Origin of the sequence: Yersinia rochesterensis (assembly GCF_003600645.1) — a bacterium.
Taxonomy (GTDB): domain Bacteria; phylum Pseudomonadota; class Gammaproteobacteria; order Enterobacterales; family Enterobacteriaceae; genus Yersinia; species Yersinia rochesterensis.
On record NZ_CP032482.1, the window covers coordinates 1,381,502 to 1,439,172 of the forward strand.

Genomic DNA, 57,671 nt, shown 5'->3' on the forward strand with positions numbered 1-57,671 from the left:
TTAACCGCGCGTTCAGGTTCCGGTGTGAACCAATGTAATTGGCGCAGCGGCCACGGCAGTAATAACATGGCTACTGCAATAATTGCCGCAGTTATCCGGCGTTGATAACAGGCGTAAACCAGTAATCCGCTGATGGACATCAGCATGAAAGTGATGCCATCGACGCCAAGAATGGGGGCAATACCGCGTAGTGGGCCATTGATTTGGCTATAACCAAATTGTAGCCATGGGAAGCCAGTTAATACCCAACCGCGCAAGAATTCAGTCAACTGCCACACCACGGGGGCCGCAATCGCCAGTCTCCACCAAGTCGCCTTCGGGCATATGCGGGCTAATACACCGGCAAACAGCATGGTATAGAGCGAAAGATACGCCGCCAGCAATACCACCAGGAAGATATTGATGGCCGTCGGCATGCCGCCAAATTCAGAGATACTGACATAAACCCAGTTAACGCCAGTGCCAAACAGCCCCATACCCCAACAAAAGCCGATAAAAGCGGCTTGTTTGGTGCTGCGATTCAATGTCAGGCTGAGTAAACCAAACAGTGAAACAATGGCTGCGGGCCAACTATCAAATGGTGAATAGGCCAGCGTACCGCAGGCGCCAAAAAATAGCGCCAGTAGGGCGCGAACCCACTGGCGTTGACGGAGTGAAGCGATAGGCATCGAGGATTTATTCTTCCAGTTTTGGTTGCGGAGCATCATCCGGGATTTTCACATGAACCTGAATAATACGTCGGCTATCTGCCATGGCAACTTTAAATAAGTAACCTTCAATTTCAATGGTTTCACCGCGGGCAGGTAAATGACCAAACGCCTGCATCACCAAACCACCAATAGTGTCCACTTCATCGTCGCTGAAATGGGTGTTGAAGACTTCATTGAAATCTTCAATGGGTGTCAGCGCACGAATCGTGTATGTGTGCCGACTGAGTTGACGAACGTCTCTATCTTCTTCATCGTCATACTCATCTTCTATTTCGCCAACGATCAGCTCAAGAATATCTTCAATGGTCACCAGGCCTGAAACGCCACCAAACTCATCAATGACAATAGCCATATGATAGCGTTGGGAGCGGAACTCTTTCAGCATCCGATCGACACGCTTACTTTCCGGCACTACAACCGCCGTCCGTAAGACTTTATCAATACTGAATGGCTCGGAATCTGTACGCATAAACGGCAGCAAATCCTTGGCCATTAGGATACCTTCGATGTGATCTTTATCTTCACTGATCACCGGAAAGCGGGAGTGAGCAGATTCAATAATCACATCCAGACACTCATCCAGCGTTTGATTACGCTTTAGTGTGACCATCTGAGAGCGGGGGATCATGATGTCCCGTACGCGCTGTTCGGCGATATCCATCACGCCTTCCAGCATGTCGCGGGTATCGGGATCGATCAAATCGTTTTGCTCAGAATCACGGATAAGCTCTACCAGATCACCACGGTTCTTAGGTTCGCCGTGGAATAACTGGTTAAGAATGAGAGTAAAGAACCCTTTCTTGGGACTGGGGCTATCATTGTTTTGTGAGTGGTCGTCGCTCATGGCGTTTTAGTTAAGTTTACCTATGTTATACCCTTCGCATTTGAAGCCGCAGGGGTGTTCGCTGCGCTCTTTCACCCAAATCACTTACTTGTGTAAGCTCATTGGGATTCGTTCGCTTGCGGCCTACCTGCAACGTCAATTTCTTTGGGTAAAAATTATATTATCGGCAGCGGTAAATTCACACCGCCGACAGCTTTTGTTCATACTTACCAGATAATTCATACTTATCAGATAATTTACACCTGATAGGGTGAATTTACTCGGGGTCTTTCTCTGAAATATACGGGTCTGGGTAGCCCAAACTTTGCATTATTTCAGTCTCAATCGACTCCATTTCTTCTGCTTCATCGTCAACGATGTGGTCATACCCTAGCAGATGGAGACTGCCGTGAACAACCATATGCGCCCAATGAGCCAGTAGTGCTTTCTCTTGCTCAACTGCTTCTTGTTCAACTACCTGACGGCAAATGATTAAATCACCGAGTAATGGCAGTTCAATCTCAGGTGGGGCCTCAAAGGGAAAAGACAAGACATTGGTCGATTTATCTTTACCGCGATAGGTCAGATTCAGCTCATGGCTTTCTGCTTCATCAACCACACGGATAGTGACTTCGGAGACTTCCTGAAATTGCGGCAATACAGCTTCCAACCAATGTTGAAAATCGGCTTCGGTCGGTAAACCCTGGCTATCGGCACTGGCAATTTGTAAATCGAGAATAACTTGGCTCACGGAGCCTCCTGCTCAGACGGGGTATGGGTTTCCCGCTTACGTTGTTCGGCAATCGCATCTTTACGTTTTTGTTCTGCGGCTTCCCAAGCTTCATAGGCAATGACGACGCGAGCGACAACTGGGTGGCGCACCACATCTTCGCTATGGAAGAAATTAAAGCTCAACTCCTCTACCTCTGATAACACTTCAATGGCATGGCTTAAGCCGGATTTCTGGTGGCGTGGCAAATCAGTTTGCGTAACATCACCGGTAATCACCGCTTTGGAGTTGAAGCCCATGCGGGTCAGGAACATTTTCATCTGTTCAACTGTCGTGTTTTGGCTTTCATCCAGAATGATAAACGCGTCATTCAGTGTGCGGCCGCGCATATACGCCAGCGGAGCCACTTCAATTACATTGCGCTCAATCAGTTTTTCAACGCGCTCAAAGCCCAGCATTTCAAACAGAGCATCATAGAGCGGGCGTAGATAAGGGTCGACTTTTTGGCTGAGATCACCGGGTAAAAAACCCAGCTTTTCACCGGCTTCAACCGCTGGGCGGGTCAGCAAAATACGCCGTACATTTTGGCGCTCCAAAGCATCGACAGCTGCAGCAACAGCCAGGTAGGTTTTACCGGTACCGGCAGGGCCAATCCCGAAAGTAATATCATGGTCGAGAATATTGGCGATGTATTGTGCCTGATTTGGTGTGCGAGGCTTAACCATCCCGCGTTTGGTGCGGATGGTCACGGCTTTCCCGTAATCCGGCACACTCTCAGCGGTTTGCTCTAATACCCGGCTTTCCTTCACCGCGAGGTGAATATCTTCTGGTGTGATATCTGGGATAACACCACGAATCGGAGCGGTATCGACATACAGATGGCGCAGGATATCTGCCGCTGCAACAACGCAGATATTCTTACCGACTAATTTGAAACGGTTATCACGACGATTAATTTCAATACCTAACCGGCGTTCCAACTGCTTGATATTGTCATCAAAAGGGCCGCACAAACTCAGCAGGCGCTGATTATCGGCGGGTTCCAGCAAGATTTCTTGTGTCACTACGTGCAAACTGTTTCTCTGAGTCACTGCGTTCCTCTGGGTCACTTAGGGCCGGTTTATTTGAAACTTGGCTGTAACTCCCATTGCTGGGGGATATCATTCACAAAAATTGGTTGTGTGATATCACGGCTATACGTCAATCATACATGTCATTTGTGAATTATTCATGGTGCACGGTACTGACGCAAGTTTACTTATGAATCCGTGCCTTCGACCCCTATTGAAATAGCGGCTCATGAATGGCGCAACTTAAAAAATCCGAATCTGCGCAGCGCGCCGCTAAAATAAAATAGGCACTGACAATGCAGTGCCTGCTGGTGCGTGCTGGCTCGAAAAATCGAAATCAGGGCTGATAAAGGCCGACACCTATCTCATTTTCTTTGCGGGTTCGGGCAATGACTGATTGCGGTGACTCATGAGTCCGCAGATCCATTTGGTCCTCAGTACGCACCAACATGCCGCGGAGTGAACTGGCATAAACATCAACAATTTCAACATCAACGAATTTGCCGATCATCTCAGGAGTGCCTTCAAAGTTGACCACCCGGTTATTTTCGGTGCGGCCTGCCAATTCCATGAGGTTTTTACGGGATGTGCCTTCCACCAAAATGCGCTGCACAGTGCCCACCATCTCGCGGCTAATTTCCATTGCTTGCTGAATAATGCGCTCTTGTAGGATGTGTAATCGCTGTTTTTTCTCCTCGTCAGAAACATCATCCGGGAGTTCTGCCGCAGGTGTGCCGGGGCGTGAGGAGTAAATAAAGCTGTAACTGGTGTCAAAACGAATATCCGCGACCAGCTTCATGGTTTGCTCAAAATCTTGCTGAGTTTCACCGGGGAAACCAATGATAAAATCAGAGCTAATCTGGATATCAGGACGCGCCTGACGCAATTTGCGGATAATCGCTTTGTATTCCAGCGCGGTATGCGCCCGTTTCATCATGGTCAAAATGCGGTCAGAGCCACTTTGTACTGGCAGATGTAGGAAACTCACCAGCTCGGGCGTATCTCGATAAACATCAATGATATCATCAGTAAATTCAATCGGATGGCTGGTGGTGAAACGCACTCTATCAATACCATCAATAGCGGCAACTAGCCGCAATAGCTCGGCAAAACTACAGATATCGCCGTCATAAGTGGCACCACGATAAGCATTTACATTCTGCCCGAGTAAATTCACTTCCCGCACGCCTTGAGCTGCTAACTGTGCGATTTCAAACAAGATATCGTCACTTGGTCGGCTGACTTCTTCACCTCGGGTGTATGGTACAACACAGAATGTGCAGTATTTATTGCAACCTTCCATGATGGAGACAAAGGCCGTAGGGCCATCAGCGCGCGGCTCCGGCAAACGGTCAAATTTTTCAATTTCTGGAAAACTGATATCCACCACTGGGCTATGAGTACCTTTTACGTGGTTAATCATTTCCGGCAAGCGGTGCAGAGTTTGTGGCCCAAAAATCACATCAACACAAGGGGCGCGCTGGCGCAGATGCTCACCTTCTTGTGATGCGACACAACCGCCCACACCGATAATGAGTTCCGGATTTTTTTCTTTTAGCAGTTTCCAGTGGCCTAGCAAGCTAAACACTTTTTCTTGGGCTTTTTCGCGAATGGAGCAAGTGTTGAGCAGCAATAAATCCGCTTCTTCCGGGATATCTGTCAACTGGTAACCATGGGTACTGGCCAGTAAATCAGCCATTTTAGATGAATCATATTCGTTCATCTGGCAGCCCCAAGTTTTGATGTGTAGTTTTTTTGTCATTGTCTATCTACCGCCAAGAATTCATCTTAAAAGTCACATCGCGTTCGGCGCAGTGCTCTGGGTTGTGTGCCGTCATAGAATAGTGGGTAGCACAAAGGCTCCATGATTATGGGGCTATTGTAGTCATTTGCAGTTGCGATGACCACCGCATAACGGCTTACTTATTCTGTGGAGTGATGAAAAATCCGGTACACTGCATGCAGACAAAATGCAGGTATTATTTTAACTTTGAAGAATAGCCAAAATGGATAAATCGCAACCAAATTATGATGTTGTGGTCGTGGGTGGCGGTATGGTTGGGGCTGCCGCCGCACTTGGGTTAGCACAAACTGGCTGGTCAGTGGCGTTACTGGAGCATGAGGCTCCGCTGCCATTTGAAGCTGAAAGTGCTCCGGATTTGCGAGTTTCTGCGATTGGATGCACGTCGGTGTCTTTGCTTAAACAGCTTGGGGCCTGGTCACCGGTGCAGCAGATGCGCTATGCGCCTTATCGCCGGCTGGAGACATGGGAACAGCCGGGTTCTCAAGTCGTCTTTGATGCGGCCTCGCTGTCTTTACCTGAATTAGGTTTTATGGTCGAGAACCGGGTTTTACAGTTAGCGCTGTGGCAACAGATGACAGAATGCCCCAATTTGACGTTACTGTGCCCATCACGGCTGCAAACGATGGTCAGAGTAGAAGACTACTGGAAAATCACCTTAGATGCGCAGCAAGAGATACAGAGCCATTTAGTGATAGGCGCGGATGGAGCCAATTCTTTGGTACGCCGTTTAGCTGGAATTGGCACCAGTGGTTGGCAATATCGGCAGTCTTGTATGTTAATTACCGTCGAGACCGATACTGCCCAGCAAGACACTACCTGGCAGCAGTTTTTCCCTTCTGGCCCAAGAGCATTCCTACCTTTGTTTGATAACTGGGCATCATTGGTTTGGTACGACAGCCCGCAGCGCATTCGGCAGCTTCAAATGATGCCGATGGCACAATTGAATCAAGAAATTACCGCAGCTTTTCCGTCCCGTCTGGGGGCCGTTAAGGCCATTGCTGCAGGTTCTTTCCCCTTGGTTCGCCGCCATGCGCAGCAATATGTGCAGCCGGGGTTAGTATTATTGGGCGATGCAGCTCATACCATTAATCCGTTGGCCGGGCAGGGGGTTAATTTGGGATATCGGGATGTGGATGCTTTGCTGGAGGTATTGAATCAGGCCCGCGAACAGGCTGAATCTTGGCACAGTGAGCCGGTGTTATTACGTTATCAGCGCCGTCGCCGTACCGATAATCTGATTATGCAAAGTGGGATGGATGTGTTTTACACTGCATTTAGTAATGATTTACCCGCCGTGAAATTTGCGCGGAATTTGGCACTGATGGCAGCTCAACGCGCCGGCAAACTTAAAGAGCACGCGTTGAAGTATGCATTAGGGTTGTAGATATTTTAATGAATTGTCGCCAGAAAAATTGTTTCCTGGCGATTGTGGGCGCAGTTTTCAACATTTTGTTGAAAAACAAAACTCAAATGCTGAAAAGCAAAACTCAAATTTTATCGCAGTGAAAAAACAAAATGCAGAAAAGCAAAAAGCCCGCCGAAGCGCTGGTGAATCCCCAGAAAAAAGGACAGGCATAGAGAAAATATGATCTACTGATTGTGCAACCAATTCAGCGAGATCAACTCTATGCCTGCCCGTAAAGTATGCCAGAACTTTTTCCGGGGCGCTTTAGCCCCGTTTCATCAATATCGTCAAAATGCCCTGATTGATGCAACCGTTGCATTGACGCGTGGCGCTTCTCTGACCCTGACCAGTATCGGACGCCATCTGCCGGGAACCGCTCAGGTAAAACACAAGATAAAACGGGTTGACCGGCTGTTAGGTAATACGGCTCTTCACCATGACATCCCTCTGATATTTCGTAATATTACTTCGTTACTTACGCGCCGACTTCCCTGGTGTGTTATTGCTGTTGACTGGAGTGGTTATCCCTCACAGGCATTCCACGTCTTACGCGCCAGCCTGATTTGTGATGGTCGTTCCATCCCGTTAATGAGCCAAATTGTTCCCTCGCATAACCAACAGAATGCATTGATACAAAAAGAGTTCCTGAATTCTATCGCCACCGCTATTGCGCCTGATAAAAAGGTACTCATCGTCACTGACGCCGGTTTTCAAAATGCCTGGTTTCACCATATTAAATCATTGGGTTGGGATTTTATCGGGCGAGTCAGAGGCAATATCCAGCTCCGGCTGGATAAAAAAGGTGAGCACTGGTTCAGGCGGCAGGAATTATCGGCCAGTGGCCAACCTGAATATCTGGGGCCGGGGACACTCGCACGTGCAGAATATGCCCGCTGTGATGGTCACTTTTACCTGCATAAAAAGGAACCCAAAGGGCGGCAGAATAAACGTGCCCGTTGCCGGATATCTCGCTATTCGCAGGAGCGGGACGGACGCGCCGCAGCAAAAGAACCGTGGCTTATTTTTAGCAGTACAGAGGAGTTTAAACCACGTGAAGTCATGAAGTTATACAGTCGCAGGATGCAGATAGAGCAGAATTTTCGCGATGAGAAAAGTGAACGTTTTGGCTTTGGGCTTCGCGCCAGTCACAGCCGCACAGCGGGGCGTATACTGGTGTTAAGTCTTCTGGCAACGTTAAGCACGGCAGTATTATGGTTACTTGGCTATCATGCTGAAAATAAAGGGTTACATCTGAGGTATCAGGCTAACAGCCTTAAGTCACGACGGGTTATATCTTATCTGACATTAGCGGAGAATATCTTGCGACACTCTCCGCTAATTTTAACGCGAACAGCACTGGATGCAGTTCTTAATCACCTCGCCAAAACCTACCGAAGTATGGTGTTGGTTTATTAGCGCTGAATTAGTGGGGATCCCTCAGCGCCGAAGCGAGCTTTTCTAAATTTGGCTGGGGTACGAGGATTCGAACCTCGGAATGCTGGAATCAGAATCCAGTGCCTTACCGCTTGGCGATACCCCAAAAGATGGTGGCTACGACGGGAATCGAACCTGTGACCCCAGCATTATGAGTGCTGTGCTCTAACCAGCTGAGCTACGTAGCCATCTTAAAATCTTTAACCTTGAGAAATTGTATGGCTGGGATACCAGGATTCGAACCTGGGAATGCCAGGATCAAAACCTGGTGCCTTACCGCTTGGCGATATCCCAACTGAAATACAATTCTTTTACTGACTTAGTACAACTCGCGTCTAACAGTGTTTGTGTTTAACGACAAACCATTTCAGAGAAATGGCTGGGATACCAGGATTCGAACCTGGGAATGCCAGGATCAAAACCTGGTGCCTTACCGCTTGGCGATATCCCATCTACTGTGACAACCGATGAAAATGGTGCGGGAGGCGAGACTTGAACTCGCACACCTTGCGGCGCTAGAACCTAAATCTAGTGCGTCTACCAATTTCGCCACTCCCGCATACATAAAAAAAGATGGTGGCTACGACGGGAATCGAACCTGTGACCCCAGCATTATGAGTGCTGTGCTCTAACCAGCTGAGCTACGTAGCCATCTTTTTTCTGCACAACCTTCATCGGCGTTGCGGGGCGCATTATGCGTATATGGCCGAATTGCGTCAACTAATTTTTTCCCAAAAAAGCGCTGAAGGGGTTTGTTTGTTTGGCTTGTGAACAGTCTGGTGATTAAAGCAGCACTTATAGTGATTAATTGTTGAATTTGCCAACAAAAGACAAGGCCACCCGTGGGCGGCCTTGAAAGCAACATAGTCGAACAAGCAGAGTCACACCCCGCCATTGGGTTCAATTATTTATAGGCATCCTGATGCACACCTACAGCGCGCCCTGATGGGTCATCCATGCTTTTGAATGATTCATCCCACTCAATAGCTTTAGCTGATGAACATGCGACTGACGGGCCGCCAGGTACGCACTCAGCGGCGCTTGGTAGTGGGAATAACTCTTCAAAAATTTCGCGATACAAATAACCCTCTTTTGAAGACGGCGTATTGTATGGGAAACGGAAATGAGCAGTTTCCATCTGTTGATCAGTGACTTGCTCGGCTGCTTTCTCTTTTAATGTGTCAATCCAACTGTAACCCACACCATCGGAGAATTGTTCTTTCTGACGCCAGGCGACGCTATGTGGCAGATAGGATTCAAAACATTCACGCAGGACATGTTTTTCCATTTTCCCATTGCCGCACATTTTATCCTGCGGGTTAATCCGCATTGCGACATCAAGGAAGTTTTTATCCAGGAAAGGTACTCGGGCTTCAACACCCCAGGCAGACATGGCTTTGTTGGCACGGGCACAGTCATACATATGCAAGGCTAATAGTTTGCGCACAGTTTCTTCATGCAATTCTTTGGCGTTAGGTGCTTTGTGGAAATAGAGATAACCGCCAAAGACTTCATCAGAGCCTTCACCCGACAGCACCATTTTGATACCCATCGCCTTGATTTTACGTGACATCAAGTACATTGGTGTTGAGGCGCGGATGGTGGTGACATCATAGGTTTCAATGTGATAAATCACATCACGGATGGCATCCAGACCTTCCTGCACGGTGAAATGAATTTCATGGTGCACAGTCCCTAAATGGTTGGCAACTTCTTTTGCCGCACGCAAATCGGGCGAGCCAATCAGGCCAACAGCAAAGGAGTGCAGTTGTGGCCACCAAGCTTCACTGCGCTCATCGTCTTCGACACGGCGAGCGGCAAACTTTTTGGTGATGGCAGAAATCACAGAGGAATCCAGCCCACCGGACAGCAGCACGCCGTAAGGTACGTCAGACATCAAATGACTTTTTACCGCGTCTTCTAATGCGTTCGCCAGTTCAACTTTGTCAGTTACGTTGTTTTTGACATTATCGAAATCAAACCAGTCACGATGATAATATTCGCGAATTTCGCCATCCTGGCTCCACAGATAGCTCCCAGCAGGGAATTCTTTGATGGTGCGGCAAATCGGCACCAAGGCTTTCATTTCGGAAGCAACGAACATATTACCGTGTTCATCATGGCCCATATACAGCGGGATAATACCCAAATGATCACGGCCAATCAGATAGGCATCTTTTTCTGTATCGTATAAAACGAAAGCGAACATGCCTTGCAAATCATCAAGGAATTCAGGCCCTTTCTCCTGGTACAGTGCCAGAATAACTTCGCAGTCAGACCCGGTTTGGAATTCATAGCAGTCAGCGTATTGCTGGCGCAATGCTTGATGATTATAGATTTCACCATTGACTGCCAGAATGTGCGTGTGAGCAGCATTATACAGCGGCTGAGCACCTGTATTGACGTCAACAATAGATAAGCGTTCATGGGCGAGTATGGCTTTATCATTTGCCCACACACCAGACCAGTCTGGGCCGCGGTGGCGCATTAAACGTGACATTTCCAGCGCTTTTTTGCGTAATTCAATGGGGTCGGTTTTAAGGTCGAGGACCCCGAAAATAGAACACATAATAATCTCCCTAACTTTTCTGCTTTGGCGGTGAGGATGTTGAATTTTAGTCAGTCATCGCTGGAACTGTTTTCTCATACTTGCCTGTGATTGATGCAAGCTATGCCCAATGACGATGCATTCATCCGATTAGTTTGTAGAAAACATGCAAAAAATACGCCAATTTATGATGCTGCGGGGAAGTGCGCGCAGCTAACAACCCTGCAGCTTTAAGGACTAAGGGTATAAAAAGAAAATGCGCCAAAAGAGGGCGTAATGGCAAGAAACTTTGGTGCGTTGCACTAAAAAAGGGCGCAACTTGGAAAAGGATAGCGGCGAAAAGGGGAGTATGGCGGCCATGACCGCCAACTGAAATTAGATGATGTCAATTTCTGCAACGGAGGGGTAAACATAGCTTGGGCGGAATGGCATCGCTTCAATATCCGTTAATGTCGAGACACCGGATAGCACCAAAATAGTCTCAAGACCCGCCTGGAAGCCCGCCAAAATATCAGTACGCAGGTTATCCCCCACAATGACGGTGCTTTCTGAATGCGCCTGCATTTTATTCAGTGCAGCACGGATAATCCATGGGCTAGGTTTGCCGACATAAAATGGCTTACGGCCAGAAATTTTCTCGATAGGTGCACACAATGCGCCACAGGCCGGTGAAAAACCGTGACCATGGCTATCGGGGTTGGTGGCAATAAAACGCGCCCCATTGGCGACGAAATAGGCCGCTTTATGCATCATATCCCAGTTGTATGAGCGGGTTTCACCCACAATCACAAAATCAGGATTGATATCAGTAATGGTAAAACCTGCTTTATACAATTCGTGAACTAATGCGCCTTCACCCACCACATAGGCTTTTTTACCATCTTGACGGCGCAGAAAATCGGCCGTTGCCATTGCTGAGGTATAAAAAGCACTTTCCGGCACTTCCAGCCCCGCAGAATGAAAACGGTTAGCCAGATCCTGAGCCGTTTGTGAGGGATAGTTGGTCAAAATAACCAGCGGCATTCCGGCTTCTTGAATTCGGGCCAGAAATACATCAGCACCGGGTACTGGGTGATTATCATGCAACAACACACCATCGATATCGCAAATAACGCTTTTAATTGTCATTGTTTAAATTACTCTTTTAGCCGCAGCAATGAGCCACTATAACATGGCCGATGGTGAAGTTGACCCTGCCAAAGTCTTATCTATAAGGGATTAATTTTCTAACAAGCGTTGCAGTAATACGCCGTTCAACATGGCGCGCTTGGCCAAGGCAAAAGCCCCAATGGCTGATTGATGGTCAAGCTGAGAAGTGACCACGGGGAGATTTTGGCGGAAGTTTTTCAGCACTTGTGTATTTATGCAACCTTGAATGGCGGGGAGCAGGATTTTATGGGCTTCAATAATTTCCCCGGCAATCACGACTTTTTGCGGGTTAAACAAGTTGATCGCAATGGAGATGGCTTTCCCCAAGTAGCGGCCGACGTGTTCAATCACCTCACTTGCCAGCAAATCGCCTTTGTTCGCGGCCTTGCAGATGGCACTAATATGGCAATCATCCAAGGTTAACTTGCTCGGATAGCCCTGCGTGAGCAAGTGGCGTACGCGGTTTTCAATAGCCGCATTAGATGCCACGGTTTCCAGGCAACCAAAATTACCGCAATAGCAGCGCTCGCCAAGGGGATCAATTTGAATATGGCCTATCTCACCTACGTTGCCATTGCTGCCTAAAAATATTTGGCTGTTAACAATGATACCGGCGCCAGTACCGCGGTGCAGACGAACCAAAATGGAGTCTTCGCAGTCACGGGTTGCACCAAAATAGTGCTCAGCCAGTGCCAAACTACGAATATCGTGGCCGACGAAGCTGGCGACATTAAACCGATTTTGCAGATTTTCGACTAACGGCCAGTTGCTAATATTGATATGTGGCATATAGCGCACGATACCTTTGCTCGGCTCAACTAATCCGGGGAGAATGACGGCGATGGCGATCAGTTCACGTAATTTGCGCTGATAAGCTTCAATAAACTGACTGATTATATTAAATAATGCGTGTTCGAGAGTTTCTTGTGTGCGCTCAGGTAGGGGATAGTGCTCTTCACCCAGCGACTTACCGCTCATATCAAACAGTGTGATAGTGGCATCATGGCGGCCCAAACGGACAGCGATGGTATGGAATTGGCGATTTTCGGTCACGATAGAAATCGCCCGGCGACCACCGGTGGAGGCTTGCTGATCGACTTCTTTGATCAGCCCGCGCTCCAACAGTTGACGAGTAATTTTGGTGACACTGGCGGGAGCTAGCTGGCTGAGATCGGCAATTTGAATGCGCGAAATCGGGCCTTGCTGATCAATAAGCCGATAAACAACGGCGCCATTGAGTTGTTTCACAAGATCCACATTACCAATTTGTGACTGTACGCCGGTGCTCATCAATAAAATTACTCGCTTATTTTAAAACCTCGTTGCCGTTAACGATGGTTTTAGTGATTTTATAATCGCGGGTAAAGGCAGTCAGGTTGGCCACTTTGCCAGCTTCAATACTCCCTAACTGCTTATCCACGCCAATCGCGCGGGCCGCATAAAGTGTCGCCATGCGCAATGCTTCGTCCAGTGCAATGCCAACATGCTCAACACTATTTTGTACCGCTTCTATCATGGTCAGTGCTGAACCGCTTAGTGTGCCATTCTCATCCACACATAAACCATTGCGATAGTATATTGTTTTACCAGCAAAAATAAATTGATCAATTTCAGCACCCGCGCCAGCCGGAGCAGTTGCATCAGTGACCAGCACCAACTTTTCGCCTTTCAGCTTCTTCGCATTACGAATGTTGGCCCAATCTACATGTAACCCATCAGCAATGACGCCAGTGTACACTTCTGGCGTGTCGAAAATTGCCCCAATAAGGCCCGGTTCGCGCCCAGAGATGTAAGGCATTGCATTATAAAGATGCGTGGCAAAGCGGATACCGGCGGCAAAACCTTGACGAGCTTGCGGATATGTCGCATTTGAATGACCGGCAGAAACCAAAATACCGGCTTCTGTCAGCTGACGAATATATTTGGTGTCAACCATTTCTGGAGCCAAAGTCACTTTGGTAATGACATCAGCATTGGCACACAGATAATCAATCATTTCAGCGCTAGGTTTACGGATAAACGCCGGGTTATGAGTGCCTTTTTTCTGTGGGCTAATATAAGGCCCCTCCAGATGCAGGCCTAAAGCCTGATGCTGGTTTTTTTGCAGATATGCACGCATGACATCAATGCCGTGCTTCATATATTCATCACTGCAAGTAATCAGTGTTGGCAGGAAGCTGGTGCATCCTGACTTTTCATTCGCGCGCTGCATGATTTCCAGCGTCTTTTCGGAGATGGCCTCAAGCGAATCATTGAATTGCACACCACCACAGCCATTAAGCTGAACATCAATAAAACCGGGGGCCAGAATGGCACCACCTAAGTCGCGTACCTCAATGCCAGCCGGAAGTTCACCGGCAGGACAGATACGTTCGATCAATCCGTTAGCCACGACAACAGCGTGATTATCCAGTACTTCATGGCTGGTATAAATACGGCCGTGAGTTAAAGCGTACATCTTAGCCCCCTAATAATTTTTACAGATTCTTGATGTTTTCAGCTTCTAACTCACTGAAATATTTTACAGTTTTAACCTTCAATTCCATCGTCGATGGTTCATCGCACACCACGATGGCTTTAGCATGCAGTTGCAGGCAACTGATGGTCCACATGTGGTTGATGCTGCCTTCGACTGCGGCTTGCAAGGCTTGCGCTTTACCGCGACCGGTCACCAGAATCATCACTTCTTCAGCATCTAACAATGTGCCTACACCGACGGTAAGTGCATATTTCGGCACGAGGTTTGCATCACCACCAAAGAAGCGTGAGTTCGCGATGCGAGTTTCTTCGGTCAGGGTTTTGATGCGGGTGCGAGAGGCTAAAGAAGAGGCCGGTTCATTAAAGGCAATGTGGCCATCAACACCCACGCCACCCATGAACAGGTTAATTTTGCCGTAAGACTTCATTTTTTCTTCGTAACGACGACATTCTTCATCGATATCAGGCGCGTTACCATTCAGCAGATTGATATTTTCAGCAGGGATATCGACATGATCAAAGAAGTTTGTGTGCATGAAGGTGTAGTAGCTTTCTGGGTGCGCTTGCGGCAACCCAACATATTCATCCATGTTGAAAGTGACCACATTCTTGAAGCTAACTTCGCCTGCTTTATACAGCGCAACCAAGTGCTTATACGCTTCCATCGGTGTGCCGCCAGTGGGCAGACCCAGTACAAATGGACGCTCGGCGGTTGGTTTAAATGCATTGATGCGGTTAACGATATAACGTGCGGCCCATTTACCAACTTCTGTGGTGTTTTTCAGTGGGATAAGTCTCATCTTGCACCTCTTTGATTACTAATAGTGGCTATACTCTACGCGGATTGAATCATTCAGATAAGCGTAACTCAGATTTTGACTCATGCGCTGGTACAATGCTTCGTTCATTTTTCGAATGATAAAATAAGTTTTGTGTCATGGCTAGTGCATTGGTGCTTTTTGACTGGTTTTTGGTGACATTTATCACAAAATAGGGGGTTTTAATTTGCGTTACGAAATAAATTTTTTACACTCCGCAATGAGTAATACGTGCCGTGAATAAATAGAAAGTGTGCCATGCGTTTTTCTAAAAGGTAGTGAGTCAAATAAATAAACTACTTAAAGGGTCCGATATCGGACGAATAGGGGGAAAGGTGAATATTCTTAGTTACTTGCAAAAAGTGGGTCGGGCTCTGATGGTCCCAGTGGCCACACTGCCTGCAGCCGCGATACTGATGGGTGTGGGCTACTGGATAGACCCGGTCAGCTGGGGTGGTGATAATGCGCTAGCGGCATTGTTTATCAAGTCCGGTGCCGCCATCATCGATAATATGTCCGTGCTGTTTGCCATTGGTGTGGCTTATGGTATGTCAAAAGATAAAGACGGTGCTGCTGCACTGACCGGCTTTGTAGGCTTCCTGGTATTGACGACTCTGTGTTCGCCAGCCGCGGTTTCGATGATTCAAAAGATTCCGGTTGATCAGGTTCCTGCTGCTTTCGGCAAAATCAACAACCAGTTCGTGGGTATCCTGGTGGGTATCATCTCAGCTGAGTTGTACAACCGCTTCAGCAGCGTTGAATTGCCAAAAGCACTCTCTTTCTTCAGCGGTCGCCGTCTGGTTCCGATTCTGACGTCTTTCCTGATGATCGTGGTTGCCTTCATTCTGATGTACGTTTGGCCACTGATTTATAACGCATTGGTGACTTTCGGCGAATACATCAAAGATATGGGTTCTGTGGGCGCGGGTATCTATGCTTTCTTCAACCGCTTGCTTATCCCTGTCGGTCTGCATCATGCCCTGAACTCTGTGTTCTGGTTTGACGTTGCTGGTATTAACGATATTCCTAACTTCCTGGGTGGCCAACAGTCCATCGATAGTGGTAAAGCTGTTGTCGGTATCACTGGTCGTTATCAGGCTGGTTTCTTCCCAATCATGATGTTTGGTTTACCGGGTGCTGCGCTGGCGATTTATCACTGTGCCCGTCCGGAAAACAGAGCGAAAGTGGCGGGTATCATGTTGGCGGGGGCATTTGCTGCCTTCTTCACCGGTATCACTGAGCCGCTTGAATTCTCCTTCATGTTCGTGGCTCCAGTGTTGTACTTCATCCACGCCGTGCTGACCGGTATTTCTGTGTTCATTGCAGCCAGTATGCACTGGATTGCAGGTTTTGGTTTCAGCGCCGGTCTGGTGGATATGGTGTTGTCTTCGCGTAACCCGCTGGCGACACATTGGTACATGTTGATCCCGCAAGGTCTGGTGTTCTTCGCTATTTACTACGTGGTATTCCGTTTCACCATCAAGAAATTCAACTTGCTGACTCCAGGCCGTGAACTGGCTGTTGAAGGCAGTGAAGAAGATGGTTATGACGTCAATGTTGATAAGACACCTGAAGTTAACGAAAGCGAAATTAATGGCTTAGCGCGTCGTTACATTAGTGCCATTGGCGGTTCAGATAACCTGACAGGTATTGATGCTTGCATCACCCGTCTGCGTTTGAACGTGAAAGATTCTGCATTGGTCAATGACAGTGTCGCCAAGCGTTTAGGCGCTTCAGGTGTTATTCGTCTGAACAAACAAAGTGTGCAAGTGATTGTGGGGACCCGTGCGGAACTGATTGCTTCGGCAATGCGTACGGTATTGGCTGGTGGCCCGGTTCCTGCGGCAAGTAGCTCCGCTGCTCCTGCTGCGGCCAAGCCTCAGGCGGTCATTAACACCACGAAAACAGCTTCCCTGATATTGGTTTCTCCAATTACTGGTGATGTTGTTGCTTTGGAAGAAGTTCCTGACGAAGCCTTTGCCAGCAAAGCGGTAGGTGAGGGTATTGCTATTCGTCCGACGGATAAAATAGTGGTTTCTCCGGCGAACGGCACCATCGTAAAAATCTTCAATACTAACCATGCCTTCTGCCTGGAAACTGAAACCGGCGCTGAAATTGTGGTTCATATCGGGATTGATACGGTGAAACTGAACGGCCAGGGCTTTGCACGTCTGGTTGAAGAAGGTGCCACTGTGGTTGCTGGGCAACCGGTATTGGAGCTGGACTTGGCTTATCTGAATGCTAATGCGCGCTCAATGATTAGCCCAGTTGTCGTCAGTAATATTGATGATTATGCCGGTATCTCGGTATTGGCAGGGGGTTCTGTGGTTGCCGGCCAAAGCCAGTTGTTTGAGATCCAAGGCAAATAACTTGAGATCCAAGGTAAATAATGAGTTTAAGATTCGCAGTGAAAAAGTGCTGATGTACTGAGTCACTGGCCTGAGTTTTAATCAAAGCAGCGGGAAGAGAGCGATCTCTTCCCGTTTTTTTGTTTTATTTCCTGTAACAAACGGTTGTTTCCAAGTCGGGCTTGTTGGATTATACCTGTCATCTTTCAAGTTGCAGGTGTGTTGGCTGCTCTCATTCACCCGAATCACTTACTTGTGTAAGCTCATCGGGACTCTCTCGTTTGCCGCCTTCCTGCATGCTTGAAATCTATTAGGTAAATATGCGGTTATATTTGTTGCGTTTGCATTGAGGAATAGAACAATGAGTGAGGCAGAAGCCCGCCCGAGTAATTTTATCCGTCAGATCATTGACGAAGATTTAGCCAGCGGCAAACACACGTCGGTTCATACCCGCTTTCCGCCTGAGCCAAACGGCTACTTGCATATTGGTCATGCGAAGTCTATTTGCCTGAATTTTGGTATTGCACAAGACTATCAGGGCCAATGCAACCTGCGTTTTGATGACACCAACCCGGTGAAAGAAGATGTCGAGTTCGTCGAGTCGATTAAACGCGATGTCGAGTGGCTAGGCTTCACCTGGAGCGGTGATGTCCGTTACTCCTCAGACTATTTTGATCAATTGTTCCAGTACGCTGTAGAGCTGATTAACAAGGGCTTGGCGTATGTGGATGAACTGACTGCCGAGCAGATGCGCGAATATCGCGGCACGCTGACCGCACCGGGTAAAAATAGCCCTTATCGCGATCGCAGTGTGGAAGAAAACCTGGCACTGTTTGAGAAGATGCGTGCCGGTGGTTTTGCTGAAGGCACCGCTTGCTTGCGCGCTAAAATCGACATGGCCTCACCCTTTATGGTCATGCGTGATCCGGTGTTGTATCGCATTAAGTTTGCTGAGCATCACCAGTCAGGTAACAAGTGGTGCATCTACCCGATGTATGACTTTACCCATTGTATTTCTGATGCGATCGAAGGAATTACCCATTCACTCTGTACTTTAGAGTTCCAGGATAACCGTCGCTTGTATGATTGGGTGCTGGATAATATCTCCATTGAATGTCATCCGCGTCAGTATGAGTTTTCTCGCCTGAATCTCGAATACTCCATTATGTCGAAGCGTAAGCTGAACCAATTGGTGACCGAGAAAGTGGTAGAGGGTTGGGATGACCCCCGTATGCCGACCATCTCTGGCTTACGTCGTCGTGGCTACACCGCAGCATCAATCCGTGAATTCTGCCGCCGTATTGGTGTCACCAAGCAGGATAACAACGTTGAGATGATGGCGCTGGAATCCTGTATCCGTGATGATCTGAACGAAAATGCGCCACGGGCTATGGCCGTTCTTGACCCCATCAAGGTGGTTATCGAGAACCGTGCGCTAGGGGAAGAGTGGCTGACCATGCCAAATCACCCGAATAACCCGGATATGGGCACCCGCCAGGTACCTTTCGACAGTGAGATTTATATTGATCGCGCTGATTTCCGTGAAGAAGCTAATAAGCAATACAAGCGCTTGGTTCTGGGTAAAGAAGTGCGCCTGCGTAATGCTTATGTGCTCAAAGCTGAGCGTGTTGAAAAAGACGCAGAAGGCAATGTCACGACACTTTATTGCAGCTATGACGCAGAGACTTTAAACAAAGACCCTGCTGATGGTCGTAAAGTGAAAGGTGTTATTCATTGGGTTTCAGTCAAGCATGCATTGCCAGCGGAAATCCGTTTATATGACCGTTTGTTTAGTGTGCCAAACCCAGCGGCGGCGGAAGATTTCTTGTCCACCATCAACCCTGAGTCTTTGATTATCCGTCAGGGCTTTGTTGAACCAAGCTTGGCTGATGCGACGCCAGAAAGAACCTATCAGTTTGAAAGAGAAGGCTATTTCTGTGCGGATAGCCGTTATTCACGGCCAGAAGCCTTGGTGTTTAACCGCACTGTAGGTCTGCGTGATACTTGGGCTGCTAAGGTGACTAACTAATCTAGTCCCCAGATTCACCTCAATTGGCGTGGCTTAGTCCACGCCTTTTTTATGCCCACCATAAGGTTATTGTTAGTTTTACTAAACACGACGCTCTCCTTTCAATTTCTTCTTTTTCCCCATCCTATTCTTTGGTCAATCTCGACTGATTGTATTCTTTTCTCTCCTTTGAGTGGCTGTCTGTAAGTCTTTCTTAAATATTCGCTTTACGAATTAACTAAGTAAATAACACCATTTTAATCGGATAAATCTTATGTTTTATTGGTTAAGCTGAAACCATTCAAGATGTCAATATAAGACGATTTTGCTTTATAAATATCCTCTTATTCATTGTTTTTTAAGCTTTTGTGAACTATGTAATATTTTTTCACAGTTATGTGCTCATTGTCATACTTTGAATAATTAGCTCCTTTTTTGATTGATAATTCGCGTCGCGAAAAATAGTCTATCTTCCAGCAACAAGCTTCGTGAGTGTGTATTTCGACAGCGAAGTTTGTTTTTTATGAGCAACTGCTGGTGGAGGTTTCTTCCCAGCAAAACTTTACCCACTAGGGTTTTTTGAGGCTAAACCTGTGAGCTGTGGTGGACACAGGGACGGCACTTTAAATGTGATGTCAAAGAGGAATTTTTTCATATGGTTACGCACGGTGCTAAACGTAAAACATTAGCGCTCGCAGTCGCGGGTGCATTGTTAGGAACGGGGTTTATGGCAGCCCCTGAAGCCAAGGCAGAAGGCTTTGTTGATGATTCATCACTGACGGGTGGTATTTACTATTGGCAGCGTCAGCGTGACCGTAAGGATTTAACGCCGGGTAGCGCAGAGTATGGCAAGTATGTCGCTAACCTGCATCACTCCACCTTTAACGCCAATCTCGATTTCTCATCCGGCTATGCCGCAGATATCTTCGGTATTGATTTAGCGGCTTTCGGCGCAGTTGAAATGACTAACAGCGGCCCAGCGGCCCCAAACGAAATTGGCTTCAGTGATGCCAAAACCCGTTGGGATGAAAAATGGACCGGCGATAAGAGTGGCGTCAGTATTTACAAAGCAGCAGCCAAATTTAAATTAGGTGATTTCTGGGCGCGTGGTGGTTATATCCAACCGACTGGCCAGACACTGTTAGCTCCACACTGGAGCTTTATGCCAGGCACCTATCGTGGTGCTGAAGGCGGCGCGAAATTTGATTTTGATACAGCGGGCGCACTGTCCATGTCTTACATGTGGACTGATGAATATAAAGCGCCTTGGTATCAGAATATGTACAACTTCCGTCAAGCTGATGGTAAGACCGGCATAAGTTACCTGCACTCAATTGGTGCCAAATACGACTTTAAAAACAAGCTGGTACTGGAAACCGCATTCGGTCAAGCCAAAGATTACATGGACCAATACTTTGCTAAAGCCTCTTATGCTTTCCCAGTTGCGGGTAATGATCTACGGACTTCTTATCAATTCTACGGTGCGAAAGACAAAGTCGATGGCGGTTTCAAAGATGTTAATGACGTCTATGACGGCCTTGCCTGGCTGCAAGCATTGACTCTCGGCTATACCACTGGGCCATTTGATTTACGCCTGGAGGGGACTTGGGCCAAAGCTGACGGTAACCAAGGCTATTTCCTGCAACGTATGACCCCAGGCTACGCAACCTCCAATGGTCGCTTGGACGTGTGGTGGGATTCCCGCTCTGACTTCAACGCCAACGGCGAAAAAGCGCTGTTTGGTGGCGTGATGTATGACCTGAAAAACTGGAATATGGCCGGTTGGTCAGTCGGGACTTCTTATGCTTATGGTTGGGATGCCAAACCAAGCACCAATCCAATTTATGACCAGAATGTGCGTTTGAAAGAATCTGCATGGAACTTTGACGTGCTGTATACCCTGCAAGAAGGCCGGGCGAAAGGCACATTATTCAAACTGCATTACACCATGTATGACAACCACACCAATATCCCAAGCTATGGTGGCGGTTTCGGCAACGTATTCCAGGATGAAAAAGACGTCAAATTCATCGTGATCGCGCCATTTACTATCTTCTGATTTTACCCCGTTTGATTGCCATCCCCGGCCACCGTGCCGGGGACATAATGGAGTGCCACCATGAAAAAAGTCCTTTTTATCATTGCCGCAGTAATGGGATTAAGTGCTTGCGCCACACAAGGCCCAGTCCAGCCGGAAGACAGCAAACTTAAGCAAGCTTACAGTGCTTGTATTAATGCCAGCGAAGGTCAACCAGAAAGATTGATCCCGTGTCAGGCGGTGCTGAACGTCTTGAAACAAGAAAAAGCACATCAAGCTTTTACGGACAAAGAGACTGTCCGGGTATTGGATTATCAGCGTTGTATTGATGCAGCCCATACCGGCAATGGTCAAGCCTATGACGCGCAGTGTGGCAAGTTGTGGCAAGAAATTCGCAAAAAAAATTAATTAGATTATAAAAAACAAGTAATTAAGTTCGCGACAGAAATTTAACTAACAATAATGACTGCCAGTAGCGATTTTGGCAGTGATTATTCATTACGGATGAGGTTAGTGATGAACAAATTCAGATTGAACGCGTTAGCGGCAATAACCGCAACCTTTGGCTTGATGGGGTACGCGCATGCGGACACCACTAACCAACAGCTGGTGGATCAACTCAGCACGTTGAAAGTTAACTATAAAATACTAGATAACCGCGCTGCTGAAAATGGCGTGGATTGTGCCAGGTTGGGGGCTGACTGGGCATCATGTAATAAGGTCTTGATTACTTTGACCAACACCGGGGATGAGATCAAAGGCCAAGATTGGGCCATTTACTTCCACAGCATCCGTCGGATTCTGACTACCGATGACGACCAATTCAAGATTACTCACCTGACTGGCGACCTGCATAAAATTGAACCTACCGCTAAATTCGCCGGCTTCCCCGTCAATCAGGCGGTTGAAATCCCGATCACCGGCGAATACTGGCAGTTATTTGCCACTGACTTTATGCCGCGTTGGTATGCCACTTCAGGTGATGCGCAGCCAAAAGTGCTGAAAAGCACCGATACTGAGGATATTAATGAATATCTGACTCAGTTTACGGGCGATCAGTGGAAGCGCACTAAAGACGACAATAACGTGCTGATGACGCCGGCATCCCGTTTTGTTAAAAACGAAGCAGTGAAAAGGTTGGCAGCAGCTAACCTGCGCGGGCAGATTATCCCGACGCCGATGGAAGTGAAGATTCACCAACAAGATGCTGATTTGAGTCAAGGCGTTGCTCTTGACCTGAGCGCTTTACCAAAACCAGCCGCTGATGCTGCACAACAGCGTTTTGAATTACTGGGTTTGAAGTCGGATTCCGCTGGCTTCCCGATTAAAACGCTGATTCAACCATCTGCTTTTAAAGGTGATTTAGCCGTTTCTGGTGCCTATGAGCTGAAAATCGGCGAAAAAGGGGCGCAAGTCATAGGTTTTGACCCTGCTGGGGTGTTCTACGGTTTGCAATCGATTCTTTCTTTAGTGCCAGTTGATGGTAGCAAGAAGATTGCAACATTGGAGGCCAAAGATGCGCCGCGCTTTGAATATCGTGGTGTCTTCCTGGATGTCGGGCGTAACTTCAAAACCAAAGATGCGGTGCTGCGTTTACTCGATCAAATGGCCGCTTACAAGCTGAACAAATTCCATTTCCACCTCAGTGATGATGAAGGCTGGCGTATTGAGATCCCAGGTTTGCCAGAACTGACGGATGTCGGTAGCAAACGTTGCCACGATTTAACGGAAACCACCTGTTTATTGCCACAATTGGGTTCTGGCCCGGATAGTAATAATCTGGGTTCCGGCCATTTTACCCGCGCTGATTACATCGATATTCTCAAATACGCCAAGGCGCGTCAGATTGATGTCATTCCTGAAATTGATATGCCAGCCCATGCTCGTGCGGCTGTGGTATCAATGGAGGCCCGCTACAACAATTTGATGAAGCAGGGCAAAGAAAAAGAAGCCAACGAATTCCGTCTGGTCGACCCGACAGATGATTCTCAAACGACTTCAGTTCAGTTGTATGAGCGCAAAAGTTATCTCAACCCATGTCTGGATTCTTCTAAGCGCTTTGTCGACAAAGTGATCGGCGAAATGGCTCAGATGCATAAAGAAGCCGGTATGCCGCTAAACACTTGGCATTTTGGCGGCGATGAGGCCAAGAACATCCGTCTGGGGGCCGGGTTCCAGGACAAAAATAGCCCGATTGAGCCGGGCAAAGGCATCATTGATAAGAGTGTTGAAGATAAGCCGTGGGCCAAATCACAGGTTTGTCAGGACATGGTCAAGCAAGGAAAAATTCAGGATGTTGAGCATCTTTCCAGCCACTTCGCCATTGAAGTCAGCAAGCTGGTGAATGCCCATGGCATCGAAAAAATGCAAGCCTGGCAAGATGGCCTTAAAGATGCCAAAGATTCGAAAGATTTTGCGACCAAACGTGTGGGCGTTAACTTCTGGGATACCCTCTATTGGGGCGGGGCCGATTCAGTCAATGATTGGGCCAATAAAGGCTATGAAGTGGTCGCGTCCAACCCGGACTATGTCTATTTCGACATGCCGTATGAAGTTAACCCAAATGAACGCGGTTATTACTGGGCAACTCGCTTCAACGACGAAGCCAAAGTCTTCAGTTTCGCGCCGGATAACATGCCGCAAAATGCTGAAACCTCGGTCGACCGCGACGGTAATCACTTCAGCGCCAAGAGTGACAAACCTTGGCCGGGTGTGCAGGGTATTTCAGGCCAATCATGGAATGAAACTGTTCGGACTGACGAACAGATGGAATACATGATTTTCCCACGGGTATTGCCGCTGGCCGAACGTGCCTGGCATCGTGCGCCATGGGAGCAAGATTACCAAGCAGGTCGCGAGTACAAAGGTGGCGAAACCCATAGGGTCGATACTAAGGCGTTGAACTCAGATTGGCAGCGTTTTGCCAATATTATGGGACAACGTGAATTGGCGAAACTGGATAAAGCCGGTGTTGCTTACCGCTTACCGGTTCCGGGGGCGCGTGTCGTTGCAGGGGAGTTGGAAGCTAACATTTCCTTGCCGGGGCTGATTATCGAGTATTCCACTGATGGCGGTAAGCAATGGCAGAAATATGATGTCAAAGCCCAACCTAAAGTCAGCGGTGACGTGTTGATTCGCTCGACAAGTCCGGATGGTAAACGTAGTAGCCGGGCAGAGCCGGTTAAAGTCTGATTATTGCTGTCAAAGTGCTGTGTCTGATGTTAACTCCTGTTTGCCAGGCTTTTATACCCGTTATACTTCAAGCTGCATGTGCGTTGGCTGTCTTTGTTCGCCCCAGTCACTGACTTGTGTCAGCTCCTAGGGATTCGCTCAATTGCCGCCTTCCTGCAACTCGAATTATTTAGGGTATAGGTAAACAACATTATGTGAAGTTGAGTTGATGGTTTTTTCCCCGGCGAGTCCGGGGTTTTTTTGTTTCAAATTCATGTGAATGGCCATTAAATGAGTAATGAAAAAATGAATTTGTCACGAAGAGAGGGATGCAGGAGATCAGTAACAAAAATGACCACCTGACTCCCAACTGAAATAACTTGTGGGAAAGGCGGCCATCTTGCGAATTGCTTATTTCAGCATTATGTGAAAATCTTTATATGATCAATGAGATAAAACCATATTATTTTGGATCGTGCGCAGACTCGTCTTCACGGCAATTGCCAGTGGCACAGTGGCCATAGAGATACAGGCTATGATTGGTCAGCTTGATGCCATGCTTTTCAGCAATATCACGTTGCTGTTTTTCAATCTCTTCATTGCTAAATTCAATCACTTTGCCGCAATCCAAGCAAATCAGATGATCGTGATGATGCTGTTGCGTCAATTCAAAGACTGATTTACCGCCTTCGAAATTGTGGCGGGTCACAATACCGGCATCATCAAACTGGTTCAGTACGCGGTAAACCGTCGCCAGACCAATTTCTTCACCGATATCGATCAGCTTTTTATAAAGATCTTCCGCGCTGACGTGATGGTTAACCGGATCTTGTAACACTTCCAGAATCTTAAGCCGGGGCAGCGTTACTTTAAGGCCTGCATTTTTTAAGGCTTTGTTGTTGTCAGTCATGCGGATTCAGTCCTATTACTATCGATTCAAATTAAGGCCGTTCAGCCTATGACATCCGTGGCGCAATATTCTCAATTGCGTCTCATTATAGAACTGCTAGCCCCAAATGAAAACCGTGGTTGTTAACAAAGATATAATTGCACACTTTGCCCCATTAATCATGCAATGTATTGATGGGTGGGATTGTTGCATCATTTAAGTATATGGTTGCTGGGTGTAACGTTACAAATTTGTAGCGGTTTATTTTCATTTTGCACGGATGAATATGCGGATCTGTGGGCGGCTTAACAAGTCTATTCGTCATCCTTCAAGCTGCATGTGCGTTGGCTGCTCTCGTTACTCGGCCAGTCAATGATTCGGGCCTCACTCACTTGCCGCTTTCCTGCAACTCGAATTATTTAGGGTATATAGCGAGAGGCGTTAGAGGTAACGGAAACGCGGTTTGATGTTTAACATCACCCTCGCGTTTCCGACACGGCAAGTTAACCGGTAATTTCAGCGAGATTCAGTTCTTCACTGATCTGTTTTACCCAAGCGCTAACACGTTCATTCGTCAATTCTGGCTGGCGATCTTCATCAATAGCTAAACCGACAAAGTGATCATCATCCGCCAAGCCTTTGGAGGCTTCGAAGTGGTAGCCTGCGGTTGGCCAGTGGCCGACAATAGCAGCACCGCGTGGTTCGATGATATCGCGCACAGTCCCCATCGCATCACAGAAATATTCTGCGTAATCTTCTTGGTCGCCGCAACCGAACAACGCGACCAGCTTGCCGTTGAAATCGATCTCTTCCAGTGTCGGGAAGAAATCATCCCAATCACACTGGGCTTCACCGTAATACCAGGTTGGGATACCGATCAGCAGAATATCGAAGCCTTCTAAATCTTCTTTGCTGCTTTTGGCAATGTCATGAACCTCAGCAACATCTTTGCCCAGTTGCTTTTGGATCATCTTGGCAATGTTTTCGGTATTGCCAGTATCGCTGCCAAAGAAAATGCCTACAGTTGCCATATAACTTAATACCCTTAAATTCAAATAGTTATGCAAATTACTGAGCGCTCTGCCCAATAATATAACACATGTATAGGGCCATATAATGCCAGAAAATCTCGCCAGGCCGATATCAAGTTTATGCGATATAAAATTTTTGTGAGTCGCTCAACCTTATAACGTCATTGCCGATAACCTTCATGTAACCGAAAGGTTGCAATTTGCGGTGCCAAGGGGGAAACCGTCAAATGAAAATTTGCCGGGAAAGGAGTTGTCGTTAGCTGTATGGAACGTCCTTTATTGCTTTTCGGTCATCAAATAACACCAGGTTTTTAACGGTAACTATCCGATATATAAGGGGAACTAACATGCAGTTTTTAAGAAATATTACCATCAGAGCCGCACTACTTTGGGTGCTTGGGGCTTTTTGCCTGCTATGGGGCGGAGTATCGGGTTATACATTGTTATCACTGAATCAACTAACACAATCCACTAATGCCAGCAGTGTGTTGGTTGAAAATATGAATTTGGTCAATCAGGGGACGGATCAATATTTTCGGATGGTTACACGCCTGGCCCGTTCAGTAGATTATCGACAGGGCGGTAATATTGCGGATGCCGATAAAGAACTCAAATCATCCAATGTTGCACTTGAGAATCTGAAAAAAAAGTTGGCGCAGTTTAAAGCCATCGACCATGCACAAATTGACCCCGCATTGGTGAATGGGGTGATTGATGGGTGGAGCGGATTAATTGATCAGGGTGTGACGCCGCTGTATCAGGCGGCAATGGATAACAATAGCGCAGTCTATGAGGACTTAGCCAAAAAAACAGTGCCAGCGCTAAGTCGCCAATATGGATCTGTTGTGGAGGATTTTAATCATGCCGCCTCTAAAGCCATCGGTGTGGCTAAAGAGCAATTTGCTCGTCTGACCAAAATCAGTAGCATGATATTAATCTCTGCTTTGGTGGCGGGATTAGTGATTTTGCTAGTAACGGATCGCTACCTGGTCATCAACATGGTGCGCCCGCTGGATGATATTCGCGCACATTTTCGGGTGATTGCTTCAGGCCAGCTTGGGCAGCCCATCGCGGATTTTGGTCGTAACTGTGTCGGGCAATTGTTTCCACTGCTACGTGATGTGCAGGCCAGTTTAGCTAACACGGTAAAAGCTATCCGCAGCAGCACGGATGGGATTTATCACGGGGCGGCAGAAATTTCTGCCGGTAATACGGATTTATCATCGCGCACTGAGCAGCAGGCGGCGGCGTTGGAAGAGACAGCCGCGAGTATGGAGCAGTTGACGGCAACGGTAAAACATAATGCAGATAATGCACATCACGCTAGTCAACTGGCGGCAAATGCTTCTATCACCGCCAAAAAAGGGGGGGCGCTGGTGGCCGATGTGGTGCATACCATGGATGATATCTCCGCTAGTTCACGCAAAATAGCCGAAATTACCACGGTAATTAACAGTATTGCTTTCCAGACCAATATTCTGGCACTAAATGCCGCCGTTGAAGCGGCCAGAGCCGGAGAGCAAGGTCGGGGGTTCGCCGTGGTCGCCAGTGAAGTCCGCAATCTTGCTCAGCGCAGTGCACAGGCGGCGAAAGAGATTGATAGCTTAATAACCGAATCAGTAAGCCGTGTTAGCAGCGGTTCGGCATTGGTAGAAAGTGCCGGGATAACCATGGATGAAATTGTTCGTTCCATCACCAATGTCACAGATTTAATGGGCGAGATAGCCTCGGCGTCTGATGAGCAAAGTAAAGGCATCACTCAGGTCGGGCAGGCGGTGGCGGAGATGGACAGTGTGACTCAGCAAAATGCTGCGCTGGTGCAGCAAGCTTCCCGAGCGGCGGCTTCGCTGGAGGAACAGGCGGCTCAGTTAAACCAAGCGGTAGCCGTGTTTAAATTGCGGTCAGATGATGAGCGAGCCAAACCGGTAACCAAACCTCGGGCTACGGTTTTAGCGGCGACGCCGACGAGTAAGGTGGATAACAACACAAACTGGGAAACTTTCTAGCTCTATTTTTCAAAGACTGTTTTTCAAAAACGACTGTAAGGATATTGGCGTGGCGTAATCACTTACGCCACGCCGTCGTGATAACCGATGGGGGTAAAACCAATGGGGTTGAAACCAATGGGGGCTAAAACCGACAGGATTAAAACCCTTTTTGTGAGTGTTCTAATTGAGCCAGTAACATCTGTTCAATCAGTTCACTACGGCTGATGTTACGCTGCTCAGCAAGGCTATTGAGAGCATCGACGGCATCGGCATTAATCTTCAGTTCCACGCGTCGTAAGCCACGTACTTTATCGCGCCGTAGTTGATTTCGCTTATTAATTCTAAGCTGTTCATCACGGGATAATGGGTTTGTTTTCGGGCGCCCCGGACGGCGTTCATCTGCGAACAGATCCAGCGTCGTGCGATCCGTTTGTTCTTTTGCCATAGGTAGCGGTACTACAAGGGATTTACATCAGAAATTTCTGATGATTCGTTTTACACGTTTCAGGCCGATACCTTCATTAGTTGACATCGCTCATAACCCTGCAATGTCAACTAATTTCAGTATGAACTAACAGCCTGAATTTGCATTTGCCACCAAACTCCGCAGCAAATTTATAGCGCGCCATAATACCCTAGCCAACCGAGCAACGACAATGCTTTACTGTGATTAGATTGGTCTAATTCATTCTTTTTCGCACAATTTTTCCACAGGAAATACATTTCTTTTCCCCAGGGTATGATTTTTAATCAACATCCATTGCGCGCGGTTCATTTTTTGTTCAGCACTATTTTTCGCCACGGCTGTTTTCAGTGATAAAACAGCTTTAATCTATAAATCGGTGAATTGCGCGTAACACAGAATCCGGTTTTTCCGCATGAACCCAGTGGCCGGTTCCGGCAACGACATGAGCTCGGGCTTGCGGAAACTGGCGCGCAATCTCATCGCGATAACTGTCTTGAATATAGGGCGACAGTTCACCGCGAATAAACAAAATAGGGTGTGAGCTAGGGGGGATCGGCTGCCAGCCAACAATATTTCCGTATTGATCCCACAATGCGGGCACGTTAAACCGCCATTCTCCATTGTGGAATGATTTCAATAAGAACTGAATAACGCCGTCTTCTTTTATGAATTCGCGCATCAACTGAGCGGCTTCCTGGCGTTGCGTCACACCCGCGGCACTGACCGCATTAAGGGCGGCGAAAATGGTTTCATGGCGGCGCACTTGATAACTGATCGGCGCGATATCTATCGCGACCAGTTTTTCAATGCGCTCGGGTGCGATTGGCGTCATGGCCATTGCCACTTTACCGCCCATGGAATGGCCGATAATAATCGCTTTTTCTATCCTGAGGTTATCCATCAACTCCAGCACATCCTGCGCCATGCAAGGGTAATTCACTGTTGGTGAGCGAGGGGATAAACCGTGGTCGCGCAAATCGACCTGAATCACGTCATGGTCTTGATGTAAGTCACGGGCCAGTACCCCGAGGTTATCCAAGTTACCAAATAGCCCATGGATCAGAATAATGGGTAGGGAAGGGCTAGGAGAAAGTGCATTTTGTAAGCGGAAGTTTAATTTCATGGCGATGTTCATACAGAGAGACATTCTGCTTAGGTTAGCATGACTGAATGTACTTGAAACCAAAAGTGAGAATGAATGTTATCTGCCATTATCCGGGCAGATAAATCAATCAATCCTTTCTGTGGTTAGTATTTCTACAGCATCTTCATCCTATGAGGTTCTCCAATTTAAGTATTGGTCACTGCTGCTCTTGGATGCTGATAAATAACCCTCTGCTGCTTAATTACCTATCTAATCATGCTGTTTAGTGATCCAATCATATTGGCGGCAATCCAAAGTCATTGAGGGGAAAGTTGGATGCCCCCCTAGAGTCTGTTAATCTAACGGAAAGTGGCGAAGTATCGTGAAACCAGATGGTTGAAAAATGTAGATCAAAATTAAATTTTTCATGAACTGTCATAAAGAATATATAAAAATCAATTGAATTATTGTTTTGGATAAAGATGAAAACTATTGAACTCGACGAAGAGCTTTATCGCTATATCGCCAGCCATACGCAACACATTGGTGAGAGCGCGTCCGATATTTTGCGGCGCATGTTGAAGTTTACGGCCGGTCAGCCGATACCCAGCTTATCTACTCATAACTTATCAGCTAATAATGAAGTAGCCAAAATAGCGCCAGCTTCGGCGCCACGGGATCGCGTACGCGCAGTCCGTGAGTTGCTGCTGTCCGATGAGTATGCTGAGCAAAATAGGGCGGTTAACCGCTTTATGTTGGTGTTATCAACACTTTATACCCTAGATGCGCAGGCATTTGCCGAGGCGACCGAATCTTTACATGGCCGTACTCGGGTTTATTTTGCCGGTGACCAACAGACTTTGTTGCAAAACGGGACACACACCAAGCCCAAACATGTCCCCGGTACGCCATACTGGGTGATTACTAATACCAATACCGAGCGTAAACGCAGTATGGTGCAACATATCATGCTGACAATGCAGTTCCCGCCAGACTTGACCGATAAAGTGTGCGGGACTATCTAATTTCGTTGAAACAATACCCAAACAACTTGGAGTTGCAGCTAACAATCCTGCGATTTCAAGTGTGAAGGGGAGATAGGGAGTAGTGACTGTGGCTAATCACCCTCGTGCTGGGCAAGCTGCTCAGCAAAGCGATTTGATTAATGTTGCTCAGTTGACGTCGCAATATTATGTATTGCAACCTGATGCTGAAAATCAGGACCATGCAGTCAGGTTTGGGACGTCGGGCCATCGTGGCAGCTCATTGCGCCACAGTTTTAATGAAGCGCATATTCTGGCCATCGCGCAGGCGATTGCTGAAGTTCGCCATCAGCACGGCATTACTGGCCCATGTTATGTGGGTAAAGATACCCATGCGCTGTCTGAACCGGCCTTTATTTCGGTGCTGGAAGTGCTGACGGCGAATGGTGTCGATGTTGTGGTGCAGCAAGATAATGGCTTCACTCCTACCCCGGCTATTTCTCATGCCATTCTTTGCTATAACGCGCAGGGTAAAAATTTGGCCGATGGCATTGTCATCACGCCATCCCATAACCCCCCTGAAGATGGCGGTATCAAGTACAACCCACCGAATGGCGGCCCGGCTGATACCAATCTGACCTCGGTGATAGAAAAACGCGCCAATCAGTTACTCAGTCTGAAGTTAGAGGGTGTCAAACGTCAAACGTTGGCTAAGGCCTGGCGCGGCAACCATCTGCGTGAGCAGGATTTGATTCAGCCGTATGTTGAAGGTTTGGTCGATGTCGTTGATATCCCTGCTATTCAGCAGGCTGGTCTGAAATTGGGTGTTGACCCACTAGGTGGTTCAGGTATTGCCTACTGGCAGCGTATTGGCGAACATTATAAGTTAGATCTGACGTTAGTTAATGATTCTATCGATCAGACTTTCCGCTTTATGCATCTGGATCATGATGGTGTGATCCGCATGGATTGCTCATCAGAATGCGCGATGGCGGGCTTGCTGGCTTTACGTGATAAATTCGATTTAGCCTTTGCTAATGATCCCGATTACGACCGCCACGGTATTGTGACGCCAGTCGGTTTGATGAACCCGAACCATTATTTAGCGGTATCAATCAATTATCTGTTCCAGCACCGTCCACAATGGGGTGCAGATGTGGCGGTGGGTAAGACGCTGGTATCCAGCGCGATGATTGATAGAGTGGTGGCTGATTTAGGCCGTAAATTGGTGGAAGTTCCGGTCGGTTTCAAATGGTTTGTTGAGGGTTTGCACGACGGCAGCTTTGGATTTGGTGGTGAAGAGAGCGCTGGGGCATCTTTCCTGCGCTTTAATGGCAAACCTTGGTCGACGGATAAAGACGGCATTATTATGTGTTTGCTAGCGGCTGAAATCACCGCGGTTACCGGTAAAAATCCACAGCACCATTATGACGATTTAGCGAAACGCTTTGGCGCACCAAGTTATAACCGTATTCAAGCGCCAGCAACCCAAGCACAGAAAAACGCACTGTCCAAGTTGTCACCAGAAATGGTGACAGCCAGTACGCTGGCTGGTGACCCAATCACTGCCCGTCTGACGGCTGCCCCAGGTAATGGCGCATCCATTGGAGGGTTGAAAGTGATGACCGACAACGGCTGGTTTGCTGCGCGTCCATCGGGTACCGAAGACGCCTACAAGATTTATTGTGAAAGCTTCTTAGGCGCGGAGCATCGCGAAAAGATAGAGCAGGAAGCCGTCGATATTGTCAGTGCAGTATTAGCCGGTAAATAGTCATTACAGGTAAGAAATAGCGCCGGTTGGCGCTATTTCGCCAACACCCATATAAGCAAAAAAACAACGGCGATACTCGCTGTTGTTAATATTCGACAGTGACCAAACCGCCAGAGAAACTATCCATCGGTATTGAGGATTTTAAATATTTTATATTGGATTGATAGGCTTCTTTGGGAGCAAAAGAAGAGAGCGCCTGAGTAATATAGGTTATGTCAGGCAAGTTATCACCAAAATAGATAGCATTCTCTTCATACATTTCTCGCAATGTATTATTCTTCTCAATAAGTACATTAGTCAGGTTTCCCCTTGTTATTTGTTCAAAATCAGGTGTTTTTTCACAAAAAACATCAGAGAGTTCAGTTTGATAAGAATCACCAAAATCTTTTATCTTGCTCAATGCAGCCATTAATTTTTCAGAATCTCCATTGTATTTTTTCACTATATTATTAATCATTACTGCATGATTTTTTTTATCATACTCACTGCCATGACTAAGATACGATTTCGTCTGTAAGTTTTTAACTTTATAGCCATCTTCAGAATATTGGTCTTTGATGACAATGACCAGGTTATTAGGATGTTCTTCGGTACTCGATATCATCAAGTGATTGCCATAACGATTAAGCTTTAGTTGGTGAAAGAAATAATCGTCAATGCTAATTGTATTTTCTTCACCACTGTATTCAACTATCATATTAATGCCATCATAAGCAGAAAAGACATATAAATCATTGCCGGTTCCACCAGCTAAATAGTCATTGTTTTTTTGTCCCTCTATTCTATCGTTACCTTTTCCACCAAATATTATATCATTGCCGCGCCAACTGCTTTCACTGGCAAAACAGGCAAAGGCATCCGCATCGCCATGTAACTCATCATCACCCTCACCACCATCAAGAAAGTCATCACCCGCGCCGCCCGCCAGCCCATCATTACCTTCACCGCCAATCAAAACATCATTTCCACCTTGACCAAACAGCGAATCAAAAGAGTCATAACCCATAATAAGATCGTTGCCATCCCCACCTGCTAAGTTGTCATTTTTATCACCACCTGTAATAGTATTATTCCCCTCACCACCGGTGACCTCATTCCTTATATATTTATGCCCTGCGAAATTGTCATTTCCAGTTAGGTGAAATCTATTTGATGGCAGAGTATTAGTGATTAGATGGTATGCGGAGTTATATTTTAGATCTTTTCTAATGAGTAAGATATCTTTGTTGGGGCCATCGTAAAAATCTTTTCTTTTCTTGGTTTCTTTTAGCGTTAAGAATAACTCATTTTTTATTCCATTTTTGTCACGAAAAATGACAGATTTAACAATTAAATTTCCATTTTCAATTACGTAGTAAGTTTTGCTGAAAAAATAATTATTATCGGCAATTATAATGACTTTAAGTTTTGAGTCTGCATATTGGAAAAATACTTTGTCAGGTGATATATCGTCTAAAAAAATAGATTTCATTTCTCCATTAACTATCAATATACCTGTAATCGGAGTTATTCTTGTTTTTTTGTTACTTTTTTTAGTACTCAAAATAGTTTCCTTTTTTATATGTTATTGATCATCCTTCTATTGGATTCTAAAAAATAAATAATTTCAAATGAAGTCAAATAACATTATTGTTTATTATTGGTTATTTAATTAAACAGGATAATGAACTTGATTTTTTATGCAAATTACCCCAATGCTACCATCAATGCACCCGCAGTAATGAGTGCCACACCTAGCCCTGCAATTAATGAAATCTTTTCGCCAAACAGGATAAAGGCCAGAATCACGGCGAAGACCACACTGAGTTTATCAATGGGCGCAACTTGTGAGATATTACCATTCTTGATGGCTATAAAATAGAATAGCCAGGATAACGCCCCTGCGACACCACTAAGTACCACAAAAAGTAGCGCTTTTTTATCGGCTAATACGGTGCCGACCAGATTGAATTTTCCCTGAACCACCACCACGCCGACCAAAAATAGCGCCATCACCACAGCCCGCACGGCGGTTGCGGTATTGGCATCCAAATGTTGCAGGCCGATTTTACCGAAGATGGCGACTAAAGATGCTGAAACAGCGGACAGTAGGGCATAAATCAACCAAGTGCTCATAATAAATAAGACCTATTATCATTAAAAACCTGATGCTACGCCGTTAAGTTTATTTTTCATAGCCTTGAGAGGGATTTTATAGTGAATAAACCGTTACGGAATAAAGCGATAACCCACCCCCGTTTCTGTTAATAAATGTTTAGGGCGGGTAGGGTCGGTTTCTAATTTTTGACGCAAGTGGCCCATATAAATGCGCAGATAATGACTGTGTTCGACATAATTTGGCCCCCAAACTTGGTTGAGTAATTGGCGTTGGGTAATGACCTTACCCGCATTTGTCAATAATGCTGAAAGTAACCGAAATTCAATCGGGGTCAGGTGGAGGTCAACACCGGCACGGGTGACTTGGCGGTTAATCAAATCTACGCTGATATCTGAAAAGTTTATCAGCGGGCTTTCCTGGCTGCCCCCACTGTGACGGCGCAAAGCAACTCGCACTCGTGCCAGTAATTCACTGATACCAAAGGGTTTACTGAGATAATCATCAGCGCCAGCATCCAGCGCGGCCACTTTGTCTTCTTCATTGTTACGGGCCGATAACACAATAATCGGGATGGCGCTCCACTGACGTAAATCCTGAATATAGGTCAAACCGTCACCATCCGGCAGACCCAAATCTAAAATAATGAGGTCGGGTTTACGGGTTCCGGCCTCAATCAGGCCGCGTTGTAGGGTTTCACTTTCAAATACGCGCCAGCCTTCACCCTCCAGCGCAATTCGAACAAAGCGCCGGATCTCTTTTTCATCTTCAACAATTAGGATGTTAGTCGGGGATATCGTCACGTTTCCTCAGTATCAATATTTTCACTGTCAATTTCCGGGGCTTTCTCCAGTGGCAAGGTAAAGTGGAAGCTCGCGCCGCCATCTTGACTTTTTTCCACCCAGATACGCCCACCGTGTACATCAATAATGGCACGGCAAATGGCTAAACCCAAGCCCACCCCCGGAATAGCTGACTCTTTGTTACCACGGGAGAATTTATCAAAAATCAGTTGTTCCTGCCCAGTTGTGACTCCGGGGCCATTGTCCCAGACTTCGACATTCAGCCACTCGCCTTGCACCTTGGCTCTAATCCCCAATAATGCTGCGTAACCGGCGTATTTATGGGCGTTTTCAAGTAGGTTAATAAACACCCGCTCCAACAAGCTGCCATCACAGTTGATTAACACCATTTCATCCGGTAATTCGACCTTAATTTGATGATGGCTTAATGTGGTTTCCAGCATATGCAGGGCGCTGCCGACGATTTCTTCCAGTGACTGCCACTCTTTGCGCAGGTTAAAACCGCCCGATTGAATGCGGGCCATATCCAGTAAATTGTTGACCAGCCGGGTGGTGCTCAGCACTTGTTGGCGGATTTGATTGGCCTGCGGCGCATGCCGTGAACCTTCGGCAGCCAGATCCAGTGTCAGGATTTCCGCCTGACCGAATAACACGGTTAGCGGCGTACGCAAATCATGGGAAAGTGCCGCCAGTAGGGAGTTGCGCAGTTGCTCGCGTTCCGCATCCAGTTTGGCCAATTCGGCGCTGCGAGCCAGATGCAACCTTTCCAGCGCGTTGGCAATCAAGCTGGTGAAAGTCTGTAGCAAGCGCTGCTGCTCCGGAACCATAAGCTGGCGCAGGTTGGCCGGTTCAATCGCCAGTACCCCGTAAGTTTGTTTTGATGCCGTCAGCGGCAGCAATTGGTAAGGTACACCCGGCAAGGTATCGGTACCCGCGCCAGCTGGCGCACCTTTGTCAAAGCTCCAGCGGGCAATGGCCTCATCGACGGAAAGCGCGCCTCCTTCATCGGTAGTAATTTGTTGTAAGCGCCCATCTTCTTGTGGCAGCAGCAGGTCAGTTTTGGCCTGAAAACTGCTGGAAAGAAAATGACGGCTGGTTTTGGCAATATCTGCTGGGGTGAGGGCGCGGCTTAATCCGCGTGACATTTCATACAGATGTCTGGCGCGTTGCTCGCGGTAGCGGGCAATTCTGGCTTGATAACGCACCCCGGCTGTTAGGTTCCCCACCACGATGCCAACAATTAGCATGACGCCAAAAGTCAGTAAATACTGCACATCAGTAACTGCCAGTGACCAGTGCGGTTGGACAAAAAATAGATCGAAACTAACGACATTGATAAATGCGGCCAAGACGGAAGGCCAGCGGCCATAAAACAGCGCAATAATCACTACGCCGAGCAAGTAAACCATCACCAGGTTGGCTTGGTCGAACCCCGGTATTAGCCATTGTGATAATACCGTGATCAGCGCACACAGGCCGATGGCCGCGACACAGCCGCGTAATTGCATCCGCCATTTTTCAGTGAAAGTTCGCGAGTCGGTCTCTTTCACGACATTGGCGGGGGTATCCCCCTCCAGTGCGATAATGACCAAGTCTAAATCCGGCCCGAGTTTGCCCAGCCGGTCGGCAAAGCTGCCACGCAGTTTCCAATGTTGTTCAGTGCGGCGGCCAATAATGATTTTGCCCAAATTATGTTCGCGGGCGTAACGTAATATCGCCCGCTCTTCACTGGGTTCCGATAAAGTTGCGGTTTCAGCCCCTAACTCTTGCGCCAGTTTTAGGGCGCGCAAAATGGCGCGACGTTTGGCTTCCGGCAGGCCGTGCAGCCGTGGGGTTTCAACATAAACTGCATGCCAAATGCAGCCTAATCGCGCCGCCAGCCGGGCTGCGGTCCGCACCAGTTTTTCATTGCCGCTGTTGTGGCCGATACACAATAAAATAGCATCGCGGGTATGCCAAACACGCTCGCGCCCCTGAGTGTCGCGAAAGGCGCGCATCTGGTCGTCAACCCGATCCGCTGTGCGGCGCAGAGCCAGCTCGCGCAGTGCAATCAAATTACCCTTGCGGAAAAAATGCTCAATAGCGCGTTCGGCCTGCCCTGGAATATAGACTTTCCCCTCATTGAGCCGTTGGCGGAGGTCATCAGGGGGAAGATCGACTAAGACCACTTCCGTGGCCTCGTCAAACATATGGTCGGGTACTGTTTCCCGCACCCGAATACCGGTGACGCCACCGACCACATCATTCAGACTTTCCAAATGCTGCACATTGACGGTGGTCAGTACATCAATGCCCGCATCCAGCAGCTCTTCAACATCCTGCCAGCGTTTGGGATGGCGGGAGCCATGGGCATTGCTGTGGGCCAGTTCATCCATGAGGATAAGGGCGGGGTGGCGGGCGAGGGCGGCATCCAAGTCAAATTCACGAACCTGCCGATTACGGTGATGAATCCGCTTTGGTGGCAGGATTGTCAGCCCTTCCAGCAAGGCGGCGGTTTCACTGCGCCCGTGAGTTTCGACAACGCCGACTAACACATCCAGTCCCTGCGCCCGCAGGCGCTGGGCTTCTTGTAGCATGGCATAGGTTTTGCCCACTCCGGCGCAAGCCCCAAAAAAGACTTTTAGTCGGCCACGCGATTTTTCATTCGCGGCCGCAAGCAGACTGTCGGGGTTTGGGCGGGTTGGTTCTGCATCCACCATGTTATGTCCTTAAGATTTTACCGGAGTAGCTGGGATTTTCACGTGACTTTGGGCATCCAGTGCCATGTTCAGGTTTAGCACGTTGACAACGGATTCACCGAAGAAATTTGGCGTTGCTTTCTGTACATTGCCATCAATCAATTGTTTGACCTCAGACAGCGGCATTTGACGAATGCTGGCAATGCGTGGAGCTTGATAATAGGCTGCTTCCAGTGAAATTTGCGGGTCGAGACCACTGGCGGAAGCGGTCACCAAATCAACTGGCACCGGCCCTGTTTGTGTTGGGTTTGCCTGGCGCAGTAATTTAACGCGCTCACTGATGGCTTTATCCAAATCCGGGTTGCTGGCAGCCAAGTTGCTGCCGCCGGATGACATTGGATTATAAGGCATATCGGCGGTTGCCGATGGGCGGCCGGCAAAATAACCCGGTTGAGTAAAGTTTTGGCCGATCAAGCGAGAGCCGACCACCTCATCACCCAGCATCACCAGTGAACCATTCGCTTGCTGTGGAAATATCAGTTTTGCCAGCCCAGTGGTCAACAGAGGATAAGCTATTCCGGTGATAAGTGTCAGTAATATCAGCAAAACCAATGCAGGGCGCAGGTAGGACATGCGGCTTGTGGATGACATATTCGTGGTCGATGACATCTTTTATTACCTCAATTTGGGTCTTAAAACCGGCCACCCAAGGTGGCAGTGGTCGTGACGAAATACATTATTGTCTTAGTTTACATTAAGCGGCCTTAGGCCAGATTTAACGCCGTCAGCACCAGGTCGATGAGTTTGATTCCGACAAACGGCACCAGTAACCCGCCCAGGCCATAAACCCACAGATTGCGGCGCAGTAAGGCGGCGGCGCTCATCGCCTTGTAACTGACTCCTTTTAGCGCCAGCGGGATCAGGAACACAATCACCAGCGCATTAAAGATAACCGCCGACAATATTGCCGAAGCCGGTGAATGTAATTGCATTATATTCAAAGCGTTAAGTTGCGGATAAGTGGCCGCGAACGCCGCCGGAATGATGGCGAAATATTTGGCGACGTCGTTGGCGATACTGAAAGTGGTCAGCGAGCCACGGGTCATCAGCATTTGTTTGCCGATATGCACCACTTCAATCAACTTGGTCGGATTAGAGTCCAAATCCACCATATTGCCCGCCTCTTTGGCGGCTTGAGTCCCGGAGTTCATCGCCACCGCCACATCTGCCTGTGCCAGTGCCGGGGCGTCGTTGGTGCCGTCGCCGGTCATGGCCACCAGTCGGCCCTCTGCTTGATATTGGCGAATCAAGGCCAGCTTAGCCTCCGGTGTGGCTTCGGCCAGAAAATCATCGACTCCAGCTTCAGCCGCAATAGCCGCCGCAGTCAGACGGTTGTCACCGGTGATCATCACGGTTTTAATGCCCATTTTGCGCAGCTCAGCAAAACGTTCTTTAATGCCGCCTTTGACGATATCTTTCAGCGCCACCACCCCCAGCACCCGAGGGCCATCAGCCACTACCAGAGGGGTGCCGCCGGTGCGCGCCACACTTTCCACCGCATCTTCTACCGCGCGTGGGAAGTGACCCTGATTGGATTCCACATGGCGGCGAATTGCATCGACCGCACCTTTGCGAATCATTCTGTCTTGTACATTCACGCCGCTCATGCGGGTTTGTGCTGAGAAGGGCACAAAGGTGGCATTCAAGCTGTGCAAGTCGCGTTCGCGCAGGTTAAAGCGCTGTTTAGCCAGCACCACAATACTGCGGCCTTCCGGGGTTTCGTCGGCCAGCGATGAGAGTTGCGCGGCATCCGCCAGTTGTTGCTCGGTCACTCCCGGTGCGGGTAAGAATTCTGATGCCTGGCGGTTACCCAGCGTGATGGTGCCGGTTTTATCCAACAGCAGCACATCGACATCACCGGCAGCTTCGACAGCGCGCCCGCTGGTGGCTATCACATTGGCCCCTAACATGCGGCTCATCCCGGCCACACCAATGGCGGATAACAACCCGCCGATGGTGGTGGGGATCAAGCAAACCAGCAGCGCCACCAACACGGTGATGGTGACCGGTGAACCGGCATGGTTGGCTTCAACACTGAAGACCGAAAATGGATATAAAGTCGCGGTCGCCAGTAAAAAGACGATGGTCAGTGCCACCAACAAAATGGTCAGCGCCACTTCATTGGGGGTTTTGCGTCGTTTGGCCCCTTCCACCATGGCTATCATGCGGTCGAGGAAAGTCTCGCCGGGGTTAACACTGCACTGAACCACCAGCCAGTCTGACAGCACCCGAGTCCCGCCGGTTACCGAGGAGAAGTCGCCGCCGGATTCACGGATAACCGGCGCAGATTCACCGGTAATGGCGCTTTCATCCACCGAGGCTCCGCCCTCCAGCACTTCACCGTCGCAGGGCACGGTGTCACCGGCTTCAATCAGCACCACATCACCTTTGCGCAGACTGTCAGCGGAGACTTTTTGTTGCGGCGCATCAAAGCGGGCTTCGGTCAGTTTTTTCGCCCAACTGGTTTTTTTCACTCCGCGCAGACTTTCCGCCTGCGCTTTGCTGCGCCCCTCGGCCAATGCTTCGGCAAAGTTGGCGAACAGCACGGTAAACCATAGCCACAGGGCAACACTGCCGGTAAACATGGCGCTGCCGGTGGTCTGGCCGCTTAAGATGGCCAGCCAAATCAGGGTGGTCAGCCCACTGCCCAGATACACCACGAACATCACCGGATTGCGCCACTGGACGCGCGGATCCAGTTTCTTCACGGCATCAAGCAGCGCAGTGCGAACCAGTGCTGGCTCAAAAATTGCGCGTTGTTTGCGGGTCATAGTTATTCTCTTCTTTGGGTAGTAAAATTAAAGTGTTAACGAAACTTGTAGATGTTCGGCGACCGGGCCTAAAGCCAGAGCTGGGATAAAGGTCAATGCGCCCACCAATAATACGGTGCCCACCAGCAAGCCGATAAACAGTGGCCCGGCAGTAGGGAGGGTGCCGTTGCCAGCCGGTTGCCGTTTCTTCGCCACCAATGAACTGGCAATCGCCAGCACCGGCAGAATCACCCCGAAGCGACCCAAGAACATCGCCGCAGCCAGTAGCAGGTTATAAAACGGTGTATTGACACTGAGGCCAGCAAAGGCGCTGCCGTTGTTATTGGCCGCTGAGGAAAGGGCGTAAAGCACTTCACTAAAACCATGCGCACCGGGGTTAAGAATCCCTGCGCGACCAGCATCAGTACAGAGCGCCAGTGCGGTGCCTAACAGCACGAGCGTTGGCGTGACCAAAATCGCCAGCGCGGTCATTTTCATATCAAATACGTCAATTTTCTTGCCGAGGTATTCAGGGGTACGGCCAATCATCAGCCCGGCAATAAACACGGTCAGCAGCACGAATAACAGCATGCCGTACAAACCAGAACCGACGCCGCCAAACACCACTTCACCAATTTGCATCAACCACATGGGCACCATGCCACCCAGCGCGGTAAAGGAGTCATGCATGGCGTTAACCGCACCGCAAGATGCCGCAGTGGTGACCACGGCATACATGCTGGTCGCCAGGATACCGAAGCGGGATTCCTTACCCTCCATATTGATATTGCTGTCGGCACCCAACAGCATCAAATGCGGGTTCCCGGCCAGCTCGGCGTACATCACTACCACCACCGCCACCACAAAAATCAGTGACATGGCCCAGAGCAGTGCATGGCCCTGACGGTTATCCCCGACCACTTGGCCGAAAGAAAAACACAATGAGCAGGGGATCAGGAAAATCGCCAGCATTTGCACAAAGTTGCTAAACGCCGTCGGGTTCTCAAACGGATGTGCGGAGTTAGCACCAAAGAAACCGCCGCCATTGGTACCCAGCATTTTGATGGCTTCTTGCGAGGCCACCGGCCCCATCGGCAAGGTCTGTTTTACCCCCTCGAGGGTGGTGATATGCAGGTAACCGTCCAAATTCTGTAAGACGCCTTGACTGACAAGAACCAGCGCAATGAGCAGTGAAATTGGCAATAAGACATATAAAGTGATGCGAACCAAATCGACCCAAGCATTGCCCAGTGTGCTGGCTGAATGGCGGGCAAATGCGCGGATCAGCGCAAAAGCCACCGCAATACCGGTAGCCGCTGACAGGAAGTTTTGTACTGTCAGACCGGCCATTTGGCTCAGATAACTGAGTGTATTCTCCCCGCTATAGGCTTGCCAGTTGGTGTTAGTGACAAAACTCACCGCAGTATTCAGCGCCAAATGCCATGATAGCCCCGGCATATTTTCCGGATTCAGTGGTAACGAGCCTTGCATCATTAATAGTGCGAACAGCAGCACCACGCCCAGCAGGTTAAAACTGAGAATGGCCAGCGCATATTGCCAGCCGTTCATTTCCTGGTTTTTTACCCCACTACAGCACCATAAACCGGCCTCGATTTTTTGTAATGGCGCGAAAGGTTCACCCTCAATAAGACGCGCCAAGAAACTTCCCAATGGACGGGACAGCACCAACAACACCAACATAAAGCTGGCAATAAGCAGAAATCCTGATGCCGCCATTTAAAAGTCCTCCGCATTAAATAAGGCATAAACCAGATAGCCCAGTAGCAGCAGAACCAGCAGCGCACCACAAATGATGCTGACACTCACGATATACCTCCACAGGTCTTATTTTTTGATAACCCAGTTTTTTGATGATCAAGTTTTGATAACCAAGTTTTGATAACAGCAGCTTAGGAAGTTGTAAGAAAAGTTCTTGATAAAAAAGCGGTGAGAGGTGTAAAAAAAGTATAAAAACGGTCAATAAATAACCAATGAGTGAGTGTAAATCACTCATTGCCGATGTAATCTAGTCAATCGAGTTATCTGGATCGATATTTTTTTGGTGAATGTGTTCGGCTTTCTAATTCACAGGGTTATTAGCCTACGTGAAACAAATTATAAAATTAACTTACCTGTAACAAAATTACAGAATTGGTGGTTTTTTTGTGCTTTTTACATGATTCAGTGGTCGGATGAGTGGTAAGCTTTCAATCAATGCGGTAAAATTTTGTCCAGTTACCAATTTTGTTTATTTTACTTTCAACGCCACGCGGTAATCGGCCCTCTGCGAATTAGGGCTAGCGGTTACATAAAGGCGTTTTAAAGGAGGGTTATTATGTCCATGTACAACGCATACCCATTGCATCAGGTTATCTTGCGTCGTATCGCAGTGATTCTGATGGGGTTATTGGCGCTGCCAGTGATGCTTTTCCGCAAAGACCGCGCCCGCTTCTATAGCTATCTGCACCGTGTCTGGCTCAAAACCAGTGATAAACCCGTCTGGCTGGCACAGTCTGAAATGGCGCCGCAAGATTTTTATTGATTGCTAAACTATCAGGTTTGCAACGGTAAATTGCAGTAAAGTAAAAGGCCCGTGGGTGAATGCTCATGGGCTTTTTTATTGGGTGATGGAGAATAAAATGCCGCAAAACAGTCAGATGTCGCAAACACCGAGTATTGTATATTGCCATGCGCGCGATGAACTCGATGCCCTCTGTGAGGCGGGTATTACCCGTGGCAAATTAATGGAGTTTCATAGCCGATATAAATTAGTGTTATTAGCGCATTCACAACCGGAATACCGTGAAATTGGACCTTTTATTGCGGCAATGGATAAATGGCCATCATTGATTGAGTTTACTGCTGAGTATCGCCAGCGTTTACTGCATTTACTGTCCCATTCTCCGACGGTGGCTAACCACACTAATGTGCTGATGCATGTGCAGGGCTATTTTCGGCCTTATCTCACCTCAGCGCAGCGTCAGGCTTTGGCACAGCTTATTGATCAATATCGTTTAGGTAAATTGCCTCTCAGCACGCCGATTGCGCAGATAGCGACCTATCAGGTTGAATTTCCAAATGATTATCTGGCTGGGCAGCACTATTTTACGTTTTATTCAGCGCAAGGCTAAAGCATGGCTATACATCTTATTTGGTTCCGTAATGATTTACGTCTAACTGATAATCTGGCGCTACACGCGGCATGTCAGGATCCACAAGCCATTGTAATGGCAGTATTTATCGCCACGCCAGCCCAATGGGTGGCGCATGACATGGCACCGCGACAGGCGGCATTTTTGCTGCAAAATCTGCAATTATTGCAGGATGCGCTCGGCGCACGGGGAATCCCGCTGCACTATCATCAGTGTGATGATTTTAAGGCCTCGATAATCTGGCTGAATGATTTTTGTCAGCAACAGCATGTAGATGCGCTGTTTTATAACCAACAGTATGAGTTGAATGAACGTGTGCGCGATGAGGCATTGACGACATTACTGAGTCAACGCGCTATCGCCTGTCACGGCTTTCATGACAGTGTGCTATTGCCGCCGGGCACTGTCCTGACGGGCAATAATGAAATGTATAAAGTTTTCACTCCGTTTCGCCGTGCATTTATCCAGCGGTTAATGATGAGTGATTGCCGCAGTGTTCCGGCACCGAAAGCCCGTGCCACCGCAGTTGTGCCCCCCGCGCAACCCTTGGCTCCTTTCGATTACCCACAACAGCCAGTTGATAATCAGCTATTCCCTGCGGGGGAAGAGGCCGCGCTACAGCGTTTGCGCCGTTTTTGTCGCGAGGATGCGCCGGACTATCAGCAGCAACGTGATTTCCCCGCAGTTGCGGGCACCAGTTGCCTGTCACCTTATCTGGCGCTGGGAATACTTTCGCCTCGTCAATGTGTTAATCGCCTACGCGCTGAATGTCCGGAGGTGCTGGAGAATGCCGATGGTGGAGCCTTTATCTGGCTTAATGAGTTGATATGGCGTGAATTTTATCGTCATTTACTGGTAGCCTATCCTCGGTTATGCCAGCACCATCCCTTTATTACCTGGACTGATGCAGTAATATGGAACCACTCAGAACAGCAATTAATCGCCTGGCAGCAGGGGCGAACAGGGTATCCTATTGTTGATGCAGCAATGCGGCAGCTCAATGCCACAGGTTGGATGCATAACCGCTTGCGGATGATCAGTGCCAGTTTTCTGGTCAAAGACTTGTTGATCGACTGGCGGCACGGCGAACGCTATTTTATGTCGCAATTATTGGACGGTGATTTGGCCGCTAATAATGGCGGTTGGCAGTGGGCAGCATCAACCGGGACTGATGCCGCACCCTATTTTCGCATCTTTAATCCCACCACGCAGGGAGAGCGTTTTGATAAAGATGGCGCTTTTATTCGCCGCTGGTTACCTGAGTTGGCGGCAGTACCCGACAGCGATATCCATCAACCATGGCGTTGGGCCGAGCGACAGCAGCAACCATTGGATTACCCACCACCGCTGGTGGACCATAAGCAGGCCAGATTGGCTACACTCGCGGCATTTGAAGCCGCTAAGCGGGATGGCAGCAAGGATCCCTAATCACCTGGAGCCTTCATGTTTTTGACTTATATTTCGACTCAATCGGCAGCAACTGTCAGTCAAGTCAGCAGTAATAAGCGCCGTAACCGGCTGCTTAACGCCGGATTGGTTTTCTCTTTTAGCCTCTATAGCACCTTGGCGGCGGCAGGGTTTGAAGTGGTGGCTCTGGGGGTAGATGGCGGTGTCAGTGATGGCAATCTGACTTCCTATCTGATTCGTGATGATAGCCAGCCAGTGTATTTGGCGTTGGATGCCGGTTCGGTGTTGCCGGGGATAGCCAAGGCGCTAGATAAAGGTCATTTTTCTGATGTGACAGCCGAACAGGCCGCTCCGCTCACTCGGCAGGGTTATGTTTTTCGCCAAAGCATCAACAGCTATTTTATTAGCCATGCCCATCTTGACCATGTATCTGGCCTGATTATTGGTTCACCGGAAGACAGTAAAAAAACTATTTATGCATCAGCCGATACTATTGATGTATTGCGGAACTACTATTTTAACTGGCGTGTCTGGCCCAATTTTACCGACAGTGGCAGTGGCACACGTTTGGGGACCTACCGCATGCAACTGGTGCGCCCGAATCAGCCTTTAAGCTTAGGGCTAACCCGTTTAACCGGCGAAATGTATCCGCTCAGTCATGATAAATCGCTATCTTCTATGTTGCTGATTAGCAGCAATATTATCGCCAGCAATAAGGCGGCTTTTGCCTATTTTGGCGATACCGGCCCGGATGAGATAGAAAAGTCAAAAAATCTGGATACAGTGTGGCGCAAGTTGGCTGAAAAGGTCCAAAAGCAGCAGTTGAAAGGGATGATTATTGAAGTTTCATATCCTAATGAAGTGGATGATGGCAAATTGTATGGCCACATGACCCCCAAGTGGTTACTGAAAGAATTGAAGAATCTTGAGAAGTACAGCGGCGAAGGGCAGCCATTAAAAGGCTTGCCGGTGGTTATTAGCCATATCAAACCCTCATTCAAACAGGGCCAGGATGTGCGCAAAGTGATTGCGGCCGAGCTTACGCAAGGTAATGATATGGGGGTTAATTTTATCATTATGGATCAAGGTGATAGCCGGAAATTTTAAATATTCCCTTCGTACTTGAAGCCGCAGGGGTGTTAGCTACGTTCACAAACCCGAATCACTTACTTGAGTAAGCTCATCGGGATTAATGAGCCTCATCCTTGAGGCTCACCCTACGGGCTAGCATAAATGCTGTTCAAATCGGTTCCCGACCGATTTGTCTCTCGCTTGCTGCCTACCTGCACCTACAATTACTTTGGGTATATATATCTTAATAGAATTGATTTAATAGCATCTATTTATGGGGCTAATGAAATGCGTAATACCGAACTCGAAACTCTACTCAATAATCAGCTTAATATCTCAGCTTTTCAAGACTATGCACCCAACGGTTTGCAGGTTGAAGGAAAGGCGGAGGTAAAGCGTATTGTTACTGGTGTCACGGCCAGTCAGGCGCTGCTGGATGCGGCGGTGGCGCAGCAGGCGGATGCCATTTTGGTGCATCACGGTTATTTCTGGAAAAATGAACCGGCAGTAGTGCGGGGAATGAAACGTAACCGACTGAAAACCTTATTAATCAACGACATCAATCTGTATGGCTACCATTTGCCGCTGGATGCACACCCGGAATTAGGCAATAACGCGCAACTGGCGAAATTACTGGGAATTCGGGTGGAGGGAGAAATTGAATCTCTGCTGCCGTATGGTGAATTTGATGCGCCACTAAATGCTGTGATTTTACGTGAGCGATTGGAAAAATTATTGGGGCGTCCGGTGTTACATTGTGGTGAACACGCGCCGACGGATGTGCGCCGTATCGCCTGGTGTAGCGGGGGCGGGCAAGGATATATTCAGCAAGCCGCTGAGTTTGGTGTCGATGCATTTATAACTGGCGAGGTTTCTGAGCAAACTATTCATATCGCCCGTGAGATGGGAGTGAATTTTTATGCGGCTGGGCACCACGCAACTGAGCGCTATGGCATTAAAGCGCTAGGTGAATGGCTCGTAACCCACTATCAACTTGATGTTATCTTTATTGATATTCCTAACCCCGCATGACCTAATACGGTAACTTATGCACCGGCGATAAGCCTCGGTGCATAAGTTACCGTTGATATCCCCTCCATCATGCAGCATTAAACCACATAAAATAAATGGTTTATCGGCTATTCAGCTATTTGAAATACTCCTCTGGCTGCATTTGAATGATAAAACGGCAATTTTTAAGAATATCTCGGTGCTTCCCTCTGATTCTAAATAAGAAAAAATAATACAGTTCCCGCTATTTTTGTTAAAAAACCTTAAAAATAAGCTTTTACAGTGATGAATATCGGTCTTTTCACCCGGTTTAGTCATTGTTAGTAGTTATGGGTTAGTTCTGTTCTATTGACAGTGGCTAGGTGCTAACGCATAAATATGTTCTTATAACTGCTATATATCTAATAAAAACGAAAGCGATAGGGGACGGGAGTGCAACGAGCTCGATGCTATTTACTGGGAGAAAGTGCGGTGGTTCTGGAGCTAGAGCCGCCAGTCACATTAATAAGCCAGCAACGGATTTGGGGGCTAGCTGATCGCCTGATTCATCATCCCGATGTTCTGGAAGCTATCCCCGGAATGAATAACCTGACTTTATTGCTGACAGATCCACAGCATACCGCGCTGGATGCCATTGAACGGCTGCAACGCTGGTGGGAAGAGAGTGAGTCATTAGTCCCTGAATCGCGCGATGTCACTATCCCGGTTATTTATGGCGGTGAAGCAGGGCCAGATCTGGCTGAAGTGGCGCGTCATACCGGCATGACGGAGCGTCAGGTGGTTGAGTGCCATGCGGGGGTGAGTTATATCGTCTATTTTCTCGGGTTCCAACCGGGCTTTTCATATCTGGGGGGAATGCCGGAACAACTGGCAACACCACGGCGCGCTGAGCCACGGCTGGTGGTTCCTACGGGTTCTGTTGGGATTGGCGGGAGCCAAACCGGTATTTATCCGCTGGCCACTCCGGGTGGCTGGCAGCTTATTGGCCGCACATCATTGGCGCTCTTTAATCCGCTAGAAATGCCGCCAACCTTATTGCGGCCTGGTGACAATGTGCGCTTCCTGCCCTTAAAGGAGGGCGTATGCTGAAAATAATTCGTGCAGGTATTTATACCACAGTGCAAGACAGTGGCCGCGGCGGTTTTCGCCGTTTAGGTATCAGTCAGGGCGGCGCGCTCGACTTACCGGCGCTGAGTATGGCGAATATGCTAGTAGGGAATGATGCTGGCGCTGCCGGGTTGGAAATTACATTGGGCCAATTTATGGCTGAATTTACCCAACCGGGCTGGATTGCGGTCACTGGCGCGGGCTGTGAGGCGATGTTGGGTGACCAACTGCTGTGGACGGGCTGGCGTTATCCGGTCAAGCCAGGCCAACAGTTAAAACTCAGTGTGCCGCACCGTGGTATGCGTAGTTATCTGGCGATTTCCGGCGGTATTGATGCGCCGGAATGCTTGGGGTCGCGCAGTACAGATTTAAAAGCGGGCTTTGGTGGTCATCAGGGACGGTTGATTAAAGAGGGCGACAACTTGCCATTGGGCCAGCCGACTCGTTTACCGCGTGAATCTGTTGGTATAAAACAAATGTTATTTGGTAACCGGGTGCGCGCGGTACCGGGGCCGGAATATCATGAGTTTGACGATGTTGCGCAGGGCGCTTTCTGGCGCGAGGCTTGGCAACTCAGCCCGCAAAGTAACCGGATGGGATATCGCCTGACAGGGCGTGAGTTAACTCGCACCACTTCACGCGAGATGTTATCGCACGGTTTATTGCCCGGTGTGGTGCAAGTGCCGCATAACGGCCAGCCCATTGTGTTGATGGCGGATGCACAAACGACTGGCGGTTATCCGCGTATTGCCTGCGTGATTGAAGCAGATCTCTACCATTTGGCGCAACTTAGGCTCGGAGAGTCAGTGCATTTTGTTCAGTGCAGCGTCGAAGAGGCACTGCGTGCCAAGTCAGAACAACGCCATTATCTACAGCAGATTGAATGGGGCTTACAGCAAGGTTTTGAGACTGTGGAGGCTAAATGCACGGAGGCCAAATGAAGGTTGATTTAAATGCAGATTTAGGTGAGGGCTGTGCCAATGATCAGGCACTGTTACAATTAGTCAGTTCCGCCAATATCGCCTGTGGTTTTCATGCGGGTGACGCGCAGACCATGCGCCAATCAGTGCGCTGGGCTATGGAGTATGGGGTGGCTATTGGCGCACACCCGAGCTTCCCGGATCGTGAGAACTTTGGTCGCACCGCCATGCAGTTACCGCCCGAGACAGTTTTCGCGCAAGTGGTTTACCAACTGGGTGCGCTGGCCGCCATCGTGAAAGCCGAAGGGGGGATTATGCAGCATGTGAAACCGCACGGCATGTTGTACAACCAGGCGGCATTGGATTCGCAACTGGCAGATGCGATTGCTCAGGCGGTTAAGGCTGTCGACCCGTCGTTGCGCTTGGTGGGATTAGCGGGGAGCGAACTCATCCGCGCCGGTGAGCGAGTGGGCTTAGTGACTCGACAAGAAGTATTTGCTGACCGCCGCTATCAAGGCGATGGCACCTTGGTGCCGCGCAATCAACCTGATGCGCTGATCGAAAGTGACGATTTGGCTTTGTCACAAACCTTAGACATGGTGCAACGTCATCAAGTGCAGGCGCGTGATGGCAACTGGGTGCCGGTGCAGGCGGACACGGTTTGTGTACACGGTGATGGTGCCCATGCATTGCATTTTGCCCGCCGTTTACGTGACAGTTTTCAGCAGCAAAATATCATCATCACCGCGCAATAAGAGACATTAAAACTCTATTTTGATCATAAGCGCCAGTCCTGATCGCAATAGCATTACAGATATAAATCTATAACATTTTCAATATAATGACAGGAGCGTCATCTTGGGACAAACAGTCAACCTTTGGCCGCTGATAGGGATCGCGGCAATTATAATCGGATTTTTACTGCGCATTAACGCCGTCTTGGTGGTGATAAGCGCCGGGATCATCACGGGCGTGGCAGCATTGATGCCAATAGCCACCATTTTAGAAAAACTGGGTGAGGGGTTTCTCAACACCCGTAATCTGCCCCTGATTCTGTTACTGCCGTTGGCGGTTATTGGCTTGCTGGAGCGTCATGGCCTGAAAGAGCGGGCGCAGGCGTGGATTTCGCAAATTAAAAGTGCCACTTCTGGCCGCTTATTGATTGTGTATTTATTTGTCCGTGAAGCCACGGCAGCGCTGGGGTTAACCAGCCTCGGCGGTCATGCACAGATGGTGCGGCCGCTATTGGCTCCGATGGCGGAAGGGGCGGCGAAAACCCGTTATGGCGAGCTGCCGGAAAAAGTACGTTATCGTCTGCGCGCCATGTCGGCCGCGACAGATAACGTGGGGCTGTTCTTTGGTGAAGATATTTTTGTCGCCTTCGGTGCCATCATTTTTATGCATAACTTTATGCTGGAGTCCGGTGGTATCCAAACTGAGCCGCTGCATATCGCCCTGTGGGGGATCCCGACGGCGATTTGTGCTTTCTTGATTCATGCCTATCGCTTACAACGTTTAGATAAACATCTCGCCGCTGAATTAACCGCGTTGAATCAGTCTGCCCTGGCAACCAAGGGAGACAACAAATGATTTTCCAACAACAATATTTATATTGGCTAGCTGGCGCTGTATTGCTGATGGTCGCAGTGATGTCGTTTCGCGATAAAGCTAACCCGCGCCGTGTGACAACCGGGCTGTTTTGGGGGTTGTACGGGCTGATTTTCCTGGTCGGAGATTGGACTTACCGCTTGGCAAATACCTTGGCGGGCGAGGGGCCAGATGAGAAGCGAGTTCTCAATATCACTGTCGGTGTGGTGGTCATTATTATGGCGCTAATTGCCGGTTTCGGCGGGGTAAAACTGGGCAGTTATCATCAGCGCACCGAGCAAGAGCGCGAAGTGAGCGCCAAGCGCCTCGGTAACCGGCTGTTTCTTCCGGCACTGACCATCCCTGTGGTGACGGTTATCGGCGTGCTGCTGTTTAATAATATTCCGGCTTTGGATCTGTGGTTATTTGGTGCCGGTAACCACGCCACTTTGGTGACCTTATTCTCAATGACGGTCGGCTGTGTACTCGGCTTGCTGATTGCGGTGTTCCTAACCCGCGAAACGGCTGCTCAGCCAGTGCAAGAAGCGCGGCGTTTGCTGGATTCCATCGGTTGGGCATTTATTTTGCCGCAGATTCTGGCGACGCTCGGCCTGCTGTTTACTACTGCGGGTGTTGGGACGGCGATTGCCCATCTGACTCAGGAATATCTGGCGGTAGATCATCGCCTTATTGCCGTGGCAGTCTATGCTATTGGCATGGCGGTGTTAACCATGATCATGGGTAATGCCTTTGCGGCTTTCCCTATTGTCACTGCCGGTATTGGTATCCCCATTTTAGTGTTGCAGCACGGTGGTAACCCCGCAGTGATGGCCGCTATCGGGATGTTCTCAGGTTATTGCGGTACTCTAATGACCCCAATGGCGGCCAACTTTAACATTGTTCCTGCTGCATTATTGGAGCTGCCAGATAAAAATGCGGTGATCAAAGCTCAGATCCCAACAGGGGTCACTCTCTTGATTGTTAACGTATTTTTACTGTATTTCTTGATGTTCCTCTAGGAGAGACGATGAAAAGTGTATTAATTACCGGGTTTGAGCCATTTGACGGGGAGCGGGTTAATCCTTCCTGGGAAGTGGTCAAACAGCTCAATGATCTGATGCTCGGCGGGGCCAAAGTGGTGGCCCGCCAATTACCTTGCGCTTTTGGCGAAGCCCTGATCGCGTTGAATGCCGCCATAGATGAAGTTCAGCCAGTATTGGTGTTGGCTATTGGTCAGGCGGGAGGCCGTGCCGAGATTAGCATCGAGCGGGTGGCCATTAATATTGACGACGCCCGCATTGCAGACAATCTGGGAAAGCAGCCCATAGACCAGCCAATAGTGGAAAATGGCCCGGCAGCCTACTTCACCCGTCTGCCTATCAAGGCCATGGTGCAGGGCATTCGCGAGGCGGGAATTCCGGCCTCAGTGTCTCAAACTGCCGGAACCTATGTCTGTAACCACGTAATGTACGGTTTATTACATCGGTTACATCAGGCTAATGATGAAGTTAAGGGTGGTTTTATTCATATCCCTTATTTACCGGAACAGGCAGTAAACCACCCTGGCGCGCCAAGTATGTCAGCGCACTCCGTGGTGATTGCTTTGGAACTGGCGATTTCCATCGCCTTACAAATTGATCATGATTCGCACATTGCCGGTGGTGCAATCCACTGATCCTACCTTTCGTCCTTGAAGCTACAGGGGTGTTTGCTTGCTGCCTACCTGTAACTCCAATGAGTTTGGGTATAAAAAACGCCACCTAAGAGGTTGGCGTTTTTACATCAAATAGCAAAAAGTCGGCCTATTACTTCAGTTGGCTCTTAAAATCACGTTCTGCATAACCGGTATAAAGTTGGCGCGGACGGGCAATTTTAATGCCTTCGTCGTGCATTTCATTCCAGTGAGCAATCCAGCCAATAGTACGGGCGATAGCAAAGATTACCGTGAACATAGAAGATGGAATTCCCAACGCTTTCAGGATGATACCTGAATAGAAATCGACGTTTGGATACAGTTTTCTCTCGATGAAGTACGGGTCGTTCAGCGCAATATGCTCTAACTCCATCGCCACTTTCAGCAAGTCGTCTTCCAGTTTTAGCTCTTTCAGCACTTCATGACAGGTCTCACGCATAACAGTTGCGCGCGGATCGTGGTTTTTATACACACGGTGACCGAAGCCCATCAGACGGAATGAGTCATTTTTATCTTTTGCACGACGGATAAACTCTGGAATGTGCTCAACAGTTTTAATCTCTTCCAGCATCTTCAGACAGGCTTCATTAGCACCGCCGTGAGCTGGCCCCCACAGGGAAGCGATCCCCGCAGCGATACAAGCAAACGGGTTCGCACCAGAAGACCCGGCGGTGCGCACCGTAGATGTCGAAGCATTTTGCTCATGGTCGGCATGCAGGATGAAAATGCGATCCATAGCGCGTTCCAGTACCGGGTTAACTTCGTATTTCTCACAAGGTGTAGAGAACATCATGTTCAGGAAGTTACCGGCATAGGACAGGTCGTTACGCGGATAAACAAATGGCTGGCCGATGGAATATTTGTAACACATCGCGGCGACCGTCGGCATTTTGGACAGCAGGCGGAAAGCGGTGATTTCACGATGGCGCTCATTATTGACATCCAGCGCATCGTGGTAGAAAGCCGCCAGTGCGCCCGTCACCCCACAGAGCACGGCCATTGGGTGTGAGTCGCGGCGAAATCCGCGGAACAGGCTGGTTATCTGTTCGTGGATCATGGTATGGCGGGTGACTGTCGCTTTGAAGGTTTCATACTCTTCTGCGGTCGGAGTTTCGCCATACAATAAGATGTAGCAAACTTCCAGATAAGTAGAGTTCTTGGCCAATTGGGCAATTGGGAAGCCTCGGTGCAGCAGAATACCTTCGTCACCATCAATATAAGTGATTTTTGATTCGCAGGATGCGGTAGAGGTAAAACCGGGGTCAAAGGTAAAATAACCTTTAGAACCTAGGGCACGAACATCAATAACGTCAGTGCCGATGGTCGGGGATAGCACGCCCAGTTCGATCGCAGCTTCGCCGTCCAGATTCAGCGTCGCTTTTTTGTTAGCCATTTACAGTCTCCTTAGCGCTTATTTTAAAACCCCTAACAATCTAAATGTCTTGGATACCCGCAGGGCATTCCCTCATCAGCACGTCTCTGTGTTCACCTTGAAAAGTGAATTAGGGTACAGAGTGTCTTACCAATGCGGCGGACGACTCAATCATGCGAATCGTCAACTGACGTTGCTTTTTTGTTAGAGATTTGTTGATTTCTTATAATTCGTTTTTCATTTTCCTACGAAACATATGGGGGTAATTACTGAGTACACTGTTGCATAACTTAAGCTTATGGGGAAGTGTATCCGCACACCTTTAGTGAATGATAGGGTTTGTTTTCACCATAGTTGTAATTTAAATGTTTATTCTTTGTCAAATCAGATAATTAATTTTATGCCAATTATGTAAATCGTGATCGTAATCACTGTTCAGGGGAAATGTTACCAATCAGATTGTGTGGGAATTGTAATAAGAATGTGAACCCCCTATACTGCCGCCAGGTCTCCGGATTACCCTGAAGTAGGAGCACCCAGCGTTATATAGAACACGTCATCTAAGCATTCAGGATGTTATGTTTAAATGTGCGATGTGAAGGGTTTCGGCTCTTAACGCTGTCTGATCCACGCCCAGGCCCGGAGGAAGGAAAATAATAAGAGCTGTGTGGGCAAAACCGTGAAAAAACAAAGACCTGTCAATTTGGATCTGCAAACGATTCGATTTCCTGTTACTGCGATAGCGTCCATTTTACACCGAGTCTCTGGCGTAATTACTTTCGTTGCCGTGGGTATCCTCCTTTGGCTGTTAGGTTTGTCTGTCTCTTCGCAAGAAGGGTTCATACAAGCTGCGGCTGTCATGAATAGCTTTTTTGTTAAATTCATCTTCTGGGGAATACTGACTGCGCTGGCCTATCACATTTGCGGTGGCATCCGTCACTTGTTAATGGATTTCGGCTATATCGAAGAGAGCTTGGCTGCGGGGACCCGCTCCGCCCAAGTAGCAATGGTGTTAACCTTGGTGCTGTCAGTTTTAGCTGGAGTCCTTGTATGGTAAGCAATGCTTCTGCGTTAGGGCGTAATGGCGTACACGACTGGCTGTTACTACGTGCTTCTGCGATCGTCATCACTCTGTATGTTCTTTATATTCTGGGCTTTGTCGTCATTGTCCCAGATATCACCTACGAAATCTGGCGTGCCTTCTTTGCTTCGCACATCACAAAAGTGTTTACCCTGCTGACATTGCTGTCGATTCTGGCTCACGCCTGGATTGGTTTGTGGCAGGTATTAACGGACTATATCAAGCCGATAGCGATACGACTGGTGTTGCAACTAGCCGTCGTGATTACGCTGCTGGTTTATCTATTATATGGAACCATTGTGGTGTGGGGTGCTTAAATGAAACTGCCGGTCAGAGAGTTTGATGCTGTTGTTGTTGGTGCGGGCGGCGCAGGTATGCGCGCGGCACTGCAAATTTCACAAATGGGGCTGTCGTGCGCCCTGATATCCAAAGTTTTCCCAACCCGTTCCCATACCGTATCTGCGCAAGGGGGTATCACTGTTGCGCTGGGTAATACCCATGAAGATAACTGGGAATGGCATATGTATGACACGGTAAAGGGTTCCGATTATATCGGTGACCAGGATGCCATTGAGTATATGTGTAAAACCGGCCCTGAAGCTGTCCTTGAGCTGGAACACATGGGGCTACCTTTCTCCCGTTTAGAAGATGGCAGCATTTATCAGCGGCCATTTGGTGGGCAGTCGCTCAACTTTGGCGGTGAGCAAGCGGCGCGTACTGCGGCGGCGGCTGACCGTACCGGGCATGCACTGTTACACACCCTTTATCAGCAAAACCTGAAAAATCACACCACGATTTTCTCCGAATGGTATGCACTGGATTTAGTGAAGAATCAGGACGGCGCTTTTGTGGGCTGTACCGCTATCTGCATTGAAACCGGTGAAGTGGTCTATTTCAAAGCGCGGGCGACTGTGCTGGCGACCGGCGGTGCTGGACGTATTTACCAGTCAACCACCAATGCGCACATTAATACCGGTGACGGTGTGGGCATGGCCCTGCGTGCCGGTGTTCCGGTGCAGGACATGGAAATGTGGCAATTCCACCCGACGGGTATCGCCGGGGCGGGTGTGTTGGTGACCGAGGGTTGCCGTGGTGAAGGCGGTTATCTGCTGAATAAACACGGCGAGCGCTTTATGGAGCGTTATGCGCCAAACGCCAAAGATTTGGCGGGTCGTGATGTTGTCGCGCGCTCCATTATGATTGAAATCCGTGAAGGCCGTGGTTGTGATGGCCCGTGGGGCCCGCATGCTAAATTGAAGTTGGATCACTTGGGTAAAGATGTGCTGGAATCCCGCCTGCCGGGCATTCTTGAGCTATCACGCACCTTTGCTCACGTTGACCCAATTAAAGAACCGATCCCGGTTATCCCAACTTGTCATTATATGATGGGCGGAATTCCGACCAAAGTAACTGGCCAGGCCATTACAGTTAATGAAAAGGGTGAAGATGTTGTCATCCCAGGTTTGTTTGCTGTGGGTGAAATTGCCTGTGTTTCCGTCCACGGTGCAAACCGTTTGGGAGGTAACTCATTGCTGGACTTGGTGGTATTTGGTCGCGCAGCCGGTATGCATCTGCAAGAGTCTTTGATGGAGCAGGGCGCTAGCCGCGATGCCAGTGATTCTGATATCGAAGCATCACTGGAGCGCATGAACCGTTGGAATAACACCCGCTCAGGTGAAGACCCGGTTGAGATCCGCAAAGCATTACAGGCCTGTATGCAGAATAACTTCTCGGTGTTCCGTGAAGGTGATGCTATGGCCAATGGTTTGGAAGAACTAAAAACTATCCGCGAACGTCTGCAAAATGCCCGTTTGGATGACACCTCCAGTGAATTCAATACCCAGCGTATTGAATGTCTGGAATTGGACAACCTGATGGAAACCGCGTTTTCCACTGCCGTGTCTGCAAACTTCCGTACCGAAAGCCGTGGCGCGCATAGCCGCTTCGACTTCCCGGAACGTGATGATGCTAACTGGTTGTGTCACTCGCTCTATTTGCCAGACACCGAAAGCATGACCCGCCGTGAGGTAAACATGCAACCTAAGCTACGCGCGGCCTTCCCGCCGAAAGTGCGTTCTTACTAATGCATGTGTTGTGTTGATAGGGTTAAATTCTAACCCGTTGCGGAGGAAAAGGTC

48 protein-coding genes and 6 tRNA genes (1 of these 54 cut by a window edge) are annotated in these 57,671 nt (G+C 48.5%); 25 read left to right on the forward strand and 29 right to left on the reverse strand.

Annotated elements, in window-relative coordinates:
• The 5 genes from lnt to miaB all read right to left on the reverse strand — a co-directional run.
• Nucleotides 1-668, reverse strand: the 5' portion of a protein-coding gene (gene lnt, locus DXZ79_RS06480) for an apolipoprotein N-acyltransferase (protein WP_038634762.1). Its footprint begins 889 nt before the window's first position; 668 of the gene's 1,557 nt are visible here — the first part of the coding sequence; the start codon lies at nucleotides 666-668; its stop codon lies beyond the left edge, outside the window.
• Between the two features lie 7 nt (nucleotides 669-675).
• Nucleotides 676-1,554 (reverse strand): CNNM family magnesium/cobalt transport protein CorC, encoded by an 879-nt coding sequence (corC, locus tag DXZ79_RS06485; protein WP_005158416.1) that lies wholly within the window; start codon nucleotides 1,552-1,554, stop codon nucleotides 676-678.
• A 256-nt stretch (nucleotides 1,555-1,810) separates the two neighbouring features.
• Nucleotides 1,811-2,284, reverse strand: a complete 474-nt coding sequence (gene ybeY, locus DXZ79_RS06490; RefSeq protein ID WP_120011163.1) for an rRNA maturation RNase YbeY — start codon at nucleotides 2,282-2,284, stop codon at nucleotides 1,811-1,813.
• On the reverse strand, nucleotides 2,281-3,354 hold the full coding sequence (locus tag DXZ79_RS06495) for a PhoH family protein (RefSeq protein WP_172667604.1): 1,074 nt from the start codon (nucleotides 3,352-3,354) through the stop codon (nucleotides 2,281-2,283). Before DXZ79_RS06495 ends, ybeY begins: the two co-directional genes overlap by 4 nt.
• Nucleotides 3,355-3,670: 316 nt before the next feature.
• Nucleotides 3,671-5,095, reverse strand: coding sequence for a tRNA (N6-isopentenyl adenosine(37)-C2)-methylthiotransferase MiaB (gene miaB, locus DXZ79_RS06500; RefSeq protein WP_050291450.1), 1,425 nt, complete (start codon nucleotides 5,093-5,095; stop codon nucleotides 3,671-3,673).
• Nucleotides 5,096-5,339: 244 nt separating this feature from the next.
• Between miaB and ubiF the strand changes: the two genes are divergently transcribed.
• From ubiF to DXZ79_RS06510, 3 genes are read left to right on the forward strand one after another with little or no spacing between them, the layout of a single operon-like run.
• Nucleotides 5,340-6,521, forward strand: coding sequence for a 3-demethoxyubiquinol 3-hydroxylase (gene ubiF, locus DXZ79_RS06505; RefSeq protein ID WP_050291449.1), 1,182 nt, complete (start codon nucleotides 5,340-5,342; stop codon nucleotides 6,519-6,521).
• 13 nt (nucleotides 6,522-6,534) lie between these two features.
• Nucleotides 6,535-6,726: a hypothetical protein gene (locus tag DXZ79_RS20650; protein ID WP_162928731.1), complete on the forward strand. Its 192-nt coding sequence runs from the start codon at nucleotides 6,535-6,537 to the stop codon at nucleotides 6,724-6,726.
• Nucleotides 6,727-6,764: 38 nt separating this feature from the next.
• Nucleotides 6,765-7,958 (forward strand): IS4 family transposase, encoded by a 1,194-nt coding sequence (locus DXZ79_RS06510; protein ID WP_120011132.1) that lies wholly within the window; start codon nucleotides 6,765-6,767, stop codon nucleotides 7,956-7,958.
• Nucleotides 7,959-8,007: 49 nt separating this feature from the next.
• On the opposite strand, the gene DXZ79_RS06515 is transcribed toward DXZ79_RS06510, so the two are convergent.
• The 11 genes from DXZ79_RS06515 to nagB form a co-directional block, all read right to left on the reverse strand.
• Nucleotides 8,008-8,082: transfer RNA gene (locus tag DXZ79_RS06515), tRNA-Gln, on the reverse strand.
• Between the two features lie 5 nt (nucleotides 8,083-8,087).
• Nucleotides 8,088-8,164: transfer RNA gene (locus DXZ79_RS06520), tRNA-Met, on the reverse strand.
• A 31-nt stretch (nucleotides 8,165-8,195) separates the two neighbouring features.
• Nucleotides 8,196-8,270: transfer RNA gene (locus DXZ79_RS06525), tRNA-Gln, on the reverse strand.
• Nucleotides 8,271-8,352: 82 nt separating this feature from the next.
• Nucleotides 8,353-8,427 (reverse strand) — tRNA-Gln (locus DXZ79_RS06530).
• A 23-nt stretch (nucleotides 8,428-8,450) separates the two neighbouring features.
• Nucleotides 8,451-8,535, reverse strand: a tRNA-Leu gene (locus DXZ79_RS06535).
• 15 nt (nucleotides 8,536-8,550) lie between these two features.
• Nucleotides 8,551-8,627, reverse strand: a tRNA-Met gene (locus DXZ79_RS06540).
• A gap of 253 nt (nucleotides 8,628-8,880) precedes the next feature.
• Nucleotides 8,881-10,545 carry an asparagine synthase B gene (gene asnB, locus DXZ79_RS06545; protein WP_038634751.1) on the reverse strand — a complete coding sequence of 555 codons (1,665 nt, stop codon included), beginning with the start codon at nucleotides 10,543-10,545 and terminating at the stop codon, nucleotides 8,881-8,883.
• A gap of 354 nt (nucleotides 10,546-10,899) precedes the next feature.
• Entirely contained in the window at nucleotides 10,900-11,652 is a 753-nt protein-coding gene (locus tag DXZ79_RS06550) for an HAD-IIA family hydrolase (protein WP_038634749.1), read from the reverse strand.
• A gap of 90 nt (nucleotides 11,653-11,742) precedes the next feature.
• Nucleotides 11,743-12,963, reverse strand: a complete 1,221-nt coding sequence (gene nagC, locus DXZ79_RS06555; protein ID WP_038634747.1) for a DNA-binding transcriptional regulator NagC — start codon at nucleotides 12,961-12,963, stop codon at nucleotides 11,743-11,745.
• Nucleotides 12,964-12,979: 16 nt separating this feature from the next.
• Nucleotides 12,980-14,131, reverse strand: a complete 1,152-nt coding sequence (gene nagA, locus DXZ79_RS06560; protein ID WP_120011164.1) for an N-acetylglucosamine-6-phosphate deacetylase — start codon at nucleotides 14,129-14,131, stop codon at nucleotides 12,980-12,982.
• 19 nt (nucleotides 14,132-14,150) lie between these two features.
• Complete coding sequence (gene nagB, locus DXZ79_RS06565; RefSeq protein ID WP_038634741.1) at nucleotides 14,151-14,951, reverse strand: glucosamine-6-phosphate deaminase; 801 nt, start codon at nucleotides 14,949-14,951, stop codon at nucleotides 14,151-14,153.
• Nucleotides 14,952-15,304: 353 nt separating this feature from the next.
• Between nagB and nagE the strand changes: the two genes are divergently transcribed.
• The 5 genes from nagE to DXZ79_RS06590 all read left to right on the forward strand — a co-directional run bounded on the left by nagE (nucleotide 15,305) and on the right by DXZ79_RS06590 (nucleotide 24,555).
• Nucleotides 15,305-17,338 carry an N-acetylglucosamine-specific PTS transporter subunit IIBC gene (nagE, locus tag DXZ79_RS06570; protein ID WP_038634738.1) on the forward strand — a complete coding sequence of 678 codons (2,034 nt, stop codon included), beginning with the start codon at nucleotides 15,305-15,307 and terminating at the stop codon, nucleotides 17,336-17,338.
• A gap of 340 nt (nucleotides 17,339-17,678) precedes the next feature.
• The gene (glnS, locus tag DXZ79_RS06575; protein WP_050291446.1) at nucleotides 17,679-19,346 is read left to right on the forward strand and encodes a glutamine--tRNA ligase; all 1,668 of its coding nucleotides are present in this window, start codon (nucleotides 17,679-17,681) and stop codon (nucleotides 19,344-19,346) included.
• Nucleotides 19,347-19,980: 634 nt separating this feature from the next.
• Nucleotides 19,981-21,384, forward strand: coding sequence for a chitoporin ChiP (gene chiP / locus DXZ79_RS06580; RefSeq protein WP_050291445.1), 1,404 nt, complete (start codon nucleotides 19,981-19,983; stop codon nucleotides 21,382-21,384).
• Nucleotides 21,385-21,444: 60 nt separating this feature from the next.
• Nucleotides 21,445-21,771, forward strand: coding sequence for a ChiQ/YbfN family lipoprotein (gene chiQ, locus DXZ79_RS06585; RefSeq protein WP_120011165.1), 327 nt, complete (start codon nucleotides 21,445-21,447; stop codon nucleotides 21,769-21,771).
• A gap of 108 nt (nucleotides 21,772-21,879) precedes the next feature.
• The gene (locus DXZ79_RS06590) at nucleotides 21,880-24,555 is read left to right on the forward strand and encodes a beta-N-acetylhexosaminidase (RefSeq protein ID WP_038634728.1); all 2,676 of its coding nucleotides are present in this window, start codon (nucleotides 21,880-21,882) and stop codon (nucleotides 24,553-24,555) included.
• Nucleotides 24,556-24,997: 442 nt separating this feature from the next.
• On the opposite strand, the gene fur is transcribed toward DXZ79_RS06590, so the two are convergent.
• Nucleotides 24,998-25,444, reverse strand: a complete 447-nt coding sequence (fur, locus tag DXZ79_RS06595; RefSeq protein ID WP_004390570.1) for a ferric iron uptake transcriptional regulator — start codon at nucleotides 25,442-25,444, stop codon at nucleotides 24,998-25,000.
• Nucleotides 25,445-25,926: 482 nt separating this feature from the next.
• Nucleotides 25,927-26,454 (reverse strand): flavodoxin FldA, encoded by a 528-nt coding sequence (gene fldA / locus DXZ79_RS06600; RefSeq protein WP_038634724.1) that lies wholly within the window; start codon nucleotides 26,452-26,454, stop codon nucleotides 25,927-25,929.
• A 347-nt stretch (nucleotides 26,455-26,801) separates the two neighbouring features.
• Between fldA and DXZ79_RS06605 the strand changes: the two genes are divergently transcribed.
• Nucleotides 26,802-28,460, forward strand: a complete 1,659-nt coding sequence (locus tag DXZ79_RS06605; protein ID WP_050291444.1) for a methyl-accepting chemotaxis protein — start codon at nucleotides 26,802-26,804, stop codon at nucleotides 28,458-28,460.
• Between the two features lie 139 nt (nucleotides 28,461-28,599).
• Here the strand turns inward: DXZ79_RS06605 and ybfE are convergent, their stop codons facing one another.
• Both ybfE and ybfF read right to left on the reverse strand, forming a co-directional pair.
• Nucleotides 28,600-28,887 carry a LexA regulated protein gene (gene ybfE, locus DXZ79_RS06610; RefSeq protein WP_004390567.1) on the reverse strand — a complete coding sequence of 96 codons (288 nt, stop codon included), beginning with the start codon at nucleotides 28,885-28,887 and terminating at the stop codon, nucleotides 28,600-28,602.
• A gap of 382 nt (nucleotides 28,888-29,269) precedes the next feature.
• Nucleotides 29,270-30,031: an esterase gene (gene ybfF / locus DXZ79_RS06615; protein WP_120011166.1), complete on the reverse strand. Its 762-nt coding sequence runs from the start codon at nucleotides 30,029-30,031 to the stop codon at nucleotides 29,270-29,272.
• 443 nt (nucleotides 30,032-30,474) lie between these two features.
• Here ybfF and seqA point away from each other — a divergent pair, with 443 nt between their 5' ends.
• A complete protein-coding gene (gene seqA / locus DXZ79_RS06620) occupies nucleotides 30,475-31,017 on the forward strand; it encodes a replication initiation negative regulator SeqA (protein WP_038634715.1) in 543 nt (180 codons plus the stop codon).
• 88 nt (nucleotides 31,018-31,105) lie between these two features.
• Nucleotides 31,106-32,746: a phosphoglucomutase (alpha-D-glucose-1,6-bisphosphate-dependent) gene (gene pgm, locus DXZ79_RS06625; protein WP_038639650.1), complete on the forward strand. Its 1,641-nt coding sequence runs from the start codon at nucleotides 31,106-31,108 to the stop codon at nucleotides 32,744-32,746.
• Between the two features lie 85 nt (nucleotides 32,747-32,831).
• Here the strand turns inward: pgm and DXZ79_RS06630 are convergent, their stop codons facing one another.
• The 8 genes from DXZ79_RS06630 to DXZ79_RS06665 all read right to left on the reverse strand — a co-directional run bounded on the left by DXZ79_RS06630 (nucleotide 32,832) and on the right by DXZ79_RS06665 (nucleotide 42,959).
• Complete coding sequence (locus DXZ79_RS06630; RefSeq protein WP_120011167.1) at nucleotides 32,832-34,289, reverse strand: calcium-binding protein; 1,458 nt, start codon at nucleotides 34,287-34,289, stop codon at nucleotides 32,832-32,834.
• A gap of 143 nt (nucleotides 34,290-34,432) precedes the next feature.
• The gene (locus DXZ79_RS06635; protein WP_050291442.1) at nucleotides 34,433-34,861 is read right to left on the reverse strand and encodes an EamA family transporter; all 429 of its coding nucleotides are present in this window, start codon (nucleotides 34,859-34,861) and stop codon (nucleotides 34,433-34,435) included.
• A 93-nt stretch (nucleotides 34,862-34,954) separates the two neighbouring features.
• On the reverse strand, nucleotides 34,955-35,644 hold the full coding sequence (gene kdpE, locus DXZ79_RS06640; RefSeq protein WP_038634709.1) for a two-component system response regulator KdpE: 690 nt from the start codon (nucleotides 35,642-35,644) through the stop codon (nucleotides 34,955-34,957).
• On the reverse strand, nucleotides 35,641-38,343 hold the full coding sequence (gene kdpD / locus DXZ79_RS06645; protein WP_038634707.1) for a two-component system sensor histidine kinase KdpD: 2,703 nt from the start codon (nucleotides 38,341-38,343) through the stop codon (nucleotides 35,641-35,643). The genes kdpE and kdpD overlap by 4 nt, the downstream gene beginning before the upstream one ends.
• A 9-nt stretch (nucleotides 38,344-38,352) precedes the next feature.
• Nucleotides 38,353-38,991 (reverse strand): potassium-transporting ATPase subunit KdpC, encoded by a 639-nt coding sequence (kdpC, locus tag DXZ79_RS06650; RefSeq protein ID WP_038634705.1) that lies wholly within the window; start codon nucleotides 38,989-38,991, stop codon nucleotides 38,353-38,355.
• A 95-nt stretch (nucleotides 38,992-39,086) separates the two neighbouring features.
• A complete protein-coding gene (kdpB, locus tag DXZ79_RS06655; RefSeq protein WP_120011168.1) occupies nucleotides 39,087-41,153 on the reverse strand; it encodes a potassium-transporting ATPase subunit KdpB in 2,067 nt (688 codons plus the stop codon).
• Nucleotides 41,154-41,180: 27 nt separating this feature from the next.
• Nucleotides 41,181-42,869, reverse strand: a complete 1,689-nt coding sequence (gene kdpA / locus DXZ79_RS06660; protein WP_120011169.1) for a potassium-transporting ATPase subunit KdpA — start codon at nucleotides 42,867-42,869, stop codon at nucleotides 41,181-41,183.
• Entirely contained in the window at nucleotides 42,870-42,959 is a 90-nt protein-coding gene (locus tag DXZ79_RS06665; protein WP_032819844.1) for a K(+)-transporting ATPase subunit F, read from the reverse strand.
• A gap of 508 nt (nucleotides 42,960-43,467) precedes the next feature.
• On the opposite strand from DXZ79_RS06665, the gene DXZ79_RS06670 reads away from it, so the two are divergent.
• The 11 genes from DXZ79_RS06670 to pcp all read left to right on the forward strand — a co-directional run bounded on the left by DXZ79_RS06670 (nucleotide 43,468) and on the right by pcp (nucleotide 53,062).
• Nucleotides 43,468-43,674, forward strand: coding sequence for a YbfA family protein (locus DXZ79_RS06670; RefSeq protein WP_038634697.1), 207 nt, complete (start codon nucleotides 43,468-43,470; stop codon nucleotides 43,672-43,674).
• A gap of 97 nt (nucleotides 43,675-43,771) precedes the next feature.
• A complete protein-coding gene (locus DXZ79_RS06675) occupies nucleotides 43,772-44,263 on the forward strand; it encodes a YbgA family protein (RefSeq protein WP_072089022.1) in 492 nt (163 codons plus the stop codon).
• Nucleotides 44,264-44,266: 3 nt separating this feature from the next.
• Entirely contained in the window at nucleotides 44,267-45,712 is a 1,446-nt protein-coding gene (phrB, locus tag DXZ79_RS06680) for a deoxyribodipyrimidine photo-lyase (RefSeq protein WP_038634684.1), read from the forward strand.
• A gap of 15 nt (nucleotides 45,713-45,727) precedes the next feature.
• Complete coding sequence (locus DXZ79_RS06685; RefSeq protein ID WP_038634682.1) at nucleotides 45,728-46,798, forward strand: MBL fold metallo-hydrolase; 1,071 nt, start codon at nucleotides 45,728-45,730, stop codon at nucleotides 46,796-46,798.
• Nucleotides 46,799-47,050: 252 nt separating this feature from the next.
• The gene (locus DXZ79_RS06690) at nucleotides 47,051-47,794 is read left to right on the forward strand and encodes a type 2 GTP cyclohydrolase I (RefSeq protein WP_038634679.1); all 744 of its coding nucleotides are present in this window, start codon (nucleotides 47,051-47,053) and stop codon (nucleotides 47,792-47,794) included.
• Nucleotides 47,795-48,205: 411 nt separating this feature from the next.
• Nucleotides 48,206-48,862, forward strand: a complete 657-nt coding sequence (gene pxpB / locus DXZ79_RS06695) for a 5-oxoprolinase subunit PxpB (RefSeq protein ID WP_050291438.1) — start codon at nucleotides 48,206-48,208, stop codon at nucleotides 48,860-48,862.
• Nucleotides 48,856-49,821: a 5-oxoprolinase subunit PxpC gene (gene pxpC / locus DXZ79_RS06700; RefSeq protein WP_120011170.1), complete on the forward strand. Its 966-nt coding sequence runs from the start codon at nucleotides 48,856-48,858 to the stop codon at nucleotides 49,819-49,821. The genes pxpB and pxpC overlap by 7 nt, the downstream gene beginning before the upstream one ends.
• The gene (gene pxpA, locus DXZ79_RS06705) at nucleotides 49,818-50,555 is read left to right on the forward strand and encodes a 5-oxoprolinase subunit PxpA (protein WP_120011171.1); all 738 of its coding nucleotides are present in this window, start codon (nucleotides 49,818-49,820) and stop codon (nucleotides 50,553-50,555) included. The genes pxpC and pxpA overlap by 4 nt, the downstream gene beginning before the upstream one ends.
• 103 nt (nucleotides 50,556-50,658) lie before the next feature.
• Nucleotides 50,659-51,390, forward strand: coding sequence for a DUF969 domain-containing protein (locus tag DXZ79_RS06710; RefSeq protein ID WP_120011172.1), 732 nt, complete (start codon nucleotides 50,659-50,661; stop codon nucleotides 51,388-51,390).
• Nucleotides 51,387-52,406 carry a DUF979 domain-containing protein gene (locus DXZ79_RS06715; RefSeq protein WP_038634671.1) on the forward strand — a complete coding sequence of 340 codons (1,020 nt, stop codon included), beginning with the start codon at nucleotides 51,387-51,389 and terminating at the stop codon, nucleotides 52,404-52,406. Before DXZ79_RS06710 ends, DXZ79_RS06715 begins: the two co-directional genes overlap by 4 nt.
• An 8-nt stretch (nucleotides 52,407-52,414) precedes the next feature.
• The gene (gene pcp, locus DXZ79_RS06720; RefSeq protein WP_038634670.1) at nucleotides 52,415-53,062 is read left to right on the forward strand and encodes a pyroglutamyl-peptidase I; all 648 of its coding nucleotides are present in this window, start codon (nucleotides 52,415-52,417) and stop codon (nucleotides 53,060-53,062) included.
• A 130-nt stretch (nucleotides 53,063-53,192) separates the two neighbouring features.
• Here the strand turns inward: pcp and DXZ79_RS06725 are convergent, their stop codons facing one another.
• Complete coding sequence (locus DXZ79_RS06725) at nucleotides 53,193-54,473, reverse strand: citrate synthase (RefSeq protein ID WP_038634668.1); 1,281 nt, start codon at nucleotides 54,471-54,473, stop codon at nucleotides 53,193-53,195.
• A 646-nt stretch (nucleotides 54,474-55,119) separates the two neighbouring features.
• On the opposite strand from DXZ79_RS06725, the gene sdhC reads away from it, so the two are divergent.
• Genes sdhC through sdhA form a run of 3 tightly spaced genes read left to right on the forward strand, consistent with a single transcriptional unit; the run spans nucleotide 55,120 to nucleotide 57,617 of the window.
• Complete coding sequence (gene sdhC, locus DXZ79_RS06730) at nucleotides 55,120-55,509, forward strand: succinate dehydrogenase cytochrome b556 subunit (RefSeq protein WP_038634666.1); 390 nt, start codon at nucleotides 55,120-55,122, stop codon at nucleotides 55,507-55,509.
• Nucleotides 55,503-55,850 (forward strand): succinate dehydrogenase membrane anchor subunit, encoded by a 348-nt coding sequence (gene sdhD, locus DXZ79_RS06735; RefSeq protein WP_038634664.1) that lies wholly within the window; start codon nucleotides 55,503-55,505, stop codon nucleotides 55,848-55,850. The genes sdhC and sdhD overlap by 7 nt, the downstream gene beginning before the upstream one ends.
• Nucleotides 55,851-57,617 (forward strand): succinate dehydrogenase flavoprotein subunit, encoded by a 1,767-nt coding sequence (sdhA, locus tag DXZ79_RS06740; RefSeq protein ID WP_038634661.1) that lies wholly within the window; start codon nucleotides 55,851-55,853, stop codon nucleotides 57,615-57,617. It abuts the gene before it with no gap.
• Nucleotides 57,618-57,671: the final 54 nt, after the last annotated feature.

What these genes read in the sequence shown, in the direction of transcription:
- phrB (WP_038634684.1), top strand. Translation starts at nt 44,267, where the DNA reads ATGGCTATACATCTTATTTGGTTCCGTAATGATTTACGTCTAACTGAT.
- corC (WP_005158416.1), bottom strand. Translation starts at nt 1,554, where the DNA reads ATGAGCGACGACCACTCACAAAACAATGATAGCCCCAGTCCCAAGAAA.
- nagB (WP_038634741.1), bottom strand. Translation starts at nt 14,951, where the DNA reads ATGAGACTTATCCCACTGAAAAACACCACAGAAGTTGGTAAATGGGCC.
- DXZ79_RS06590 (WP_038634728.1), top strand. Translation starts at nt 21,880, where the DNA reads ATGAACAAATTCAGATTGAACGCGTTAGCGGCAATAACCGCAACCTTT.
- nagC (WP_038634747.1), bottom strand. Translation starts at nt 12,963, where the DNA reads ATGAGCACCGGCGTACAGTCACAAATTGGTAATGTGGATCTTGTGAAA.
- miaB (WP_050291450.1), bottom strand. Translation starts at nt 5,095, where the DNA reads ATGACAAAAAAACTACACATCAAAACTTGGGGCTGCCAGATGAACGAA.
- nagA (WP_120011164.1), bottom strand. Translation starts at nt 14,131, where the DNA reads ATGTACGCTTTAACTCACGGCCGTATTTATACCAGCCATGAAGTACTG.
- DXZ79_RS06685 (WP_038634682.1), top strand. Translation starts at nt 45,728, where the DNA reads ATGTTTTTGACTTATATTTCGACTCAATCGGCAGCAACTGTCAGTCAA.
- kdpB (WP_120011168.1), bottom strand. Translation starts at nt 41,153, where the DNA reads ATGACCCGCAAACAACGCGCAATTTTTGAGCCAGCACTGGTTCGCACT.
- pcp (WP_038634670.1), top strand. Translation starts at nt 52,415, where the DNA reads ATGAAAAGTGTATTAATTACCGGGTTTGAGCCATTTGACGGGGAGCGG.
- DXZ79_RS06725 (WP_038634668.1), bottom strand. Translation starts at nt 54,473, where the DNA reads ATGGCTAACAAAAAAGCGACGCTGAATCTGGACGGCGAAGCTGCGATC.
- kdpA (WP_120011169.1), bottom strand. Translation starts at nt 42,869, where the DNA reads ATGGCGGCATCAGGATTTCTGCTTATTGCCAGCTTTATGTTGGTGTTG.
- kdpD (WP_038634707.1), bottom strand. Translation starts at nt 38,343, where the DNA reads ATGGTGGATGCAGAACCAACCCGCCCAAACCCCGACAGTCTGCTTGCG.
- DXZ79_RS06510 (WP_120011132.1), top strand. Translation starts at nt 6,765, where the DNA reads ATGCCTGCCCGTAAAGTATGCCAGAACTTTTTCCGGGGCGCTTTAGCC.
- DXZ79_RS06670 (WP_038634697.1), top strand. Translation starts at nt 43,468, where the DNA reads ATGTCCATGTACAACGCATACCCATTGCATCAGGTTATCTTGCGTCGT.
- DXZ79_RS06635 (WP_050291442.1), bottom strand. Translation starts at nt 34,861, where the DNA reads ATGAGCACTTGGTTGATTTATGCCCTACTGTCCGCTGTTTCAGCATCT.
- asnB (WP_038634751.1), bottom strand. Translation starts at nt 10,545, where the DNA reads ATGTGTTCTATTTTCGGGGTCCTCGACCTTAAAACCGACCCCATTGAA.
- chiP (WP_050291445.1), top strand. Translation starts at nt 19,981, where the DNA reads ATGGTTACGCACGGTGCTAAACGTAAAACATTAGCGCTCGCAGTCGCG.
- fur (WP_004390570.1), bottom strand. Translation starts at nt 25,444, where the DNA reads ATGACTGACAACAACAAAGCCTTAAAAAATGCAGGCCTTAAAGTAACG.
- pxpC (WP_120011170.1), top strand. Translation starts at nt 48,856, where the DNA reads ATGCTGAAAATAATTCGTGCAGGTATTTATACCACAGTGCAAGACAGT.
- ybfE (WP_004390567.1), bottom strand. Translation starts at nt 28,887, where the DNA reads ATGGCAAAAGAACAAACGGATCGCACGACGCTGGATCTGTTCGCAGAT.
- pxpA (WP_120011171.1), top strand. Translation starts at nt 49,818, where the DNA reads ATGAAGGTTGATTTAAATGCAGATTTAGGTGAGGGCTGTGCCAATGAT.
- DXZ79_RS06550 (WP_038634749.1), bottom strand. Translation starts at nt 11,652, where the DNA reads ATGACAATTAAAAGCGTTATTTGCGATATCGATGGTGTGTTGTTGCAT.
- glnS (WP_050291446.1), top strand. Translation starts at nt 17,679, where the DNA reads ATGAGTGAGGCAGAAGCCCGCCCGAGTAATTTTATCCGTCAGATCATT.
- DXZ79_RS06605 (WP_050291444.1), top strand. Translation starts at nt 26,802, where the DNA reads ATGCAGTTTTTAAGAAATATTACCATCAGAGCCGCACTACTTTGGGTG.
- fldA (WP_038634724.1), bottom strand. Translation starts at nt 26,454, where the DNA reads ATGGCAACTGTAGGCATTTTCTTTGGCAGCGATACTGGCAATACCGAA.
- kdpC (WP_038634705.1), bottom strand. Translation starts at nt 38,991, where the DNA reads ATGTCATCGACCACGAATATGTCATCCACAAGCCGCATGTCCTACCTG.
- seqA (WP_038634715.1), top strand. Translation starts at nt 30,475, where the DNA reads ATGAAAACTATTGAACTCGACGAAGAGCTTTATCGCTATATCGCCAGC.
- sdhA (WP_038634661.1), top strand. Translation starts at nt 55,851, where the DNA reads ATGAAACTGCCGGTCAGAGAGTTTGATGCTGTTGTTGTTGGTGCGGGC.
- ybfF (WP_120011166.1), bottom strand. Translation starts at nt 30,031, where the DNA reads ATGAAATTAAACTTCCGCTTACAAAATGCACTTTCTCCTAGCCCTTCC.
- DXZ79_RS06715 (WP_038634671.1), top strand. Translation starts at nt 51,387, where the DNA reads ATGATTTTCCAACAACAATATTTATATTGGCTAGCTGGCGCTGTATTG.
- sdhD (WP_038634664.1), top strand. Translation starts at nt 55,503, where the DNA reads ATGGTAAGCAATGCTTCTGCGTTAGGGCGTAATGGCGTACACGACTGG.
- ubiF (WP_050291449.1), top strand. Translation starts at nt 5,340, where the DNA reads ATGGATAAATCGCAACCAAATTATGATGTTGTGGTCGTGGGTGGCGGT.
- DXZ79_RS06690 (WP_038634679.1), top strand. Translation starts at nt 47,051, where the DNA reads ATGCGTAATACCGAACTCGAAACTCTACTCAATAATCAGCTTAATATC.
- chiQ (WP_120011165.1), top strand. Translation starts at nt 21,445, where the DNA reads ATGAAAAAAGTCCTTTTTATCATTGCCGCAGTAATGGGATTAAGTGCT.
- DXZ79_RS06675 (WP_072089022.1), top strand. Translation starts at nt 43,772, where the DNA reads ATGCCGCAAAACAGTCAGATGTCGCAAACACCGAGTATTGTATATTGC.